The sequence below is a fragment of the Mesorhizobium silamurunense genome (assembly GCF_014843825.1).
Taxonomy (GTDB): domain Bacteria; phylum Pseudomonadota; class Alphaproteobacteria; order Rhizobiales; family Rhizobiaceae; genus Mesorhizobium; species Mesorhizobium silamurunense.
This window is the reverse complement of the sequence record NZ_JHQR01000098.1, coordinates 1-46,320: the sequence shown is the minus strand read 5'-3', so window position 1 is coordinate 46,320 and position 46,320 is coordinate 1. Positions and strand designations below refer to the sequence as shown.

Here is a 46,320-nt window from a genome sequence, read left to right as displayed (position 1 = left end):
GACCGCGGCGCGGGTGGCGGCCGGCGCGCTGGCCCGCAAGGTGGTGCCGGGCATGGTGGTACGCGGCGCGCTGGTCTCTATGGGCGAAAAAGCAATAGACCGTGCCAACTGGAACTGGAATTTCATCGGCGACGCCGGGAACCCGTTCTTCACGCCCGATCCGGCGTCGGTTCCCATCTTCGCCGCCTATCTCGACGGCATCCGCAAGGCGGGCTCCTCGGTCGGCGCGGTGATCGAGATCGTCGCCGACGGCGTGCCGGCAGGCCTCGGCGCGCCGATCTATGCCAAGCTCGACCAGGACATTGCCTCCGGCCTGATGTCCATCAACGCCGTCAAGGGCGTCGAGATCGGCAACGGCTTCGAGGCGGCGCGCATCACCGGCGAACAGAACGCCGACGAGATGCGCATCGGCAATGACGGCAAGCCGGTGTTTCTGTCGAACAATGCCGGCGGCATCCTGGGCGGCATCTCGACCGGGCAGGCGATCGTCGCCCGTTTCGCCGTCAAGCCGACCTCCTCGATCCTCACGCCGCGCAAATCCATCGACAAAGACGGCAAGGACGTCGAGGTCATGACCAAGGGCCGCCATGATCCGTGCGTCGGCATCCGCGCCGTGCCGATCGGCGAGGCCATGGTTGCCTGCGCGATCGCGGATCATTATCTGCGGCACAGAGGACAGACAGGGAAGGCAGTAGGCAGTAGGGATTAGGCAGTAGGCAGCATGCCAGCCCGAGACAGCCCTTTTCCTTCCCTACTGCCTATTGTCTAATTCCTATTCCCTGCGAGCGAAGCGAGCGCCTATGCCTTACGACCAGAAGAAGATCGTCGAAGCGATCCGCGCCTTTGAGCGCGGCGAGATCGTTGTCGTCATGGACGATGACGGGCGCGAGAACGAGGGCGACCTGATCGTCGCAGCCGTTCACTGCACGCCGGAAAAGATGGCCTTTATCGTCCGCAACACTTCCGGAATCGTCTGCACGCCGATGCTGCGCGAGGATGCGAGGCGGCTGAACCTTGCGCCCATGGTGGCCGACAACGATTCCGCGCACACCACCGCCTTCACCGTCAGCGTCGACTTCAAGCACGGCACCACGACGGGCATATCGGCCGACGACCGCACGCTGACCGTGCGCAACCTCGCCAACGGCAATGTCGGCGCCTCCGACTTCGTGCGCCCCGGCCACATATTCCCGCTGATCGCGCGTGAGGGCGGCGTGCTGATGCGCTCGGGCCATACCGAAGCCGCTGTAGACCTCTGCAAGCTCGCCGGACTGCCGCCGGTCGGCGTCATTTCCGAGCTGGTCAACGACGACGGCACCGTCAAGCGCGGGCCAGAGGTCCAGGCCTTCGCCGAAGAACATGACCTGAAGCAGGTTTCGGTCGCCGATCTCATCGCCTACCGCCAGCGCAAGGAAACGCTGGTCGAGCGGGTCGCCTGCTCCGACATCGACACGCCCGGCGGCAAGGCGCAGGTCTTCACCTACACGCTGCCCTGGGATTCCATGCACCATGTCGCGGTCGTCTTCGGCGACATCCGCGACGGCGAGGAGGTACCGGTGCGGCTGCATTCGGAAGATGTCGTGACCGACGTCTTCGGCACCAGCCACCGGTTGGACGGCATCATGAAGGCGATGGGCGAGCGCAAGCGCGGCGTCATCGTCTATCTGCGCGAAGGTTCCGTCGGCGTCGCCCATCAGGAGCGCAATCGGCCGAAGAGCAGCGACCGCGAGGATCATGAGGAAGCGCGTCGGCGCGAAAACGAGTGGCGCGAGATCGGTCTCGGCGCCCAGATCCTCAAGGATTTGGGCATTTCCTCGATCAACCTGATCGCCTCGCGCGAGCGCCACTATGTCGGCCTCGAAGGTTTCGGCATCCACATCGCGAAGACCGAGATTCTGTAGGCGAAGCAAAAAGGCCGGCTGAAAGAGCTGGCCCTTTTTGTCATTCGGCCGGAATGACCGCTTCGCCGCGGTCCAGACCGCGGCGCGTCTGATCAACGGCGCCAGCAGCCAGGCCTCGCAGCGCATCGCCAATTCGAAAGACCCTGCGGCGACGTCGAAGGAGGCGATAGCGGCGTTCAAGCAACTGCTCGAAGGATTAAAAAGCAAGTAGCATCCGGCACGCGGTGCTCTAGGCAATCGCCTAAGTCGGCGCTGCCCCTCACCCTAACCTCTCCCCGTGAAGGACGGGCACGCTAGCGCCGGAGCGTGACCCTTCTCCCCGTCCTTCACGGGAGAAGGTGCCGGCAGGCGGATGAGGGCAGCACTGTCTTCAACAATTGTCCCCCGCTCAAAATCGCTCCGACATTGACAATGGCAAGGGTGAGCGCATCCTTCCCGGCCATTCTCTGAGGTGGGAGAGTCGGGGCCATGTGGGACTTCAGCATCGGCCGGTCGGTGTCCATCATGATGCGGACATGGCCGTTCATCGTCTTTCGCATGATCGTCTATTTCGGCATCACGGTCGCCTACATCATGGCGACCGGTACCGGCGCCAGTGTTGGCTATGGCGTCGGCCATATCTCGACCGACCCCGACGGGCCGATGTCGTTTGCCTTGTGGGGCGGGGTTGTCGGCTTCGGCGTCGTCTCGATCGCCCTCTACTGGATCCGCGAATACATCCTCTATGCCCTGAAGGCCGGTCACATCGCCGTCATGGTCCATCTTATCGACGGCCACGATGTTCCGGACGGCCAGGGCCAGATCGCCTATGCGCGCGAGGTGGTGACCAAGCGCTTCGCCGAGGCCAACATCCTTTTTGTCGTCGACCAGCTGGTGAAGGGCGCCATCCGCGCCATCACCGGCCTGATCGGCGGCATCGCGGCATTCCTGCCCATTCCGGGCTTGAGCGGCATCGTCAGCTTCATCAACACGGTCATCCGCCTGTCGCTGACCTATGTCGATGAGATCATCCTCGGCTACAACATCCGCATCAATTCGAACTCGCCTTTCGAGACCGCCAGGCAAGGCGTCGTGCTCTACGCGCAGAACGGCAAGCACATGGTCAAGAACGCCGTCTGGTTGGCGGTGATCATGTGGGGTGTGTCCTTCGTCATCTTCCTGCTGATGCTTGCCCCGGCAGCCGCCATCCTCTGGGTGATGCCGGGGCAACTCGCCGGCTGGGCCTTCGTGCTGGCCATTGTCTTCGCCTGGGCCTTCAAGGCGGCCTTCATCGAACCCTTCGCCATCGCTTCGCTGATGCAGGTCTATTTCGCCACCATCGAAGGCCAGGTTCCCAATCCGGAGTGGGATCGGCGCCTGGCCGAGACCTCGTCCAAGTTCAGGGAGCTGCGCGACAAGGCGCTGGGCTCCTTCGGCGGCTCGCGCTGGGATACGCCGCGGACTGCTTGATCAGCAGCCCCTTGACCACGAAGGCAGGCTGATCACGGCTTCACCATTTCGCCGGAACCAAGGCGGGCAATTGCCGATTTGAGCGGCGCCTCGCCGGCGCCGCAAAAGGTCTCGCTCATCACCAGGTCGCCCAGTGGCAGGCGCTTGCCCCAGCCATGCGCTTCGAGATCCGGCCTCGGCGCGAATTCCGAAACGCGGCCGACGCAAAGATAGGCGATCGGCGTGACATGTTCGGGAATCGACAACAGCCGCTTCAGCGCCTCGGTATCGATGATGCTCACCCAGCCGACGCCGACGCCTTCGGCGCGCGCCGCCAGCCAGAAATTCTGCACCGCGCAGACGGTGCTATAGAGGTCCATTTCCGGATTGTGCCAGCGCCCGAGCGGCGAGTCTTTTGACCGTTGCCGGTCGCAGGTGATGCAAAGATTGAGCGCGCTTTCGCAGATGCCTTCGAGCTTCAGCTTGCGGTAGAGCGCCTGCCGCTCCGCCTCGATCGCCGGCAATTCCTGCTCGCGCGCGGCCAGAAAAAGGTCGCGCACCCGCCGACGCCTTGCCGCATCGCGGATGACGATGAAATTCCACGGCTGCATGTAGCCGACGGACGGCGCGTGATGCGCTGCGGTGAGCAGCCGCGCCAGCACGCCATCGTCGAGATCGTCGGCAACGAAATGGCTGCGCACGTCACGCCTGGTGAACATTGCCCGGTAGACCGCGTCGCGCGCCAATTGGTCAAAGTCGTCGCCGCCGGCGGCGGCCATTCGTGCCTGCATCGCTTGTCCCCTTGCGATAAGCAGTCCTCCGCCTGACCATGCGGACGACCATGTCTGCCGGGCCGGTCTTCTGGCTCGGGATCTACCCGCATCCGGCGCCTTCCCGTCTTGGACAGTGGCTTTGCCGGCGCGGTCCCCCTCACAGCGTTGGGCACGCCACGGATTTCAACCGTGTTCCCGATTCTCCCGCGTCGCGGGCACCAGGCAGCGGCAGGACTCTATCGCGAAGCTTAAGCCGCGCCAATGCCGCCTGCGACACGATCGGGCGCGATTTTCCCCAATCATTCGGCGCTGAAACATGGCTATCCGGGTGACAGGTGCCTAGATTAGGCTCCATGACCACTCGTCTTTACACCCATCCGGTATTCCTGGAACACCTCACGCCGTCCGGTCATCCCGAGCGGCCCGACCGTTTGCGCGCCATCGAGCGCGTGCTGGACGACGAGGCTTTTTCGGCCCTCGACCGCGTCAAGGCGCCGGAAGGCGACGAGGCAACCATCCTCTATGCGCATCCGGAAGATTTTGTTGCCCGCGTCCGCGCGGCCATCCCCGCGAGCGGTATCGTCTCGATCGACGCCGACACCAGCGCCAGTCCGAAAAGCTGGCAGGCCGCGGTGACGGCGATCGGCGCCGCCAATGCGGCGATCGACGATGTCTTCGAAGGCCGCGCCGCCAATGTCTTCGTCGCCGCTCGCCCGCCCGGCCATCATGCCGAAAAGACGACGGCGATGGGCTTTTGCCTGTTCAACACCGCGGCGATCGCCGCCCGTCATGCACAGAAGAAGCACCAGGCCGATCGCGTCGCCATCGTCGACTGGGACGTGCATCACGGTAACGGCACGCAAGACATTTTCTGGGACGATCCGTCGGTGCTCTATTGCTCGACGCACCAGATGCCGCTTTACCCGGGCACCGGCGCCAAGAGCGAAACCGGCGCCGGCAACATCGTCAACGCGCCGCTCGCGCCGAGCACCGGCAGCGACACGTTCCGCGACGCCTTCCTGTCGCGCGTGCTGCCGTCGATCGACGCTTTCAAGCCGGACCTGATCATCATTTCCGCGGGGTTCGATGCGCACCATCGCGATCCGCTGGCCGAGATCAACCTGACCGAGGATGATTTCGACTGGGCGACCGGTCAGTTGATGGACCGCGCCGGGCGCCACAGCGGCAACCGGCTCGTCAGTCTGCTGGAGGGCGGCTACGATCTGCAGGGACTGGCATTTTCGGTCGCCGCCCATGTCGGGCGGCTGATGAAGGGATGAATTATGGCTGATGAAGCTAATCAAGACGTCAAGGCGATGAGCTTCGAACAGGCGCTCGATGCGCTGGAGAAGATCGTCGATGACCTGGAGCGCGGCGACGTTCCTCTCGACCAGTCGATCAAGATCTACGAGCGCGGCGAGGCGCTGAAAGCCCATTGCGACCGGCTGCTCAAGGCGGCAGAGGACAAGGTCGAGAAGATCAGGCTGTCGCGCGACGGCAAGCCGGTGGGAACGGAGCCGCTCGACGCTGAGTAAGGTGTGCTGATATTCAGGTGAGGACGGCCTGCAAATGGCGGTCTCCTGCGCTTCCGGTGCTCACGTACTTTAAGTACGCTCCGCTCCGGTTCTCGGAAGCCATCATTTTCGGCTCGGACTGACCTGAATCTCAACACACCTCGGTGATAGTCCCAACCGGCGGGGACACGAAAAGACAGGAGGCCTGCAAGCATGTGCCGAAACATCAAGACCCTGTTCAATTTCGATCCGCCGGCGACCAATGACGAGGTCCATGACGCGGCATTGCAGTTCGTGCGCAAGCTGAGCGGCTCGACAAAGCCCTCCAAGCGCAACGAGCATGCGTTCCACCACGCCGTCGAGGCGATCGCCGCAGCCGCGCGCGAGTTGCTGGACTCGCTGGAGACGACACAGGAGCCACGCAATCGCGAGGAAGAGGCCGCCAAGGCGAAGGCGAGATCCGCCCTCCGTTTCGCGTGAGGCCGATATGAGCTTCTTCCCGGGTAACGATCCTGAGGCCGGCGACGCGTTTGCCTGCGACCAGATCGAGTTGATGGTCATCCCCAACGCCAAGGACATTGGCGGTTTCGAGGTCCGCCGTGCCTTGCCGACGGCAAAGCGCCGGCTGGTCGGCCCGTTCATCTTTTTCGACCGCATGGGCCCGGCGATCCTGCGCGCCGGCCACGCGATCGACGTGCGCCCGCATCCGCATATCGGGCTTTCCACCGTCACCTATCTGTTCGACGGCAAGATCAGGCATCGCGATTCGCTCGGCACCGAAATGGTGATCGCACCCGGCGACGTGAACCTGATGACCGCCGGCCGCGGCATCGTCCATTCGGAGCGCACGCCGGAAGAATTGCGCGGTGCGCCGATGTCTGTCTCCGGCCTGCAGACCTGGCTGGCGCTGCCGGATAGCAAGGAAGAGATCGCTCCAGTGTTCGAGAACACGTCGGTGATCCGCCTGCCCGAGATCGACGCCGAAGGCGTCAGTGGCCGCGTCGTCATCGGCGAATTTTCCGGGCTGCGCTCGCCGGTCGCGACCGCCTCGGAGACGCTCTATGCCGATTTGCGGCTGGCGGCGGGCGCCAGCGTGAAAATCCCCGCCGATGCCGAGGAGCGCGCCATCTATACACTGGAGGGCGAGGTTTTTATCGCCGGCGACCGCTTCCCGGCCGAGCGGCTTCTGGTGTTCAAACCGGGCGAGGAGATCGTCGTTTCGTCCGAGCGCGGCGCGCATTTCATGCTGTTCGGCGGAGCATCGCTCGGCTCCAAGCGTTATATCTGGTGGAATTTTGTTTCGTCCTCGAAAGAACGCATCGAGCAGGCCAAGGAAGAATGGAAGACGGGCCGCTTCGATATCGTTCCTGGCGATGAGGAAGAATTCATTCCGCTGCCGGAAGGTTAGAGCAGGATGGACATCCTACGCCGCCGCGTCACTGACACGCATTTACATTCGTCCTCCGGCGGCATATTTCGCGCATGATCGAGGCGCATATTTGTGAAGGTTGGAGCAATTCCAGGAAAAGTGTGAAACGGTTTTCCGTCTGGAATTGCGTGAAAACAAAGAGACAGAGCGGTCCCGTGAAACGGTTAACCGCTCTGATGCAAGGTTAAGATTTCAGCAGGCCGCACCAGAGTGAACCCGAAACCCGACACGCCGCTTCTCGACAAGGTCCGCATTCCCGCGGATTTGCGGGCGCTTGACGAGAGCGAGCTGCCGCAGCTGGCGACGGAACTGCGCGCCGAGCTGATCGATGCCGTGTCGCACACCGGCGGCCATCTCGGCGCCGGGCTGGGCGTCGTCGAACTGACGGTCGCGCTGCACTATGTCTTCAACACGCCGCAAGACCGGCTGATCTGGGATGTCGGCCATCAGGCCTATCCGCACAAGATCCTGACCGGCCGCCGCGACCGCATCCGCACGCTTCGCCAGGAGGGCGGTCTCTCCGGCTTCACCCGGCGGGCCGAGAGCGAATACGACCCCTTCGGCGCCGCGCATTCCTCGACCTCGATTTCCGCCGGCCTCGGCATGGCCATGGGCCGCGACCTTTCGGGCGGCCGCAACAATGTCATCTCCGTCATCGGCGACGGCGCGATGTCCGCCGGCATGGCCTACGAGGCGATGAACAACGCCGGCGCGCTCAATGCCCGCCTCATCGTCATCCTCAATGACAACGACATGTCGATCGCCCCGCCGACCGGCGCGATGAGCGCCTACCTGGCCCGGCTCGCCTCCGGCAAGGCCTATCTCGGCCTGCGCGATTTCGGCAAGAAGCTGACCTCCTATCTCGGCAAGCGCGCCGACAATGCCATCACGCGCGCCGTCGAGCACGCGCGCGGCTATGTCACCGGCGGCACGCTGTTCGAGGAGATGGGCTTTTTCCACATCGGCCCGATCGACGGACACAATCTCGAGCACCTGATCCCGGTGCTGAAGAACGTTCGCGACAATGCCGACGGCCCGGTGCTGATCCATGTCGTGACCCAGAAGGGCAAGGGCTACGCGCCGGCCGAAGCCGCCGCCGACAAATATCACGGCGTCAACAAGTTCGACGTCATCACCGGCGCGCAGGCCAAGGCGCCGGCCAACGCGCCGAGCTACACCAAGGTTTTCGCCGAGAGCCTGATCCAGGAAGCGCGCGAGGATGACCGTATCGTGGCGATCACCGCCGCCATGCCGAGCGGCACCGGCCTCGATCTGTTCGGCGAGGTGTTCCCGACCAGGACCTTCGATGTCGGTATTGCCGAGCAGCATGCGGTGACCTTCGCCGCCGGGCTCGCCACCGAGGGCTACAAGCCCTTCGCCGCCATCTATTCGACCTTCCTGCAGCGTGCCTACGACCAGGTCGTGCATGACGTGGCGATCCAGAAGCTGCCGGTGCGTTTCCCGATCGACCGTGCCGGCTTCGTCGGCGCCGATGGCGCCACCCATTGCGGCGCCTTCGACACGACCTTCCTGGCCTCGCTGCCAGGCTTCGTCGTCATGGCAGCCGCCGACGAGGCCGAGCTTCGCCACATGGTGCGCACGGCAGCCGACTACGACGGCGGCCCGATCGCCTTCCGCTATCCGCGCGGCAACGGTGTCGGCGTCGACATGCCGGAACGCGGCTCGGTGCTCGAAATCGGCAAGGGCCGTATCCTCAAGGAAGGCACCAAGGTGGCGCTTCTGTCCTTCGGCACGCGGCTGCAGGACTGCCTGCTGGCGGCGGAAGAGCTCGGTGCCGCGGGCCTTTCCACCACCGTTGCCGACGCCCGCTTCGCCAAGCCGCTGGACGAGGATCTCGTCCGCCGCCTCGCGCGCTCGCACGAGGTTCTTGTGACGGTTGAGGAGGGCGCGGTCGGCGGCTTCGCCAGCCACGTGCTGCATTTCCTCGCCCATGAAGGCCTGCTGGAAAACGGCCTCAAGGTGCGCCCACTGATCTTGCCCGACGAGTTCACCGATCACGCCAAGCCGGAGAAGATGTATGCCGACGCGGGCCTCGACACGGCCGGCATCGTGCGCACGGTCTTCGCCGCCCTTGGCCACGGCGTGCAGGCGCAGCGCGCCTGATCCGAATTCTCAACGTGCTGAATCGGTTTGCCGGATTCGGAAGCAATTCCCAGCAAAAGTGTGCGGCGGTTTTGCGTCCGGAATTGCGTTAAATCAGAATCATAAGTGTTTGTTAACGCTTTTGTTTGGCGGTTCGGTTACCCTGTCTTTTGGCCGATTTTCAACGGCGCCCTGCTAAGACCTTGGTCCCAGGCAGGGGATAAGAACAATGAAATCGTTCCTTTGCGGTATGGTCCTTGTGATGGCCATGGCCGCGCCGGTGGCAGCCGAAACGCGTTACGACCGCAACCTCGAAAAGGCGGTGATCGAGATCGTCGTCAGCAAGATGGGCAACATCCGCGGCGCCTTCTCCTACAAGCAGGCTCCCCAGTTGGTGGTGGTGCCGGAAGCCGCGCCGGCCGCTCCGGTTCCGATTGAGCCACGCAAGCAGGCCTCCAACAATGACGGCCTGATGCCGGCCGTCGAGCGCCCGGTCTCGCGGACGATTTTCTGATGCATGTCGCCCAAAAGTGCCCTGCGGTTTTGGGGCAACGACATGCATCAATTAAAAATCAGAACCACAGATCGCGCACGCAGCGGCCGTCGCGCGGCAGGTCGTCGAAGCTGTCGAGCCCGTCGAAATGGTCGATCGGCAGGTCGGCGACGGCCTCCGGCGGCGCCAGCCTGACGTTGACGGCGATGCGGGTGCGGCCGCTGGAGCCGGAACGCAGGCCGCGCCAGGCGAGAACGCAGGCGCAGGTCGGGCAGAACAGGATCTCGAGCGCCGGCTCGGCCACTTCGGCGCGTGTGTAGGAACGCATCGGCCCGGCGATGCGGATGCGCTCGTCGACATAGTCATAGGCCCAGAGCGTGCCGTAGCGGCGGCAAAGCGTGCAGTTGCAGGCCGTGATCGATCCCGGATCGCCTTCCAGGGTCCAGTGCGCGGCGCCGCAATGGCAGGTTCCTTTGAGCATTGCCTCCTCCTCAGGCTGGTGAAACGACCCCGCATTCTGCCGTGCCGCGCGCCATATTCAACACGCTGCCATTGCCTTCGCGACCAGCTTTCGCCAATGAAGGCCGATGAGTTCTCCTGTGCCAGCCAGAGCGCGCCTAAGGCTCGACGAACTGCTCGTCGCGCGCGGCCTGTTCGCCAGCCGTTCGCGCGCCCGCGACGCGATCGAGCGCGGCACCGTCGCCGTTGATGGCGCGGTTGCCCACAAGCCGGGCCAATCCGTTGCGCCGGATTGCGTCGTCGCCATCGACGACCCGGCGCAGGCCTATGTGTCGCGCGCGGCGCTGAAACTGATTGCCGGCCTCGATCATTTTGACCTTTCTCCCTCGGAGAGCGAGGCGCTCGACATCGGCGCCTCGACCGGCGGCTTCACCCAGGTTCTGCTTGAGCGTGGCGCCGCCCATGTCACGGCGATCGATGTTGGCCATGGCCAGATGCATCCCGATATCGCCGCCGACCCGCGCGTGACCGTGATCGAGGGGCTGAACGCCCGCGACCTCACGATAGCGGACCTCGGCGGCCGCGTTCCGGACTTCCTCGTTTGCGACGTCAGCTTCATTTCGCTGAAACTGGCGCTGCCGCCGGCGCTTGCGCTGGCCGGCGAGGGCGCCAGGGCGCTGCTTCTCGTCAAGCCGCAGTTCGAAGCCGGCCGCGAAGCGATCGGCAAGGGCGGGCTGCTCAAGGACCCGAGCGATGCCGAGCGCATTGCCGCCGGTTTGCGCGACTGGCTTGCCGCCATGCCGGACTGGCATGTGCTCGGCCTGCACCCGTCGCCGATCGAAGGCGGCGACGGCAATCGCGAATCCCTGCTTGCCGCGATCAAGGACGCGAAACCGCGATGAGCGCGCGCTTCACCATCGCCAGGCTCGGTTCGCAGGCAGACGGCATCGCCAATGCCGATGGCGGCGAGGTCTTCATCCCATTCACGCTGCCGGGCGAGACGGTCACCGCCGCGCGCCAGAAAGACCGCGCCACGCTGATGTCGGTGCTGGAAGCCTCGCCGCTCCGGGTCGATCCGCCCTGCCGCCATTTCACCGAATGCGGCGGCTGCGCGCTGCAGCACTTCGAAGCCGAGGCTTACCGGCAGTGGAAGCGCGAGCGGGTCATTCAGGCGTTGAAGGCCAAGGGCATCGCCGGCGCGGTCGACGCGCTGGTGCCGTGCGCGCCGCAGACCCGCCGCCGCGTCGTCTTCAGCGCAAGGCGTGGCGAGGCCGGCATGCTGCTCGGCTTCGTGCGCGCGCACTCCTCCGAAATCATCCCGATCGAGGAGTGCCCGATCTCGCTGCCGGTGATCGTTTCGTCGCTCGATCGCTTGCGCAGGCTCGCCGATCTGGTCTGCGCCACGCCGAAAGCCTTCCATATGACGGTTACCGTTACTGCCTCCGGCCTCGATGTTGCCGTCCAGGACGCGGGCAAGCTCGGCGAAAACCAGCGCCGTATCGCCTCGAATTTCGTTCTTGCGGAGGGCTTGGCGAGACTTTCGGTCGACGGCGAGGTGATTGTCGAGCCGAAGAAGCCGGTGGTGCAGTTCGGGTCAGTCGCCGTCGCCGTGCCGCCCGGCGCCTTCCTGCAGGCGACGGAGGCCGCCGAGCAGACGATGGCCGACCTCGTCGGCCAGCATCTGTCGCGCGCGAAAAAGGTCGCCGACCTTTTTGCAGGCTGCGGCAGCTTCTCGCTCCGGCTTGCGGCGAAGTCGGAGGTTCACGCCGTCGAGGGAGATGCGCCGGCCCTTGCGGCGCTCGATCGCGCCTTTCGTTTCGCCAGCGGCCTGAAGCGGGTGACCGTCGAACGCCGCGACCTCTTCCGCCGGCCGCTGACCTTCAAGGAATTGAACGGCTTCGACAGCCTGGTCTTCGATCCGCCGCGCGCCGGCGCGGAGGATCAGTCCAAGCAGATCGCCCGCTCGGACGTGCCGCTGGTCGCGGCCGTGTCCTGCAATCCGGTGACGCTGGCGCGGGACCTGCGCATCCTCCTCGACGGCGGCTATCAACTGAAGAGCGTGACGCCGATCGACCAGTTCCTGTGGTCGCCGCATGTCGAGGCCGTCGCGCTGCTGGAGAAGCCGAAGCGGCGGCGGTAGTTCACAAGCGGCGGTTCGCAAGAAATTTTGTGAAGCCTCTGTTCTTTCGACGAAATTGCGCCCTAAAGCCGCCTTTTTGCGAGACAAAAATTCACGGCGTTCGGGAAACGTTCCGACCTCTCGAGCGTTTACCATTTTAAATGGATGGCGGATTGCAATGCGGACGCTTCAGAGGTTCCTCGAACTCGTCGTCGTTCTCGTCATATTTGCGGTCGGTTCCGCAGCTGGGGCTCTTGCGCAAGGTGAAAAGCGGCTGGCCTTCGTCATCGGCAACGGCGCATATCAGTCCGGCGAACTCGCGACGGCCGCCAACGATGCGGGTCTGATTGGACAGACCTTGCAGGCAGCCGGTTTCGATGTGGTCGGCGCGCGTGATGTGGACCAGGAATCGCTGCGCGGCGCCTTCCGCGATTTCCTCGCCAAGGTTTCGGCCGCCGGTCCCGACGCGGTCGTTTTCGTCTACCTCGCCGGGCACGGCGCGCAGTTCGAAGGCGAGAACTATTTCCTGCCGGTCGATGCCAACATCGCCAATCCTGCCGATGTGCCAATCCAGGCCATTCGGATCTCCGATCTCACCCGCCCGCTCGCGGCCTTGCCGACGAAGGTCAACATCATCGTGCTCGACGCGGCGCGGCCGAATGCCTTCCCGCAGATGAAACAGCCGCTGGCCGGCGGCCTCGCGCTGGTCGATCCCGACCCGAACATGCTGATCGCCTTCAATGCCGCTCCGGGAACCGTCGCGCCGGAGGGCAAGGGACCCTATGGCGCCTATGCCCAGGCGCTGGCCGAGATGATGCGCGAGGGCGGCCTGCCGCTCGAAGACGTGTTCGACCGCACGCGCCTGCGCGTCAACGAAGTGACGCAAGGGGCCGAGGTGCCTTGGAACGCTTCGAAGATCAACGCGCCCTTCGTCTTCTTCGACCGCGCGCCGGATGCGCCCGCGCCCAAGGTTTCCGAGGCCGAATCCCAGGCCAACCGGACAAGGGAGATTCGCGACTTTAATGCCCGCGACGCCTATGTCGCGGCGCTCGACCGCGACACGCTGCGCGGCTACCAGGATTTCCTCGTCGCCTATCCGCACGATCCGATGGCCAAGCGGGTGCGCGCCATCATCGCCGCGCGGCGTGAGGCGATCACCTGGCGTCAGACCTGGACGCGGGATACGCCGGAAGCCTACTGGTCCTACCTCGAACGCTATCCGCACGGACCGCATGCCTGGGACGCGCGCCGCCGGCTGGAGCATTTCGACGCCGAGCTCGAGCCGCCGCCGAGCTTCACCGTCATTGTCTATGACGTGCCGCCGCCGCCGCCGGAGGAAATCGTCTATATCGACCGCCCGGTGCTCTATTTCGACGACCCAGATTTCGACTTCGAACCGCCGCCGCCGGTCGCAATCATCTTCCTGCCGCCACCGCCGCCGGATTTCATCGTGCTTGAGCCACCGCCGCCGCCGATCGACGTCTTCGTCCTGCCGACACCGGTGTTCGTGCCGATACCCGTGTTCATCAACCCGCCGCGTCACATCGTGCCGCCGCGGAACGACATCATCTTCAACAACATCCACAACACGACCGTCATCAACAATATCAACACGACGATCAAAAACGAGACCATCAATCAGGCCGCGCAGCCAGACGCCAGTGTTCAGGGTGGCCGCGCCGCAGGCCAGAAGACGACCGCGGGCGCTGTTGGTGCCCGCGCGGATGCGCTGGCGGCCAGGGTTGCGCTGCCGCCGCTGCTGCAGAAGAAGGCGGCCATGTCCCGTAAGATCCCGTCCAATCAGCAACAGGGCGGCCAGAAACAGGGCGGCTTGCCGCCGAAGCCCGGCCAGCGTGTTATCTCGGGCCAGCAGCCCGGTGCTGCGACTCCGCTGTCGAAGGACCTGTCCGCCCGCAAGCTTGGAACCGACCACGCCTTGCCGGGAGCCGATGGCAAAACGCTGCCGCTCGTCAACGGCAAACCAGTGCTTAGTGATCGGAATTTGCCAGGCAGCAAGTCCAGGAAGCAGCTCGGCAGGCAAGGCATTGTGGGCGGTAACCAGGAGGCGACGGGAAATGCCGGCGCCGCCGTGACCGGAGAGCAGGGCACCGGTCAGCAAAAGGGCAAGAAATTGCGCAAGCTGCCCACCGTCAACGGCATGCCGGCCGACAACGGCCAGGGCGCGCAGGAGAGGTTCGGGAAGAACAATCCGAACGTGCTGTCCGGCCAGGACAACCGCAAATCGAAGAAGCTGACGCGCAAGGATTTGTCGGCCGGCCGGTCCATTGTCGAACCGGGTGATCAGGGCCCGGCCAAGGGAAACAAGAGCAGGAAATTCCGCAAGCTGCCGACCGTCAACGGTGAGCCGGCCGACAACGGGCCGAGCATGCAGAAGCGGCTCAGGAGGAACAATCCGTCCGTGTTCTCCGACGAGAATCAGGGCTCGGCCGCCGGGAACGACAGGGGCAGGAAGTTCCGCAAGCTGCCGACCGTCAACGGCGAGCCGGCCGACAACGGGCCGAGCATGCAGAAGCGGCTCAGGAGGAACAATCCGGACGTGTTCTCCGAAGAGAATCAAGGCTCGGTCGGCAGGAACGACAGGGGCAGGAAGTTCCGCAGGCTGCAGAACGAAGAAGGGTCCGGCGGCGCGGAGGTCGACGTCCAGCGCAACTTCAAGGTCAACAGGCCGAAGGAGAATGCGCAGCGCCAGTACAAGCTGCAGGAACAGCCCAACGGTGAGGCGTCCTCCAGGCCGCGGAGGCCTGAGTTCCGCGCGCAACCGAGGCCTGAGGTCCAGGAGCGGCGTCTGCCGCAGCAGCCGAAGCAGCAGCAGCCGCAAGGAAACAAGAAGTTTGCCTGCGGGAATCCGGGCGAGCCACCCTGCAAGGAGTAGGCTGTCGAGCCAGACGATAGGTTGCCGTTGCGCGGGCCGGACTTTCCGGCCCGCGACTTGTAAGGCAGGGAGCACCTGCGTACAGACCCGCAAAGGCTGGTCCGCTCCGGGCTATGCGGGCCGCTCAGCTTACAGGCCTGGTGGCCTCCGTCAGGTTTTCGGCGTGCCGCCGCGCTGATTGATCGACACCCAGATATTCGGGTTCTGCTGCGACTGGCGCTTCAGGAAATAATAGCCGGTCGCGTTCCAGGGCCGGACTTCGTCGACCAGATTGTCGAGGACGAGGTCGCCCTTGTCGGTCTTCACCGTCAGGATGGTGTGACCTTCATTGTTCAGGTCGCGCACCACCGTCATCAGCAGCGCCTGGCGTGGGAATCCCGCTTCCATGAGAAGCTTGCGCTTGTAGAGCGCATAGATCTTGCAGTCGCCCTTGCCGTCCACCGGATAGTCCCAGTGGTCCATCATCGTGCCCCAGTGATCGTAGTTGCTGACGGGCTTGATGGCGCGGTTCGCCTTTTGGTTTATCCGCTTGAGGGTGCGCAGGTTCTGGGCGCTCAGCTTGACGCTCGTCGCCGGCAGAGCCGCCACTTTGCACTCTTTCGGCCGGCGGTGGCAGAAATCGAGCCAGCCATAGGGAACGCTGGTGCGTCCTCCGACCGCGGCGGAGCGGACCGTATCCGCGGAAGATTGCGTCGATGGCCGGTTGAACAACGTCGACTGCGCCGCCGCCGGGTCGGCAGATAGGGACGTCGCGCCGATCAACGAAACAAGGCCAAGGAGGAAAGAAGAGGTCAGGACGCCAGGGGAACGCAACAATGCCAGACACCACCGCAACGAGAAGACTGGCGATGAGTTAATGCGGAAACGCCGGCCAAGGCAATTGAACAATTAATAATTTGCTAACACGATCGTGTCCGTGTCCGGCGGGGGCCGCTACGCCTCTTGCAGATTGGTATCAATCGCGGGCATGGCGCCGCTGCGCTTCGTCAAGGACGCTCGCGTGCAAGTCTTGCAGCGTTTTTGGCACGCCACTGTGCGGCAGGATGCCAAACACCTGCTCCGGCCGCGTCGGGGCAAAAGCCTGCTCCGGTCTCAGAAGAACGCCCTCCGGCGTGTCTTCGACCTGGAGGCGCGTACCAGCGCCCCAGTCCCGCCGTTTTCAGATCGCGCTGGGCAGGGTCATCCGTCCCTGGTCGAGACGGTCGTTATGAATTTTTCGGAGCCGGTCATTAGCTTAACAATACCGGAATCGTTCCTTTGCCTCAAACCCGGGTGCCGCCCACCGTCATCTGGTTCATCCTCAGATGCGGCTGGCCGACGCCGACGGGCACGCCCTGTCCGGCCTTGCCGCACATGCCGATGCCGTTGTCGAGCTTCATGTCGTTGCCGACCATGGTCACGCGATGCATGGCGTCGGGTCCGTTGCCGATAAGCATCGCGCCCTTGATCGGCTGGGTCACCTTGCCGTCCTCGATCATGTAGGCCTCGGTGCAGCCGAAGACGAACTTGCCGGAGGTAATGTCGACCTGGCCGCCGCCGAAGGAGACGGCATAGATGCCGTTCTTGACCGAGGCGATGATCTCCTCTGGGTTCATGTCGCCCGCGGTCATGTAGGTGTTGGTCATGCGCGGCATCGGCTGGTGCGCGTAGCCCTCGCGCCGGCCGTTGCCGGTCGCCTTCATACCCATCAGGCGCGCGTTCTGGCGGTCCTGCATGTAGCCGACCAGCTTGCCGTCCTCGATCAAGACGTTGCGCGCCGAAGGCGTGCCTTCGTCGTCGACGGTGAGCGAGCCGCGACGCTCGGCGATCGTGCCGTCATCGACTACTGTGACGCCCTTTGCCGCGACCTGCTGACCCATCAGGCCGGCGAAGGCCGACGTCTTCTTGCGGTTGAAATCGCCTTCCAGGCCATGGCCGACCGCCTCGTGCAGCATCACCCCCGGCCAGCCGCTGGAGAGCACGATATCGAAGGTGCCGGCCGGCGCCGGAACGGCCTCGAGATTGACCAGCGCCTGCCGCAGCGCCTCGCGCGCTGCATGCTTCCAGCTCTCCTCGGTAAGGAACTCGCCGAAGCTCTTGCGGCCGCCCATGCCGTAGGAGCCGCTCTCCTGGCGATCACCATCGCCGACAACCACCGAGACGTTGATCCTGACCAAGGGACGGATGTCGCGCACCACCTGGCCGTCGCCACGCACGATCTCGACGTGCTGCCAGGATGCGGCGAGCGAGGCCGTCACCTGGCGCACGCGCGGATCGGCGGCGCGCAGCCAGGCGTCGATCTCCTGCAACAGCTTGGCCTTGGCCTCGAAACTGGGCGAGGGGATGGGGTTCTCGTCGCCATAGAGGTGGCGATTGGTGCGCGCGGGCGCTGCGGCAAGCGTTCCGGAATAGCCGCCCTTGACCGCCGAGACCGCGTCGGCCGCGCGCAACAGTGAGGCTTCAGACAAGTCGCTCGAATGCGCATAGCCGCTCGCCTCGCCGGCGACGGCGCGCAGCCCAAAGCCCTGGTCGGTGTTGAAATTGGCCGTCTTCAGCCGGCCATTGTCGAACATCAGCGCTTCGCTCTCGCTGTATTCGAGGAACAACTCGCCGTCGTCGGCGCCCTTGATGGTGTCGGCGACGATCTCTTTGACGCGGTCGTCGGAAATGTCGAATTGGCCGATCAGGCTGTTCATGGCAAGGCTGTCCGCTGGCGGTTTCGTCTTCCCCGATGTAGGGGCGAAGTGAGGTCAAGACAATCGCCAGCGTTCACACGGGATCGTCATCGCCGTGGGCCGACCGACCGCATTGCAACCGCCAGGCTCAGGGCAGGGCGGCGAAGCCTTCGCCGAATCCCTTGAGATCGACGGGAATGCCGATGCCTTCCTCGGGCGTCTGAAAGACGATGAAGGTGGCCGAGGTGCCGTTCTTCAGCGTGTCGAGCAGCGGCTTCTCGAGGATCACTTCCGCATAGCAGCCATCCTGGAAGCAGCGCACGAAATAGGCGCGGCCGATATCCTTGCCGTCGACATTGAGGCCAAGCCCGTTGGGCAAGAGCACGCCGAGCGGCGCCAGCACCCGCAGGATCTCGGCCTTGTTGTCGGCGGTGCGCAGCACCACCACCGAAAGCCCCATTTCCGGACGGTCCTCGGCGACGACATTCTGCATCATCACGCATTGCTCGGAGGTCGCGCCGGCCGGCGTGTCGCAGATGATCGACCACGCGCCATGCGTCGACTTGACCGTGCCGCTGGGCGGCGCTGCGGTCTGAGGTGGCGCGGCGTTCGCCGCGCTGGCGCCAAGCAAGGCGGCAAGGAAGACGACCTTCGCCAGGGGTCTCGAAAGCCAGGAAGTCATGACGGCTCCATTGCGAATCACGGCACTTTAAGCTGCGCCAAGGCCAAGTAAAGGACGAGACCGTCGCCGGCCCGCCCAGATACCGGCAATTACGCGCTTTTCCAGAGCAAATTCGCCCGAATTGCGACCGTCCGCCACGCGACGCGGCGATGGCAGGGGATGCCCTTCGGGCTGCGCGCAAAAATGCCGCACGGCTTCGTCCGCTCCTTCCTTGCAGAGGGAATTAGAGTATGGTTTGAACCACCTTAGGGACAGACCGGGATTCCCCATCCCGGCGTCGTTCGTTATTGGTGCGATCCGATCGCAGGAAGTGGGAGACGAGAGGGCGATGAGAAAATTCCAGGCAAGCGCCAAATTGATGGCAGGTGCTGCAGCCGCAGGCGCGCTCTTCTCCAGCGTATCCGCCTACGCGGATCAGCCGCGGCCTTGGGAGACCGCCTTCCAGGCACCGGCGACCGATATGATGCGACAGATCGAGTGGTTCGGGAACTACACGATGTGGTTCGTCGTCCCGATCACAATCCTGGTGCTGGCACTGCTTGCCGTTTGCGTCCTGAGGTTCCGCGCCAGCGTGAATCCGGTTCCTTCCAGGACCAGCCACAACACCCTCATCGAGGTGATCTGGACGGTCGGGCCGGTCATCGTGCTGTTGCTCATCGCTATCCCGTCGTTCCAGCTGCTCACCGCGCAATACACGCCGCCTGAGGAAGCCAAGCTCACCGTCAAGGCGACCGGCAACCAGTGGAACTGGGACTACGAATATCAGGTCGACAAGAGCTTCTCCTTCAACTCGGCGATCCTTCAGGATGGTGATCGCGCCAAGGCCGGCAAGGAAGACCGCGCTCTCTATCCGCGCCTGCTCGCCGTCGACAACGAGCTGGTGGTGCCGGTCAACACCATGACCCGCGTGCTGATCACCGCCACCGACGTCATCCACTCCTTCGCCGTGCCGTCCTTCGGCATCAAGATGGACGCCGTGCCCGGCCGCACCAACGAGACCTGGTTCAAGGCCGAGAAGGAAGGCCTCTATTACGGCCAGTGCTCACAGCTCTGCGGCAAGGATCACGCCTTCATGCCGATCGCGGTTCGCGTCGTGTCCGATGCGCAGTTCAAGACCTGGCTGGAGACGGCCAAGACCGACGTGCCCGCCGCCAACAAGGCGCTGATGGCCGAGATCGATGGTACCAACAAGGTAGCGGCCGCTGGCAACTGATGCCGCGGGTTAGCAAGAATTAGGGAACGGAGCCGAATATGGCAGAGGCTGCAGCTCACGACCACCACGACCACAGGCCGCATGGCTGGGTCCGCTGGGTGTACTCGACCAACCACAAGGACATCGGCACGCTCTACCTGATCTTCGCGATCATCGCCGGCATTGTCGGCGGCGCGCTCTCGGTCGCCATCCGCATGGAGCTGCAGGAGCCGGGCATCCAGATCTTCAGCGGCCTGGCGCAGATGGTCTACGGCATGCAGGGCGATGCCGCCATCGACGGCGGCAAGAGCATGTACAATGCCTTCGGCGCCGCGCACGGCCTGATCATGATCTTCTTCATGGTGATGCCGGCCCTGATCGGCGGCTTCGCCAACTGGATGGTGCCGATCATGATCGGCGCGCCGGACATGGCCTTCCCGCGCATGAACAACATCTCCTTCTGGCTGCTGCCGCCGGCCTTCATCCTGCTTCTCAGCTCGATGTTCGTGCCGAGCGCGCCCGGCGCGTTCGGCGTCGGCGGTGGCTGGACGATCTATCCGCCGCTCTCGACCTCCGGCCAGCCTGGCCCGGCGATGGATCTTGCGATTCTGTCGATCCACATCGCCGGCGCCTCGTCGATCCTCGGCGCGATCAACTTCATCACCACCATCTTCAACATGCGCGCGCCCGGCATGACGATGCACAAGATGCCGCTGTTTGCCTGGGCGGTGCTGATCACGGCCTTCCTGCTACTGCTCTCGCTGCCGGTTCTGGCGGGCGCCATCACCATGCTGCTCACCGACCGCAACTTCGGCACCTCCTTCTTCGTGCCGGACAATGGCGGCGACCCGATCCTGTTCCAGCACCTGTTCTGGTTCTTCGGCCACCCCGAGGTGTACATCCTGATCCTGCCGGGTTTCGGCATCATCAGCCACATCGTCTCGACCTTCTCGAAGAAGCCCGTCTTCGGCTATCTCGGCATGGCCTACGCCATGGTCGCGATCGGCGCCGTCGGCTTCATCGTCTGGGCGCACCACATGTACACGACCGGCCTGTCGCTCGACACGCAGCGCTATTTCGTGTTTGCCACCATGGTCATCGCGGTGCCGACCGGCGTGAAGATCTTCTCCTGGATCGCCACGATGTGGGGCGGCTCGATCTCCTTCAAGCCGCCGATGCTGTGGGCGCTGGGCTTCATCTTCCTGTTCACGATCGGTGGCGTCACCGGCGTTCAGCTCGCCAATGCCGGCCTCGACCGCTCGCTGCACGACACCTATTTCGTGATCGCCCATTTCCACTACGTGCTGTCGCTGGGCGCGGTGTTCGCCATCTTCGCCGGCTGGTACTATTGGTTCCCGAAAATGACCGGCTACATGTACTCGCCGATGATCGCCAACACCCACTTCTGGGTCACCTTCGTCGGCGTCAACCTGATCTTCTTCCCGCAGCACTTCCTCGGTCTCGCCGGCATGCCGCGCCGCACCGTCGACTATCCGGACGCGTTCGCCGGCTGGAACATGGTCTCATCCTACGGCTCCTACATCGCGGCCGTCGGCGTTGCGATCTTCCTCTATGGCGTGTTCGAGGCTTTCCAGAAGAAGCGCGTCGCTGGCGCCAATCCGTGGGGCGAGGGTGCCACCACGCTCGAATGGCAGCTGCCTTCGCCGCCGCCGTTCCACCAGTGGGAACAGCTGCCGAAGATCAAGTAAGGCGGCTGCCCGAAATACGAGGCCGCCGGAGAGCCGGCGGTCTTGGCCAACGGAATGATGGACTTTAAGTACGCATGGCTCTTGCCGACCACAAATTGATGGAGGAAGTTGGCTTTCGCATGTCGGAAGCCACCGCGGGCGATTTCTTCGCTCTCCTCAAGCCGCGCGTCATGTCGCTGGTCGTCTTCACGGCCTTTGTCGGCATGGTCGCGGCGCCCGTCGCCATCAATCCGCTGCTGGCGGTGATCGCTATCCTGGCGATCGCGATCGGCGCCGGCGCCTCGGGCGCGCTCAACATGTGGTACGACGCCGATATCGACGCGGTGATGACAAGAACCGCCGGCCGTCCGGTGCCGGCTGGGCGCGTCACGCCGGGTGAGGCGCTGAGCTTCGGCCTGGTGCTCTCCGCGCTGTCGGTGATGACGCTGGGCGTCCTCATCAACTGGCTGTCGGCCGCGCTTCTTGCCTTCACCATCTTCTTCTACGCCGTCGTCTACACGATGTGGCTGAAGCGCTGGACGCCGCAGAACATCGTCATCGGCGGCGCCGCCGGCGCCATCCCGCCGGTGATCGGCTGGGCCGCGGTGACCGGATCGGTCAGCCTCGAAAGCCTGATCCTGTTCCTGATCATCTTCCTGTGGACGCCGCCGCATTTCTGGGCGCTGGCGCTGTTCAAGTCGGACGACTACGCCCGCGCCGGCATCCCGATGATGCCGAACGTCGCCGGCCAGGCCTCGACCCGTCGCCAGATCTTTGCCTATGCGTTGATCCTGGCGCCGGTCGGCGTGCTGCCCTGGCTGCTCGGCTACACCACGGCTGCCTATGGGATTGTCTCCGTCGCGCTCGGCCTGGGCTTCGTCTGGTATGCCTGGAAGGTGCTGGGCATGAGCGACGACGACCGGGCGATGAAGCCGGCCAAGGCGCTGTTCGGCTATTCGCTGCTCTATCTCTTCGCAATCTTCGCCGCCTATCTCGTCGACAGCGTGGTCGGGCGCGCCCTCGTCATGGGGGGAACATGATCGTGGCCGACAAGAACCTCGAACTGGTCACCTTGACCGAACGCCAGCGGAAGGCGCGGCGCAACCGCTCCGTCGCCATCGGCGTCGCGCTCGCCGCGCTCGTCATCATCTTCTACATCGCCACCATCGTGCGCTTCGGCCACCATGCCTCGGGCCTGATGCCCACGAATTTGATGTGAGGCGGCGATGAGCGTCGAGACCAGACCCGTCAGGAAGAACAGCAACCGCATCGTTGTGGCGGTCTGCCTGGCCTTCTTCACCGGCATGGTCGGCATGGCCTATGCGGCGGTGCCGCTCTACAAGATGTTCTGCCAGGTCACCGGTTATGGCGGCACGACGCAGCGCGCCGAGAAGCAATATGCCGGCCGCGTGCTCGACCGCGACATCACCATCCGCTTCGATGCCAACACCAACGGCATTCCGTGGCAGTTCGAGCCCGTCGCGCGCTCGGTGACGATCAAGATCGGCGAGACCACGCAGGCGCATTACAGCGCCACCAACAAGTTCGATCGCCCCATCACCGGCCGCGCCTCCTTCAACGTGCAGCCGGAAATGGCCGGCGCCTATTTCAACAAAGTGGAGTGCTTCTGCTTCACCGACACGACGCTGAAGCCCGGCGAGACGCTGGACATGCCGGTCGTGTTCTATGTCGATCCAGACATCGTCAACGTGCCGGAACTGAAGGACTTGAAGACCATCACCCTGTCCTACACGATGTTCCCGGTCGAGAAGAAACAGCCGGTCGCCTCGTCCGCGCCGGCCGCTGGCAAAAACAGCAACAAAGTTCCAGATTCCGAAGCAAGCCTCGGGGGTTGATATGGCAGACGCGCACGCAAAACCGAACCACGACTACCATCTCGTCAATCCCAGCCCCTGGCCTTTCCTGGGCTCGATCGGCGCGCTGGTCACGGCCGTCGGCGGCGTTTGCCTGATGCAGTATCTCAAGGCCGGCAACTTCCCGGTCTTCGGCCACAACATCGCCAATCCGTGGCTGTTCTTCATCGGCCTGATCATCGTGCTTTACACGATGTTCGCCTGGTGGTCGGACACCATCAAGGAAGCGCATGAGGGCCACCACACGCGCGTCGTGTCGCTGCACCTGCGCTACGGCATGATCATGTTCATCGCCTCCGAGGTGATGTTCTTCGTCGCCTGGTTCTGGGCTTTCTTCGACGCCAGCCTGTTCCCGGGCGAAGCCGCGCAATATGCGCGCACCACCTTCACCGGCGGCGTCTGGCCGCCGAAGGGCCTGGAGGTTCTCGATCCCTTCCACCTGCCGCTCTACAACACCATCATTCTGCTCTTATCGGGCACGACGGTGACCTGGGCGCACCACTCGCTGCTGCACGGCGACCGCAAGGGCCTGATCAACGGCCTGGTGCTGACCGTCGGCCTCGGCATGCTGTTCACCATGGTGCAGGCCTACGAGTACATGCACGCGCCCTTCGCGTTCAAGGATTCCATCTACGGCGCCACCTTCTTCATGGCGACCGGTTTCCACGGCTTTCACGTCATCATCGGCACCATCTTCCTGCTCGTCTGCCTGGTGCGCGCGATGCGCGGCGATTTCACTCCGAAGCAGCATTTCGGCTTCGAAGCGGCGGCCTGGTACTGGCATTTCGTCGACGTGGTGTGGCTGTTCCTGTTCAGTTGCATCTATGTCTGGGCGTCGAACGGAGCGATGATCGAAGCCCATTAAATCAACGGCTTCGGAATTCCCAAAAGGGCGGCTGCGGCGACGTGGCCGCCTTATCTTTTGCGCGGAATGCTATAGGATGCCCGACATGAGCGAAGACAAGGCAATCGAAGACAAGGCGATCGAAGACAGGGCGATCTGGCCGCCCATCGACCCGGTCTCGGCCGGCCTGCACGGCCGCTGCCCGCGCTGCGGCGAGGGCAAGCTGTTCTCCGGTTTCCTCACCGTCGGCAAGCGCTGCTACAATTGCGGGCTCGACTATTCCTTCGCCGATGCCGGCGACGGCCCGGCCGTCTTCGTCATCCTGATCATCGGCTTCATCGTCGTCGGTCTGGCGCTGTGGACGGAAGTGACGCTCAGCCCGCCGCTCTGGCTGCATTTCATATTGTGGATACCGCTGGCGCTTGTGCTGTGCCTGACGGCGCTGCGCTTGATCAAGGGCGTGCTGATCACCCTGCAATATTCGAAGAAGGCTGCGGAAGGCAGGCTGGACAGCAGCCGATGAGCGGCGCGACCGGTTCGGCTGCCGGCCCTTCGCGGCCGCGCTCGGTATTGCTGCTTGGGCTCAGCCTTGTCCTGTTCGCCATTCTCCTCGGTCTCGGCACCTGGCAGGTTGAGCGCCTGCACTGGAAGGAAGGGCTGCTCGAGACCATCGACAGGCGCACGCATGCGGCACCTCTGCCGCTGGCGGAGGTCGAGAAGGAATTCGCTGCCTCCCACGATGTCGATTACACACCGGTGACGGTGACCGGCACGTTCCTGCATCAGGGCGAGCGGCACTTCTTTTCGACCTGGGAAGGCGACACCGGCTTCAATGTCTACACGCCCCTGCGGCTCGACGACGGCCGCTTCGTGCTCGTCAATCGCGGGTTCGTTCCCTACGACCTCAAGGATCCGGCCAAGCGCCAGCAGGGTGAAGTCGCCGGCAAGGTGACGGTGACCGGGCTTGCCCGCAATCCGCTGCCGGAAAAGCCCTCGATGATGCTGCCCGACAACGATGTCGCCAAGAACGTCTTCTACTGGAAGGACCGCGACGCCATGGCCTCGAGCGCCGGCCTTCCGGCGGGCGCCGTGCTGGTGCCGTTCTTCGTCGATGCCGACAGGACGCCGAATCCCGGCGGCCTGCCGGTCGGCGGCGTCACCATTATCGATCTGCCGAACAACCATTTGCAATATGCCGTCACCTGGTACGGCCTGGCGGCCGCCCTTGCCGCGGTGCTGATCCTCAGGCTTCGCCGCCCGGCGAAGGAAGGGTGAGCGCCGCCGCTCTTGACAGAGCCGGGCCGCACGCCTCATTTCGCCTCCAGCTTTCCCACTGAACCGGCCCGTTTTGATGATTGAGAAAAAGCCACCGCTGACGATCAGGCTCTGCCAGCCGCGCGGCTTCTGCGCCGGCGTCGACCGCGCCATCCAGATCGTCGTGCTGGCGCTGAAGAAATACGGCGCGCCGGTCTATGTCCGCCACGAGATCGTGCACAACCGCTATGTCGTCGAGGGGCTGCAGAGCCTGGGTGCGGTGTTCATCGAGGAATTGTCCGAAATCCCGGCGGAGCATCGCCAGTCGCCGGTTGTCTTTTCCGCGCATGGCGTGCCGAAATCGGTGCCGGCCGACGCCGAGGCGCGCAACCTGTTCTACCTCGACGCCACCTGTCCGCTGGTGTCGAAGGTGCATAAGCAGGCGATGCGCCACCAGCGGCTTGGACGCCATGTGCTGCTGATCGGTCATGCCGGCCACCCTGAGGTGATCGGCACCATGGGGCAACTGCCGGAGGGTGCCGTGACCCTGATCGAGACCGAGGCTGATGCAGCAACCTTCGTGCCGGCGGATCCGGCGGCGCTTGGCTTCGTCACCCAGACGACGCTGTCGGTCGAGGACACCGCCGGCATCATCCGGGCGCTGCAGGAGCGCTTCCCGGAGCTTCACGCCCCGGCGGCCGAATCGATCTGCTATGCCACCACCAACCGCCAGGAGGCGGTGAAGGAAACGGCTGCCGGCGCCGACCTCTTCCTCGTCGTCGGCGCGCCGAACTCGTCCAACTCGCGGCGCCTTGTCGAAGTGGCGGAGCGCGCGGGTGCCGCAATGTCGCTTCTCGTGCAGCGGGCTTCCGAAATTCCGTGGGATGAGATCGGCGAGATTTCGACGCTCGGCCTGTCGGCCGGCGCCTCGGCGCCGGAAATCATCGTCGACGAGATCATCGACGCATTCCGGCAGCGCTTCGACGTCACCATCGATCTGGCCATCACGGCCACCGAAACGGAGGACTTTCCGGTGATGCGGGTGTTGCGCGATGTCGAACTGACGGCGGCCGACATGGCCTTCGTCAATGGAGCCGCGTAAACCCCAATGGCTGTCTACACCGACGTCAACGAAAACGAGCTCAGCGCATTCCTGAAAGCCTATCCGGTGGGCGAACTCCTATCATACAAGGGCATCGCCGAGGGCACCGAGAACTCGAATTTCCTCGTCCACGCCTCCACGGGTTCCTACATCCTGACGCTCTACGAGAAGCGCGTCGACAAGGCCGATCTGCCGTTTTTCCTCGGTCTGATGGGCCATCTCGCGCGAAAAGGCATTTCCTGTCCGCTTCCGGTCACCGCGCATGACGGCACCGTCATCGGCACGCTTGCCGGCCGGCCGGCCGTCATCATCACCTTCCTCGAAGGCCTGTCGCTGAGACGCCCGACGGCGGCGCATTGCGGCGAGGTCGGCAAGGCGTTGGCCGCGCTCCATCTCGCCGGCCGGGATTTCCCGATGAAGCGGCCGAACGCGCTTGCCATCGATGGCTGGCGCAAGCTCTGGGCCGCGTCGCGCGACCGCGCCGACGAGGTCGAGCCGGGGCTGGCGGCGGAGGTCGACGCCGACTTCCTCGATTTCGAGCGCAACTGGCCGGCAAGCCTGCCGCAGGGCATCATCCATGCCGATCTCTTCCCGGACAATGTCTTCTTCCTCGGCGAGAAGCTGTCGGGCCTGATCGACTTCTATTTCGCCTGCGACGACCTCTACGCCTATGATGTCGCCACCTGCCTCAACGCATGGTGCTTCGAGAAGGACTTTTCCTTCAACCTCACCAAGGGGACCGCGCTCCTTGCCGGCTACCAGTCGGTACGGCCGCTGCAGGCAGACGAGAAGGCGGCGCTGCCGATGCTGGCGCGCGGCTCGGCGCTGCGCTTCATGCTGACAAGGCTCTATGACTGGCTGACCATTCCCAACGGCGGCCTGGTGATGAAGCGCGATCCGACCGAATATATCCGCCGCATGCGCTTTCACCGGGCGATCAAGTCGCCCTCCGAATACGGACTGACATGAACAAGCAAGTCGAGATATTCACCGACGGCGCCTGCTCGGGCAATCCCGGGCCCGGCGGCTGGGGCGCGGTGTTGCGCTATAATGGCGTCACCAAGGAACTGTCGGGCGGCGAGGCCGAGACCACCAACAACCGCATGGAATTGCTTGCCGCTATCACCGCGCTCAATGCGCTGAAGGAAGCCTGCACGGTCGATCTTTATACCGACAGCAAATACGTCATGGACGGCATCTCCAAGTGGATCCATGGCTGGAAGAAGAACGGCTGGAAGACCGGCGACAGGAAGCCGGTCAAGAACGGCGAGCTCTGGCAGGCGCTCGACGAGGCCAACAGGCGCCACAAGGTCATTTGGCGTTGGGTGAAGGGCCATGCCGGCCATCCCGAGAACGAGCGCGCCGACGAGCTGGCAAGACAAGGCATGGCGCCGTTCAAGCCGAAGTCGGCGCGGCCGGCACCGGTTGCAAGTGCGCCGAAACCCGAAGGCGCTCCGGCCAGAAAACCATCGCCCCGACGCTCGACCCAGAGCTACTGACGCGCCGACTTCTCTATCGGATCAGCAGCGCCGTGGAGAACAGGCCGAGCGCGAACACCGTGTGCGAGACGAGGTTCAGTGTGCGCACCAGCATCGGATTGGGCAGTTTGGAAGCTGCCCAGCCGGCGCCCATGCCGGGCGCCAACAGGAACCAGCCGGCGCCGACGGTGACGATGCCGAGGATGAAGGCCGGCAGGAAGGTCGGCGCGGCCAGCCAGCCGGCTCCCGCAAGCACGACCAGGATGACGCCGTAAAGGATGCCGACGAGATAGTGGAATGCCCAGCCCAGCGCCTTCTCATGGGAGTAAGGCGTGGCCTGGCCGATATCGTCGTGGAACACCTTCTCGGGCAGGTGCCGTACCCAGCGTCCGACCAGGCCCCAATTCGGCCGCGGCAGGCCGAAGGCCTTGTTGAGGATAATCGCCCAGACGTCCATGAAGACCGTGGCGCCGATGCCGATCGCGACGGCGCGCCAGACGATATCGAGCATCAGAGTTGCTCGAGGATCTTGGCCGCGCCGCTCTCGTCGACACCCGGCTTGGTTTCGACATTGAGCGCCGTGACCTTGCCGTCGTCGACGATCATCGAAAAGCGCTTCGAGCGCAGCCCCATGCCGTTCGCGGAAAGATCATTGTCGAGGCCGACCGCCTTGGCGAAATCGCCGCTGCCGTCGGCGAGGTAGAGGATCTTGCCTTCGCCGCCGGTGAAGCGCGCCCAGGCGCCCATGACATGGACGTCGTTGACCGAGACGACCGCAATGGTGTCGACGCCGCGCGCCAGGATGGCGTCGTGGTTCTCCAGATAACCCGGCAGATGGTTGTTGCTGCAGGTCGGCGTGAAGGCGCCGGGTACGCCGAACAGCACCACCTTCTTGCCGGCGAAGATTTCAGCGCTGGTCATCGGCTTGGCGCCGTCGGCGGTCATCACCTTGAAAGTCGCATCGGGCAGTTTTTCGCCAACCGAAATGGTCATGGGATTCCTCGCTTGGAGATTGGGAAGGATCTGTGCCTGCGTATCGGACCGAGCGGCTTCCCGCAACCGTTGACCAAGCCTGGATCAAGGGAAAGGCAGCAGCCCGTCGACCGAACCCTCGGTGCTTGTCAGCGTGTAATAGAGCCCGCCATCCGTGGGTGTCGCCGACGGCCGGTCAAGGATCGGCACGGTGAAGACGAGTTTGCCGTCCTTCTCGCTGCGCACCGGCGCGCCGAACATGTAGTCGCGCTCGCCGGCGATGAAGAAATCGACCGAATCCAGGTCTCCGGGGGACCGGGCCTCGACGATAAGGGTCTCGTGGTCGCCGGGTAGCACGCGGATGCCGAAATCGGGCCGTGCTGGCGAGGGCAGCGTTGCAAGCGCCGTCTTCACCAGCGCCGCGTCCGTGGCGTTGTCCGGATCGGACGCCGGATCGACGCTGAGCCGGGTCTGCACCGGAATGCAGATCGTCTCGCATATGCCGAGGAAGACGTTGGCGTCGATCGTCGCCGGCTGGTCGGGCGACGACAGCGTGAAGGTCACCGGCAGCGACACGGGGCGGTCGTAGCCGGCCCATTTGCCGTAGCCGTCGTCGTGGCGCTGCGGCGGCGGAAACGACAGCCTTGCATCGGCGATGTTGGTGCTGGCCGAGATGTCGAGCTGCGGCGGCACGCCGGCGTCACCGGGGTCGCGCCAGTAGGTTTTCCAGCCTGGCTTCAGGGCAATGTCGAGCACGCCGTGGATCTTGCCGGCCTCGTCGGGCTTGCCGCTGGTCACCAGCCGCACTTTGCCGCCTTCGCTGTTGTACCAGGCCGAGGACGAGGCCTCGGCCGGCAGGCCCGCTCCCAGGCCGATGACGGCGCCGAGCGCCACAATGTTCAGGTATCGCATGGCGGTGATTTGATCGCCCGTTCTTGGCCGCGCAATGATTTCATGTTCCTGCCGGTATCATATTTGCGTGACATCCGGCAGCCTGACCATCTTTTCGGCGCGGCGGAAACGGGTTACGCTCAACGTCATGGACTTGTTGCGCCACAAAAAGATGGCCGCGGGGCGCGGCTTTCTCGACGATCAGTTCCTGATTGCCATGCCCGGCATGAAGGACGACCGTTTCACGCGCTCGGTCATCTATATCTGCGCCCACAGCGACGAGGGCGCCATGGGCCTGATCATCAACCAGACGCAGCAGATGCTGTTCCCGGACCTTCTGGTGCAGCTTGGCATCGTGAACGAGCAGGAAGCGATCCGCTTGCCGGCGCATGCCCGCGACTTCGTCGTGCGCAATGGCGGGCCGGTCGATCGCAGCCGCGGCTTCGTGCTGCATTCCGGCGACTATCGCGTGGAATCCTCGCTCAGCGTCTCCGACGACATCTGCCTGACCGCCACGGTCGACATTCTGCGCGCCATCTCGACGGGCCGCGGGCCGCGTCATGCGCTGATGGCGCTCGGTTACTCCGGCTGGGGCGCCGGCCAGCTCGAAAGCGAGATCGCCGAGAATGGCTGGCTGACCTGCCCGGCGACGCCCGAACTGTTGTTCGACGCCGACATCGAGCGCAAATACGACCGTATCCTTGCCTCGATCGGCATCGATCTCGCCCATTTGAGCGCCGCCGCCGGCCACGCGTGACCTAAGCCTGCGTCAGCGGATATTGCTCCCTCAGCGTCTTCAGCACCTGGTCGCCGGGCATCGGCGCGCCGAACATGAAGCTCTGGACATATTCGCAGCCCATTTGGCGCAGCTCCAGCGCGTCGCTCTCGTCGGAGATGCCCTCAGCCACGACCGACAGGCCGAGTTCATGCGCCATGTTGACCATGGATTTCAGCAGCACCGCCCTCTTCGGCGTGGCGTCGTCGACGAAGCTCCTGTCGATCTTGATCGTGTCGAAGGGGAAGCGCGTCAGATAAGAGAGCGAGGAATAGCCGGTGCCGAAATCGTCGAGCGACAGTCCGATGCCGAGTTGTTTCAGTTTACTCAGCACATGCGCGGTCTGCTCGGGATTGTCCATCACCAAAGATTCGGTGAGCTCGAGCCGGAAGCAGCGCGGCTTCAGATTGGCGCGCGCGATGACCGAACGCACGTCGCTGACCAGGTCGCGGCGGATGAGCTGCCGGCTGGACAGGTTGACTGAAACCGACAGCGGCGCGTCGCCGATCTGTTTTTGCCAGGTGGCGAGATCCTCGGCCGCCTGCTGCATGGCGAACAGCCCGAGCTGCACGATCAACCCGCAATTTTCGGCCACCGGGATGAAATCTCCCGGCGGTATCATGCCGCGCCGCGGATGGTCCCAGCGCAATAGCGCCTCGAAGCCGGCGACGCTGCCGTCCTCCAGCCGCACGATCGGCTGGTAGGCGAGCGTGAACTCGCGCCGCTCGATGGCGCGGCGAAGGTCGGATTCGAACTGCAGCCGGTCGGTGCCGACGGTGCGGAAGGCCGGCCGGAACGGCTCGATCCTGTCGCCGCCGAAACGCTTGGCCTGGTGCATGGCAAGCTCGGCGTCCTTGACCATGTCCTCGGACGAGGTTTGCGCCGTCGTCCAGGTGATCAGGCCGATCGAGGCGGTGAGCACGATCTCGCGCTTGGCGAAGGTGATCGGGTTGTTGATCGCATGCTTGATCGCGTCGGCCATGGCGGCGATGCGGGCCGGATCCTGCTCCGACAACAGCATCAGCGCGAACTGGTCGCCGGCAAAGCGCGACAGCGAATCCTTGGGCTTCAAGAGCCGGTGCAGCCGGCGCGCGATGGTGAGCAGGATGGTGTCGCCGGCGGAAATGCCAAGCCCGTCATTGACCTGCTTGAAGCGGTCGATGTCGATGACGAACACCGTCGGGCGCACCTTGTCCTCGGTGCGGGCGATCGAGATGATCGCCTCCAGCCGGTTCATGAACAGCTCGCGGTTCGGCAGGCCGGTGAGGTTGTCGTGCACGGCGTCGTGCAGCAGCCTTTCCTCGGACTTCTTCTGCTCGGTGACATCGACCATCGTGCCGACGCAGCGGATCACTTCACCGTCCGACCCGATCACCGGCCGCGCCCTGAGCGAAAACCAGTGATAATGGCCGTCGGCGCCGCGCAGGCGGAAATTCTGCGCCACCCGGCCGCGGCGGTGCTCCAGCACCACGTCGAGCGTTGTGCGGAACGTGTCGCGGTCGTCGGCATGCAGCACCGGCAGCCAGTTGCGGGCCGCGCCCGACAGGCTGTTGGGGGCGAGGCCGAGCTGAATGCTAATGTCGGGCTTGGTCACCACGCGGTCGCGCAGCACGTCCCAGTCCCATACGATATCGCCCGATCCGGCGACCGCGAGCGCCTGGCGCTCGAGGTCGGAGAAGAGGCCCTGGTGCAGCGCGCCGCCGGCAAAGGCGTGCTGCATGACGGTGAAGCCGATCAGAAGGATGATCAGGATCAGGCCGCCGCCCAGCGCCGGCTGGGCGATGTCGTTGTCCAGCATGCCGGTGATTGCCATCCACGAGCCGCACAGCCACAAGAGCACCATGACCCAGCTGGGCACCAGCATGATGGCGCGGTCATAACCGCGAATGCCAAGGAAGATGATGAGGCCGAGCCCGGTGAGCGCGGTGGCGGCAAAGGAGATGCGGGCGATACCGGCGGCGACCGCCGGATCGACGATCGCCACCCCGGCGATCAGAAGCAGACCGAGGATCCACACTAGCGCGCCGTAGCTGAAATGGCCGTGCCATCGGTTGAGGTTGAGATAGGCGAACAGGAACACCACGAAGGTCGCCGCCAAGGCCACCTCGGTGCCGGCCCGCCACATCTGCTCGTTGCCGGGCGATATCTCGATGAGAGGAACACCACGAAGGTCGCCGCCAAGGCCCCCTCGGTGCCGGCCCGCCACATCTGCTCGTTGCCGGGCGATATCTCGATGCCCTTGTTGAGGAAGCCGAAATCGACGCAGATATAGGCGAGCACCGCCCAGGCGAGTGCTGCCGTGGCGGGGAACATCGAGGTTCCCTTGACCACGAACAGGATGGTCAGGAACAGCGCCAGCAGGCCGGCAATGCCGATGACGATGCCGCGGAACAGCGTGTAGGAATTGACCGAGTCCTTGTAGGATTCCGGATCCCACAGATAGACCTGCGGCAGCTTCGGCGAGGCGAGCTCGGCGATGAAGGTGACCACCGTTCCAGGGTTCAGCGTCACCCGGAACACGTCGGCGTCGGGGCTGGTCTGGCGGTCGAGCGCGAAACCTTCGCTGGGCGTGATCGCCGCAATGCGGGTCGAACCGAGATCCGGCCAGAAGATGCCGGAATTCACCAGGCGGAAATGCGGCGCGACGATCAGCCGGTCGAGCTGCTGGTCGGTAGTGTTGGCGAGCGCGAACACCGCCCAGTCGCCGGTCGAGCGCGCATCATTGGCCTCCACTTCGATGCGCCGCACGATGCCGTCGGGGCCGGGCGCGGTCGAGACCTGGAAATTCTCGCCCTGGTTCCGGTAGATCGCGACGGCGCCCGAAAGGTCGAGCGCTTTATCGTCGCGGGCGATTTTGATCGGCTCGACGGCAAGGGCCGGCGCGGCTGCCGAGAGCGTGACGACGACCGCCAGGATGAGGGCGAACAGCGACGCGATTCGCGGAAAATTCGTCACATATCAGCCCTTCGTTCCATCATCCGGCGGATCGTCCGCGATCCGGGCGTAGAGGTAGTGATCCTGCCAGATGCCGTTGATCCTGAGATAGGATCGCAGAAGTCCTTCGCGCCGGAATCCGGCTTTTTCAAGCACGCGGATCGACCGGGCGTTGTCGGGAATACAGGCAGCCTCGATCCGGTGCAACCTCAGCGTATCGAAGGCAAAACGCGACACCACCTTGACCGCGTCGGTCATCAGCCCGCGGCCGCCGTAGCGTTCGCCGATCCAGTAGCCGATATGGCCGCTTTGCGCGACGCCGTGGCGGATGTTGCCGAGCGTGATGCCGCCGGCGAGCTTGCCGCTCTCCTTCTCGAAGATGAAGAAGGCGATGGCCGTGCCTTGCGCATAGTCCTCGCGGTAGCGGCCGATGCGCAGCCGCCAGGCGGTGCGGTCGAGCTCGTCCGGCTGCCAGCGCGGCTCCCACGGCTCCAGGAAGGCGCGGCTTTCGCCGCGCAGTTTCGACCATTCGCGATAGTCGTTGGTCAGCGGCACGCGAAGCGTGACCTTTTCGCCCTTCAGTGCCGGCAGGTCGCGGCGAAAGAAAGGGAGCGCGAACACGGCGCTTGTTCGGGGTTAGACGGCGAGCCTGCGGGCCGTCGTCTGCGGACCCGCAAGCGAATCGAGGATCGCCTCGTAGGGTGCCAGCGTGCCCACGGGGCCGACCGCCGTCAGCGTCGGCTTGGTCGAGAACAGCCGCGACGAGAGGTCAGTCAGCCGCTCGATGGTCAGCGCTGCCAGCCGCTCCATCAATTCCTCCTTGGCGATCGGCCGCCCGAACAGGAGCAACTGCCTGGCGATCTGCGAGGCGCGGCTTGCCGGGCTTTCGGCCGACATGATGAGGCCGGCGCGATATTGCGCGCGTGCCCGGTCGAGCTCTTCCTGCTGGATGCTTTCGCCGGCCTTCTGCAGTTCGCCGATGATGACCGGCACCAGCTTGGCGATATCGCTCTGCCCGGTCGCGGCATGCACGCCGAAAATGCCGGTGTCGGAAAAGCCCCAGTGGAAGGCATAGACCGAGTAGCACAGGCCGCGCTTCTCGCGCACCTCCTGGAACAGCCTCGACGACATGCCGCCGCCGAGGATCATCGACAGCACCTGCGAGGCGTAGAAGTCGCGCACATGGTAGGCGCGGCCCTCGAAGCCGAGCACGATCTGCGCGTCCATCAGGTCGCGGTCCTCGCGGAAGTCGCCGCCGACATATTGGGCGTATTGCGGGATGTTGCTCGAGGCCTTGGCGCGAAAGCCGCCGAGCTGCTTTTCGACCTCGCGCACGAAATTGTCGTGCTTGATGTCCCCTGCGGCCACGATCACCATGCGCTCGGCGCCGTATTGCCGTTCGATGAAGTCGTGCAACTGTTTCGAGGTGAAGGATTTGACCGTCTCCGGCGTGCCGAGGATCGAGCGGCCGATGGTCTGGTGGCGGAACGCGGTTTCGGTGAACCTGTCGAAGACGATGTCGTCTGGCGTGTCGTGCGCGGCGCCGATCTCCTGCAGGATCACATGCTGCTCGCGCTCCAGCTCTTCGGGGTCGAATTCCGACTCCTGCAGGATGTCGGCCAGGATATCGACCGCCAGCGGCACGTCGTCGGAGAGCACCCTGGCGTAGTAGGACGTCGTCTCGACGCTGGTGGCGGCATTGATCTCGCCGCCGACATTCTCGATTTCCGAGGCGATCTCGAAGGCGCTGCGCCGCTTGGTTCCCTTGAACGCCATATGCTCGAGCAGATGGGCCATGCCATGCTCTTCGTCGCGTTCATTGCGGGCGCCCGACTTGACCCAGGCACCAAGGGCAACGGATTCGAGGCTTGGAAGGGTTTCGGTGGCGACTGTCAGGCCGTTCGACAGACGGCTTACCTCAACACCCATATGGCAACTACTCCCTAACGGGCCGCCCGCGTGTGGCGGCTCACGTAATCTTCCACCATTTTCAGCTCGGATGGAAGTATGGTGTACTTTTCGTCGGCTGTCATCAAGCCGGCAAGCCATGAGGGGAGCGCTGGAGTAACGCCGCTGGCGGCCTCGACCGCTGCCGGGAACTTGGCCGGATGCGCGGTGCCCAGCACCACCATGGGCACGGCGCCTGACGCGTGGCCGGCCGCTACGTGCACGGCGGCGCCCGTGTGCGGATCGAGCAGGTAGCTGCTCGCTTCGAGCGTCTGGCGGATGGTTGCGGCAACCTCGTCGACGCTGGCGCGGCCGGCGTCGAACTCGGCGCGGATCCTAGCCATTTCGCCCGCTTCGATGGTGAAGGCGCCGGATTGCTTCAGCCCGTTCATGTAGCGCCGGACCGTCGCGGCATCGCGGCCCGCCGCCTCGAACAGCAGGCGCTCGAAGTTCGACGACACCTGGATGTCCATCGACGGCGAGGTGGTGGCGAACACGCCCTTGGTGCGGTATTCGCCGCTCGACAATGTGCGCGCCAATATGTCGTTGTCGTTGGTGGCGATGATCAGCCGTTCGACCGGCAGCCCCATGCGCTTGGCGGCGTAACCTGCGAAAATGTCGCCGAAATTGCCGGTCGGCACGGTAAAGGACACCGGCCGGTCGGGCGCGCCGAGCGAAAGGGCCGACGAGAAATAATAGACGATCTGGGCCATGATGCGGGCCCAGTTGATCGAATTGACGCCCGACAGCGACACACGGTCGCGGAAGCCGTGATCGTTGAACATGTCCTTCACCAGGCCCTGGCAGTCGTCGAAATTCCCCTCGATCGACAGCGCGTGGACATTCGCCGCGCTCGACGTCGTCATCTGCCGCTGCTGCACCGGCGAGACCTTGCCGTTGGGGAAAAGGATGAAGATGTCGGTGCGGTCGCGGCCGGCGAAAGCGTCTATCGCAGCGCCGCCGGTGTCGCCGGAGGTGGCGCCGACGATGGTGGCGCGTTTGCCCCGTTCGGCAAGCACATGGTCCATCAGCCGCGCGAGCAGCTGCATCGCCACGTCCTTGAAAGCGAGCGTCGGACCGTGGAAAAGCTCTAGGACGAAGGTGTTTTTCCCTGTCTGCACCAACGGGCAGACGGCGTCGTGCCGAAAAGTCGCATAGGCCTCGCGCACCAGCAGCTCGAAGACGGGTGCGGCGATCTCGCCGCCGAGGAAGGGCGTCAGGACGCGAATGGCAAGGTCCGGATAGGCAAGGCCGCGCATGGAGCGGATTTCGGCGGCCGAGAACTGCGGCCATTCGCGCGGCACGTAAAGCCCGCCGTCGCGCGCCAGCCCGGCCAGCACCGCGTCGGAAAATCCAAGCACGGGCGCATCCCCGCGGGTACTCACATATTGCATCATAAAAGGCCCATCGTTGCCGGCCGCATCATCCACGGCAAATTGGTTAATTTTCAGAACCGGCTCAGTCGCATTTTCGCCGCGGCGTTGATATACGTCACCGGCTTTGTGAGAGGGAAGTGCAGTTCATGAGGTTTTATTCGGTCAACCGTCGTGTTGTCGCGGGTCTGGCGCTCACCGGCTTTATGCTTGCCGCCGCCGGATGCCAATCGAGCGACAACGGCATTCTGAACTTCGGCTTCAGCAAGAAGGATCCGACCGCGCCGCCGCCGCCGCAGGATCCGAAAGTGCTGGCCAGCCAGTTGCGCGCCTACTGCCCGAAGGTGACGCTGCGCGACGGCACTGCTTTCTTCAACACCTATGCCAAGGGCACCGCCGCCAAGCCGAAGAAAAAGAAGGCCGATGCTGCGGCGGACGCTGAAGCCGAGGCAGCAGCGGCCGCCGCGCAGACCGGCCCCGACGGTCAGCCGGTCGACCCCAATCGCGATCCGACCAAGATCATCTACCAGGCTTCGATTACCGACGTGACCCGCGACTGCACGCACGAAAACGGCCAGCTGACGATGAAGATCGCGGTCGCCGGCAAGGTCGTGCCGGGCCCGCTGTTCACGCCCGGCACCGTCACCATGCCGATCCGCGTCGCGGTCCAGCACGGGCCTGACGTGCTCTATTCGCAGCTTCATCAATATCAGGTGCAGGTCACCGATCCGTCGGCCGCCACGCAATTCGTCTTCACCGACGCCAATGTCGTGGTGCCGGAGCCGACCGCTCGCGACTACCAGGCCTATGCCGGCTATGACGAGAACGCGCCGAAAGCTGCGACGGACAAGTCGAAGGGCAAAAGGAAGAAGCGCGTCGCCGCAGCAGTGACGAACTGATGCGTGGATGCATTGACGCCCGGCAGCAGCCTGATTGATGCAAGCTGGACAAAGGCCGGATGGTTGGCGGCAAGTTTGTCGTAGCGGGTCGATACAACAAATTCGAAGGACGACGGCGCGTGGCCGGTCGGGCTACTCCGGCAGTCCGGCGTCCCGCAGCGCGCTGCCAAGAGCCTCTGCGAGCGCAGGCGCACAATTCACGCCGGCAAACTGGCGGCTGTAGCGAAAGGCAGGCTGAAGCTCGAGCACGCGCGCGGCGGCCGCCCTCGCTTCGTCCAATCGGCCAAGCTTGGCCAACGCGGCGGCCAACTGCACATAAGTGATACTATGCGCTGGGTTGGCTTGAACCGACTTGTAGGCCGCGCGGCAAGCTTCTTCGTAACGCCCGCGCAGCAAATGGCTCATTGCTTGCGCATCAAATGCGGCCCAGGCCCACGTATCGAACGGGCTCAGCCGCATACCCTGCACGCTCCATTCTATCGCGCGCTCCGCTTCGCCGCTCCATCCGAGAACGACGCTGCCAAGAATGTAGGTCAGTGCCGATGACGGGCTGATGGCGAGGGCAGCTTCCAATGCGGTGAATGCAGCGGCGCGATCGTGCGCATCCATTCCGATGGAAAATCCGGCCCACGTCAGAGCGAGCGCATCATCTTGTCCATGGACAATGGCCGACCGGGCGTGGCGGATCGAAGAGGCTCGGTTGATTTCCTGCAGACCGGCGCGAAGGAACAAGCAATGGTGGCACATCGCGGCATTGCCATGCGCCAGCGCATAAGCTGGCTCGAGCGCGATGGCGCGGTCAAGAAGCACCAGCGCTCTCGTCACTTGCTCCGGCATGCCTGAATCGACGTCAGGCTGGGCTTGCAGCACCAGATCGTACGCGTCGAGACTGTCGGGGCGCTTGCGCCTGACACGTTCGATTTCCGCTTTCCGCACGCTCGGCGCAATCGCGCCCACCACTGACAACGCGATCTCATCTTGAAGCGCAAAGATGTCTTTGGAGCCGCGGTCGTAGCGCTCGGCCCATACATGTGCACCGGTCGATGCATCGACCATCTGCCCGGTCACGCGCACCCTGCCGCCGGCCTTGCGCACACTGCCTTCGAGGACATAGCGAACGCCAAGCTCGCGACCGACCTGCTTCACGTCCACGGCGCGACCCTTGTAGGCGAAGGTCGAGTTTCGTGCGGTGACGAACAACCACTTGATGCGTGCGAGGCCTGTGATGATGTCGTCGACCATCCCATCGGCAAAGTACTCCTGCCGCGGATCGCCGCTCAAGTTCGAGAACGGCAGGACCGCGACGGAGGGCTTCTCGGGCAAGGTCGGCGCTGATGCGGCGCGTGTGGCGGTCGAAGCATCGGGGGCATTCGTCGCGACAGCCGGTCCGACATATCGATAGCCTCGGCGCGGCAGCGTTTCGATCCAGCTCTCGGCATTCGCCGCGTCGGCCAGCACCCGGCGCAGGGCTGCGATCTGCACCGTCAGATTGTTATCGGCAACCGCCAATCCGCCCCAGCCGGCCTCGATCAACGCGCCCTTGGACACGGGTACGCCGGCGTTTTGGATCAGCAGGCGCAGCAACGCAATTGCGCGTTGCCCAAGCATGGTCGGCTCGGCCCCGTAAAAGAGAATGCCCACCTCCGGATCGAGGCGGAACGGGCCGAACTGGTAGAGGTCGCCCCTGACTATCATTCGAGTCTTTTAGCAAATTTTTGGGAACGGATTCACGACTTTCCGGCGTGGACGGCCGATGTTGCACGAATGCTGGCCAGAAATGAGCGCCCAGTCAGAGGAGGATCATATGAGCGCCAATGCCGTCATCCGTATGCCCGATGAGAAGAAGGGCGTCATGCTACGTGGTCATCCTATGGTCTTCCTTGTCACCGGCGAAAATACCAAGCACACGAGCATGTTCGACTGGACGATTCCTCCAGGGTTTGCCACCGGGCGGCATGTTCATCGGGTGCAGGAGGAAACCTTCTACCTGATCGAGGGCGAGTGCGAGTGGCATGTCGGCGACAAGACAATCCGCGCAACGCCCGGAACCTATCTGTTCATCCCACCGGGAGTGCCGCACAACATCACGAATGTCAGCGAGAAACCGGCACGCGTGCTGATGACCGTTTCTCCACCTGGCCACGAGCATTATTTCGAAGAGCTCGCCAAACTCGCGGCGCAGGGTGCGCCGGATCCAAAAGCACTCGCCGATCTGCGAAACCGCTACGACACCGATCAGCTCTCGACGTTGACAACACGCGTGTAGTCTCCGTCCCAACGTTCGATGGCTTCCGGCCTTTCTGAGACCTGCGGCGACGTCCGCTGTTTCGCCGCTATTGGCGGACAAGCGGACGTCAGAAAGCGGACGTCAGACTGGACAGCGAACCCTAGGCGTCTTCCGACCACTCCGACAGCGCCGCAATCGTGCTGCCCAGTTCCGCGAAGCGGCGGATGACCGTCTCGGCGCCGGCCTCGGTCAGCGCGTCGGCATGGCCAGGATAGCTGTGCCCCGCGCCGGTGAAGCCGATCACGCGCATCCCCGCCGCCCTGGCGCCGGTGATGCCATGTACGGAATCCTCGATGACGAAAGTATTCTTCGGGTTCGCGCCGAGCTGTTCAGCGGCGTAGAGGAACACGTCGGGCGCCGGCTTGGTCTTCTTACTGGGTATGTCCAGGCCTGAAAAGATGCGGCCGGCGAAGAACGGCAGCAGGCGCACCTTTTCCAGCATGAACTCGATCCGTTCCTTGCGCGAGTTGGAGCAGACGGCGCGCGGCACGGTAACGGTCGCCACCGCCTCGCGTGCGCCGTCGATGATGCGCACGTCGCTGCGCAGCTTGCGGTCGACGAGTTCCTCTGCGCGGTCGATCAGCGCGGCCTGGAACGGGATATTCGACTTCTCCTCGACCCGCATCAGGATGTCCTTGAAGGTCAGCCCCGCATAGGTCTCGGCAAGCTCTTCCGCCGAGATCTCAAACCCGGCCGAGGTCAGAAGTTCGGCCTCGACGCGCGCGGCGATGATTTCGGAATCGACGAGCACGCCGTCGCAATCGAAGATGACAAGGTCTGGCTGGGGCATGGCAATCCGGAACGCAGGGAGGAAAACATGGCCTGACTGGCCCAAGCGGCGCGGCATACACCAATGGGCCGGTCTTCGCAAACCGCGCAAGGCTGTCCAGCCTTCACCGAATGTTTACGCTGATCGGTAACCATAACAGCCAGTAAACCGTAACGCGTGCTTTGGGTGTTTTGATGTCTGCCATGCGTCTTATCGACGAGCTTTCCCACGCTCCCCAGCAGTCCGAATGGCTGGACACGATCCTGAAAGGCGACTGCGTCGCCGCGCTCGACAGGCTGCCGGAAAAGTCGATCGACGTCATCTTCGCCGATCCGCCTTACAATCTGCAGCTCGACGGCGACCTGCACCGTCCCGACCAGTCCAAGGTCGACGCCGTCGACGACGACTGGGACCAGTTCGAGAGCTTCGAGGCCTATGACGCCTTCACCCGCGCCTGGCTGCTCGCGGCGCGCCGGGTGCTGAAGCCCAACGGCACCATCTGGGTCATCGGCTCCTACCACAACATTTTCCGCGTCGGCGCCAGGATGCAGGACCTCGGCTTCTGGATCCTGAATGATATCGTCTGGCGCAAGACCAATCCGATGCCGAACTTCCGCGGCCGCCGCTTCCAGAATGCGCATGAGACGATGATCTGGGCCTCGCGCGACCAGAAGACCAAGGGCTATACCTTCAACTACGAGGCGCTGAAGGCATCGAACGACGATTTGCAGATGCGCTCCGACTGGTTGTTCCCGATCTGCACGGGTGGTGAGCGGCTGAAGGACGAAAACGGCAACAAGCTGCACCCGACGCAGAAGCCGGAGGCGCTGCTTGCCCGCATCATGATGGCCTCGACCAAGCCGGGCGATGTGGTGCTTGATCCCTTCTTCGGCTCCGGCACAACGGGGGCTGTCGCCAGGCGCCTCGGCCGCCACTTCGTCGGTATCGAGCGCGAGCAGGCCTATATCGACGCCGCCAACGAGCGCATCGCGGCCGTTCGTCCGCTGGAGAGCGCCGACCTCACCGTGCTTTCCGGCAAGCGCGCCGAGCCGCGCGTCGCCTTCATCAGCCTGATCGACACCGGCCTGATGGCGCCGGGCGCCACGCTCTACGACGCCAAGAAGCGCTGGGCCGCCAAGGTGCGCGCCGACGGCACGCTGGCCATCGGCGACAGCGCCGGCTCGATCCACAAGATCGGCGCCGAGGTGCAGGGGCTCGATGCCTGCAACGGCTGGACCTTCTGGCACTATGAGCGCAGCGGCGGCCTCACCCCGATCGATGAGCTGCGCCGCATCGCGCGCCTCGGCATGGAGCGGGCAGGGGGTTGATCCGTTGACTCAAAGCTTCAACGGATCGCCGCAAGCGATTCATATCAGGCCGCAATCCTCAGCCGCTCAAGGTCTGCTTTAAGCGCCTTGGCCTCGGTGAACAGCACCGCCTGCCAGCCGGCCGCCTTGGCGCCGTCGACATTCTTCTGGCTGTCGTCGATGAACAGCGTGGCGGCGGGCTCCAGGCCGAATGATGCGATGTGATGGTCGTAGATGGCCTGATCCGGCTTGATCAGGCCGATTTCGCCCGAGACGGTGACGCCGCGCGGGCGGTCGAGAAATTCGAAGCGCTGGCGGGCCTCGGCGAAAGTGTCGGCGGCGAAATTGGTCAGCATTGTCACGTCGTGGCCGCTCTCGATCAAACCGACCATGATGGCGACGCTGTCGTCATAGGCATGCGGCACCATCTCATGCCAATAGCGGCGGAAATTGCGGATGTTTTCGGCGTGATCGGGATGCTCGGCGATCAGCTGCGCCTCTGCCTCTTCCCATGTCCGCCCGCGATCCTGCTCGATGTTCCAGGCGCTGGTGCAGACATTGTCGAAAAACCACTTCCGCTCCGCCGCATCGGGGATCAGCCGGCTGAACGGAAGGTCCGGATCGTAGTGGATCAGCACCTTGCCGATGTCGAACACGATGTGGCGGATTTCGGTCATGTCTGTCCTTTCAGCGAGGGCGTTGTTTCCTGGTCGCGCCCGGTATCGCCGCCTCGATTACCTTTTTCATGACGGTGGGCAGCGCTTCCCCGGAAATTTCATGGGCCAGCGACCAGAAATGCCCGCCCGGCGCGCCACCTTCGATGTGGGCATGAAAGACTTCGAGTTCGAGCGCGAAATGCGTGAAGACATGGCCGATGCGTCCGGCGCGCCGCCAGTCGGCAGCAAAGGGCGCGGCGTCTTCGGTAGTTGCCCCGTCTATCCGTGCCGTCCAGCCCGTGGTCGGCACCTCCGTCATGCCGCCGAGCAGTCCCTTGTCCGGCCGCTTGCGCAACAGGATGGCGCCGTCGTCGCGCTCGGCGACGAAGGCGGCGCCGCGCCTCAGCGGCTTGTCATCCTTCGGCAGCCGGACCGGGAAGCGTTCAGGATCGCCCGAAAGGATGGCGCTGCAATCCTCGCGCACCGGGCACAGCATGCAGCGCGGCCGCCGCGGCGTGCAGATCGTCGCGCCGAGGTCCATCATCGCCTGGGCGAAGTCGCCGGGCCTTGCCGGCGGCACCAGCTTTTCGACCAGCGCGCGGATTTCGGGCTTGGCCTCGCTGAGCGGGGTTTCGATCGAGTGGAGCCGCGAGATGACGCGCTCGACATTGCCGTCGACGACGGCGGCCGGACGATCGAAGGCGATCGCCGCGATTGCCGCCGCGGTATAGGCACCGATGCCCGGCAGTTCCTTCAGTCCGGTCTCGGTGTCGGGAAAACGGCCGCCCTGCCGCGCCACGAGATCGGCGCAGGCCTTCAGATTGCGCGCCCGGGAATAGTAGCCGAGCCCGGCCCAGGCCTTCATGACGTCCTCGGCGGGCGCGGCGGCTAGCGCCTCGACGGTCGGCCATTTCTCCACGAAGGTGCGGAAATAGACCTTCACCGCTTCGACCGTGGTCTGCTGCAGCATCACCTCGGAGAGCCAGATGCGGTAGGGATCGGGCCTTGTCCCGCGCGCGAACGCCCCGGGCGTCACGCGCCAGGGCAGGTCGCGGTGATGCGCGTCGTACCAGGCAAGCAGGCGGGCGGCGATGTCCAGGGATACGCTTTCGCTTGCATCTCCGGATGTGGCCTTCTCGGTTGCGGCCTTGCGGGTCTGGTCTTGCGGTGCCATTGATCGGGTGAGTTTGGGATCGGAGAACGCACATGGCAGGGAAAAGGCGCTTCGGCAATCCCGTTCCGGTCAGCGATCTCGCGACCGAGATCCTCGATCCGGTGCTGAAGAAGCGCGCCGGCATCTCGATCGGGCTGGTGCAATCCTGGGAAGAGATCGCCGGTCCGCGCCTGGCCGGCCACTCGCGCCCGGAAAAGATCCAGTGGCCGCGCCGCCTGCATGAGGACGATCCGTTCGAGCCGGCGGTGCTGGTCATCGCCTGCGAAGGCATGGCGGCGCTGCATCTGCAGCACGAGGCCGGCGAGGTCATCAACCGCGTCAACGCCTTTCTGGGCTTCAATGCGATCGGCCGCATCAAGATCCTGCAGAAGCCGGTCCTTTCGGCCAAAGCGCGGCCGAAACCCCAACCGAGGCCGCTCAGCGAGGCAGAGAAATCGAAGCTGGCGCGCACCGTCGGCAAGATCGAGGACGACGGCCTGCGCGCGTCGCTCGAGCGGCTTGGGGCGACTATCCTCGGACAAAAAAGGCCATGAGCATGTCTCCCGAAAAGGACATGCGGCGTGCTGCAAAATTGTCGTCAATATCGCATATTCGTGATCGCGCACGAAAAATTGGCGATTGGATTGGGGACGGCGATGCCTTAATTCGCGCCAACTCTCGCCTTTTCTAGCTCTTGCATTGCACAATCCAACCGATATCAGGTGATTCGCATGAACCGTGCCCCTTTTGGCAAAAGCTTGTCCCGCAGGAACCTTCTGACCACGCTGGCCGCCGTTCCGGCTGTGGCGCTGCTTGCCGCATGCAGCGACTCGGGCGAGGAGGCGAAGGCGGCCGACGCGAAGCCCGCCAACCCGTCGACGCCAGCCAAGCCGGCCACGCCGGCGGCCGTTCAAGTGCCGGAAGCGCAGGGCACGGTCGACATGGCGGAACTGCTGAAGCCTGGCGCCTTGCCCGACAGGCAGCTCGGCAAGGACGACGCCAAGGTCACCATCGTCGAATACGCCTCGATGACCTGCCCGCATTGCGCGCATTTCAACGAGGCTACCTTCCCTGAGTTGAAATCGAAATATATCGACACCGGCAAGGTGCGCTACATCCTGCGCGAATTCCCCTTCGACCCGAGCGCCGAAGCCGGCTTCATGCTGGCGCGCTGCGCTAAGGACAACTACTTCGCCATGGTCGACGTGCTGTTCAAGCAGCAGCCGAGCTGGGTCGGCGTCAGCAATACCAAGGAGGCGCTGCTGCAGATCTCCAAGCTCGCCGGTTTTACACAGGAGTCCTTCGAGGCCTGCTTGACGGACCAGAAACTTCTGGACGATGTGAGAGCAGTCCAGAAACGCGGAGCGGACGAGTTCAAGGTCGACTCGACGCCGACCTTCTTCATCAACGGAAAGACCTACAAAGGGGCGATGTCGATTGAGGAAATGTCGGCCATCATCGACCCTCTGCTCTGACGTCCGGGCCGCGCCGAAGCTGTTTGGCTTCGGCATGTTGGCCTTTGCGGGGCGGCGCGAATGAAGTTTTCGCGCCTTCGCCTGCTCGGTTTCAAGTCCTTCGTCGAGCCCGGTGAGTTCGTCATCGAACGCGGGCTGACCGGCATCGTCGGGCCGAACGGCTGCGGCAAGTCGAACCTTGTCGAGGCGCTGCGCTGGGTGATGGGCGAAAGCTCCTACAAGAACATGCGCGCGTCCGGCATGGACGACGTGATCTTTTCAGGCTCCGGCGCGCGGCCGGCGCGCAACACCGCCGAAGTCACGCTTTTCCTAGACAACAGCGACCGCACGGCGCCCGCCGCCTTCAACGATGCCGATGAGCTGCAGGTGTCGCGCCGCATCGAGCGCGAGGCGGGCTCGCTCTACCGCATCAACGGCAAGGAAGCCCGCGCCAAGGACGTGCAGTTGCTCTTCGCCGACCAGTCGACCGGTGCACGCTCGCCGTCGATGGTCGGCCAGGGCCGCATCGGCGAGCTGATCCAGGCGAAACCCCAGGCCCGCCGCGCCCTTCTCGAAGAGGCGGCCGGCATTTCCGGCCTGCACACGCGCCGGCACGAGGCCGAGCTTAGGCTGAAGGGGGCCGAGCAGAACCTCGAACGACTGGATGATGTCGTCGGCGAATTGGAAAGCCAGATCGACAGCCTGAAGCGCCAGGCGCGCCAGGCCTCGCGGTTCAAGAACCTGTCGGCCGACATCCGCAAGGCCGAGGCGACGCTCTTGCATCTGCGCTGGACGCTGGCCAAGACCCAGGAAGGCGAGGCGCGTTCCGCGCTTGCCGTAGCTACCACGCTGGTCGGCGACCGAGCCGCAGCCCAGATGGCGGCCGCCAGGGAACAGGGCATTGCCGCGCACCGGCTGCCTGACCTGCGCGACGCCGAGGCCGCCGCTGCCGCCGCCTTCCAGCGCCTGTCGATCGCCAAGACGCAGATCGAGGAGGAAGCCGGCCGCATCCGCTCGCGTCAG

45 protein-coding genes, 2 pseudogenes and 1 riboswitch are annotated in these 46,320 nt (G+C 64.3%); of the genes and pseudogenes, 31 read left to right on the top strand and 16 right to left on the bottom strand.

All coding sequences use genetic code 11. From position 1 onward, the window contains the following. From aroC to DH10_RS11790, 4 genes and pseudogenes are all read left to right on the top strand, one after another. Nucleotides 1-709, top strand: a 709-nt coding sequence (gene aroC, locus DH10_RS11805; RefSeq protein WP_192384745.1) for a chorismate synthase, incomplete at its 5' end; no start/stop codon positions are given. Nucleotides 710-800: 91 nt separating this feature from the next. Further along, a complete protein-coding gene (ribB, locus tag DH10_RS11800) occupies nucleotides 801-1,901 on the top strand; it encodes a 3,4-dihydroxy-2-butanone-4-phosphate synthase (protein WP_192256717.1) in 1,101 nt (366 codons plus the stop codon). A gap of 73 nt (nucleotides 1,902-1,974) precedes the next feature. Then, nucleotides 1,975-2,112, top strand: a pseudogene (locus DH10_RS11795) (TetR/AcrR family transcriptional regulator); the annotation flags it as partial. A 257-nt stretch (nucleotides 2,113-2,369) separates the two neighbouring features. Further along, nucleotides 2,370-3,350, top strand: coding sequence for a hypothetical protein (locus DH10_RS11790; RefSeq protein ID WP_192256719.1), 981 nt, complete (start codon nucleotides 2,370-2,372; stop codon nucleotides 3,348-3,350). A 32-nt stretch (nucleotides 3,351-3,382) separates the two neighbouring features. On the opposite strand, the gene bluB is transcribed toward DH10_RS11790, so the two are convergent. Beyond that, the gene (gene bluB, locus DH10_RS11785) at nucleotides 3,383-4,120 is read right to left on the bottom strand and encodes a 5,6-dimethylbenzimidazole synthase (RefSeq protein WP_192256722.1); all 738 of its coding nucleotides are present in this window, start codon (nucleotides 4,118-4,120) and stop codon (nucleotides 3,383-3,385) included. Nucleotides 4,121-4,163: 43 nt separating this feature from the next. After that, nucleotides 4,164-4,340, bottom strand: a riboswitch (cobalamin riboswitch). Between the two features lie 115 nt (nucleotides 4,341-4,455). Between bluB and DH10_RS11780 the strand changes: the two genes are divergently transcribed. The 6 genes from DH10_RS11780 (at nucleotide 4,456) to DH10_RS11755 (ending at nucleotide 9,662) form a co-directional block, all read left to right on the top strand. Then, nucleotides 4,456-5,382, top strand: coding sequence for a histone deacetylase family protein (locus DH10_RS11780; RefSeq protein ID WP_192256724.1), 927 nt, complete (start codon nucleotides 4,456-4,458; stop codon nucleotides 5,380-5,382). 3 nt (nucleotides 5,383-5,385) lie between these two features. After that, the gene (locus tag DH10_RS11775) at nucleotides 5,386-5,637 is read left to right on the top strand and encodes an exodeoxyribonuclease VII small subunit (protein ID WP_095778033.1); all 252 of its coding nucleotides are present in this window, start codon (nucleotides 5,386-5,388) and stop codon (nucleotides 5,635-5,637) included. A gap of 192 nt (nucleotides 5,638-5,829) precedes the next feature. Next, nucleotides 5,830-6,096: a DUF2277 domain-containing protein gene (locus tag DH10_RS11770; RefSeq protein WP_192256725.1), complete on the top strand. Its 267-nt coding sequence runs from the start codon at nucleotides 5,830-5,832 to the stop codon at nucleotides 6,094-6,096. Nucleotides 6,097-6,103: 7 nt separating this feature from the next. Then, entirely contained in the window at nucleotides 6,104-7,024 is a 921-nt protein-coding gene (locus DH10_RS11765) for a pirin family protein (protein WP_192256727.1), read from the top strand. A 231-nt stretch (nucleotides 7,025-7,255) separates the two neighbouring features. Further along, nucleotides 7,256-9,169 (top strand): 1-deoxy-D-xylulose-5-phosphate synthase, encoded by a 1,914-nt coding sequence (gene dxs, locus DH10_RS11760; protein WP_192256729.1) that lies wholly within the window; start codon nucleotides 7,256-7,258, stop codon nucleotides 9,167-9,169. Between the two features lie 208 nt (nucleotides 9,170-9,377). Further along, nucleotides 9,378-9,662, top strand: coding sequence for a hypothetical protein (locus DH10_RS11755; protein ID WP_192256731.1), 285 nt, complete (start codon nucleotides 9,378-9,380; stop codon nucleotides 9,660-9,662). A 58-nt stretch (nucleotides 9,663-9,720) separates the two neighbouring features. Here the strand turns inward: DH10_RS11755 and DH10_RS11750 are convergent, their stop codons facing one another. After that, nucleotides 9,721-10,122: a GFA family protein gene (locus tag DH10_RS11750; RefSeq protein ID WP_192256733.1), complete on the bottom strand. Its 402-nt coding sequence runs from the start codon at nucleotides 10,120-10,122 to the stop codon at nucleotides 9,721-9,723. Between the two features lie 106 nt (nucleotides 10,123-10,228). Between DH10_RS11750 and DH10_RS11745 the strand changes: the two genes are divergently transcribed. The 3 genes from DH10_RS11745 (at nucleotide 10,229) to DH10_RS11735 (ending at nucleotide 15,112) form a co-directional block, all read left to right on the top strand. Then, nucleotides 10,229-11,002 (top strand): TlyA family RNA methyltransferase, encoded by a 774-nt coding sequence (locus tag DH10_RS11745; RefSeq protein ID WP_192256735.1) that lies wholly within the window; start codon nucleotides 10,229-10,231, stop codon nucleotides 11,000-11,002. Then, entirely contained in the window at nucleotides 10,999-12,240 is a 1,242-nt protein-coding gene (locus DH10_RS11740) for a class I SAM-dependent RNA methyltransferase (RefSeq protein ID WP_192256737.1), read from the top strand. The genes DH10_RS11745 and DH10_RS11740 overlap by 4 nt, the downstream gene beginning before the upstream one ends. Nucleotides 12,241-12,397: 157 nt before the next feature. Next, on the top strand, nucleotides 12,398-15,112 hold the full coding sequence (locus tag DH10_RS11735; protein ID WP_192256739.1) for a caspase family protein: 2,715 nt from the start codon (nucleotides 12,398-12,400) through the stop codon (nucleotides 15,110-15,112). A 150-nt stretch (nucleotides 15,113-15,262) separates the two neighbouring features. Here DH10_RS11735 and DH10_RS11730 read toward each other — a convergent pair whose 3' ends face one another. The 3 genes from DH10_RS11730 to DH10_RS11720 all read right to left on the bottom strand — a co-directional run bounded on the left by DH10_RS11730 (nucleotide 15,263) and on the right by DH10_RS11720 (nucleotide 18,448). Further along, complete coding sequence (locus tag DH10_RS11730) at nucleotides 15,263-15,928, bottom strand: transglutaminase-like cysteine peptidase (protein WP_192256741.1); 666 nt, start codon at nucleotides 15,926-15,928, stop codon at nucleotides 15,263-15,265. A gap of 446 nt (nucleotides 15,929-16,374) precedes the next feature. Beyond that, nucleotides 16,375-17,787, bottom strand: coding sequence for a metalloprotease TldD (gene tldD, locus DH10_RS11725; RefSeq protein WP_192256743.1), 1,413 nt, complete (start codon nucleotides 17,785-17,787; stop codon nucleotides 16,375-16,377). Nucleotides 17,788-17,914: 127 nt separating this feature from the next. After that, nucleotides 17,915-18,448, bottom strand: a complete 534-nt coding sequence (locus tag DH10_RS11720) for an invasion associated locus B family protein (protein WP_192256745.1) — start codon at nucleotides 18,446-18,448, stop codon at nucleotides 17,915-17,917. A gap of 328 nt (nucleotides 18,449-18,776) precedes the next feature. Here DH10_RS11720 and coxB point away from each other — a divergent pair, with 328 nt between their 5' ends. The 11 genes from coxB to rnhA all read left to right on the top strand — a co-directional run bounded on the left by coxB (nucleotide 18,777) and on the right by rnhA (nucleotide 27,901). Then, nucleotides 18,777-19,661 (top strand): cytochrome c oxidase subunit II, encoded by an 885-nt coding sequence (gene coxB / locus DH10_RS11715; RefSeq protein WP_192256747.1) that lies wholly within the window; start codon nucleotides 18,777-18,779, stop codon nucleotides 19,659-19,661. Between the two features lie 38 nt (nucleotides 19,662-19,699). Next, on the top strand, nucleotides 19,700-21,349 hold the full coding sequence (ctaD, locus tag DH10_RS11710; protein WP_192256749.1) for a cytochrome c oxidase subunit I: 1,650 nt from the start codon (nucleotides 19,700-19,702) through the stop codon (nucleotides 21,347-21,349). A 74-nt stretch (nucleotides 21,350-21,423) separates the two neighbouring features. Next, nucleotides 21,424-22,368, top strand: coding sequence for a heme o synthase (locus DH10_RS11705; RefSeq protein ID WP_192256751.1), 945 nt, complete (start codon nucleotides 21,424-21,426; stop codon nucleotides 22,366-22,368). Then, nucleotides 22,365-22,547, top strand: coding sequence for a hypothetical protein (locus DH10_RS11700; RefSeq protein ID WP_192256753.1), 183 nt, complete (start codon nucleotides 22,365-22,367; stop codon nucleotides 22,545-22,547). Before DH10_RS11705 ends, DH10_RS11700 begins: the two co-directional genes overlap by 4 nt. Before the next feature lie 7 nt (nucleotides 22,548-22,554). After that, a complete protein-coding gene (locus DH10_RS11695) occupies nucleotides 22,555-23,184 on the top strand; it encodes a cytochrome c oxidase assembly protein (RefSeq protein WP_192256755.1) in 630 nt (209 codons plus the stop codon). 1 nt (nucleotide 23,185) lies between these two features. Beyond that, on the top strand, nucleotides 23,186-24,067 hold the full coding sequence (locus tag DH10_RS11690) for a cytochrome c oxidase subunit 3 (RefSeq protein ID WP_192256757.1): 882 nt from the start codon (nucleotides 23,186-23,188) through the stop codon (nucleotides 24,065-24,067). 85 nt (nucleotides 24,068-24,152) lie between these two features. Beyond that, nucleotides 24,153-24,569 carry a DUF983 domain-containing protein gene (locus DH10_RS11685; protein ID WP_192256759.1) on the top strand — a complete coding sequence of 139 codons (417 nt, stop codon included), beginning with the start codon at nucleotides 24,153-24,155 and terminating at the stop codon, nucleotides 24,567-24,569. Next, on the top strand, nucleotides 24,566-25,321 hold the full coding sequence (locus tag DH10_RS11680) for an SURF1 family protein (RefSeq protein WP_192256761.1): 756 nt from the start codon (nucleotides 24,566-24,568) through the stop codon (nucleotides 25,319-25,321). The genes DH10_RS11685 and DH10_RS11680 overlap by 4 nt, the downstream gene beginning before the upstream one ends. A 76-nt stretch (nucleotides 25,322-25,397) precedes the next feature. Next, complete coding sequence (gene ispH / locus DH10_RS11675; protein ID WP_192256763.1) at nucleotides 25,398-26,402, top strand: 4-hydroxy-3-methylbut-2-enyl diphosphate reductase; 1,005 nt, start codon at nucleotides 25,398-25,400, stop codon at nucleotides 26,400-26,402. Between the two features lie 6 nt (nucleotides 26,403-26,408). Continuing rightward, nucleotides 26,409-27,371, top strand: coding sequence for a homoserine kinase (locus DH10_RS11670; protein WP_192256766.1), 963 nt, complete (start codon nucleotides 26,409-26,411; stop codon nucleotides 27,369-27,371). Then, the gene (gene rnhA / locus DH10_RS11665; RefSeq protein ID WP_192256768.1) at nucleotides 27,368-27,901 is read left to right on the top strand and encodes a ribonuclease HI; all 534 of its coding nucleotides are present in this window, start codon (nucleotides 27,368-27,370) and stop codon (nucleotides 27,899-27,901) included. The genes DH10_RS11670 and rnhA overlap by 4 nt, the downstream gene beginning before the upstream one ends. Nucleotides 27,902-27,914: 13 nt before the next feature. On the opposite strand, the gene DH10_RS11660 is transcribed toward rnhA, so the two are convergent. The 3 genes from DH10_RS11660 to DH10_RS11650 all read right to left on the bottom strand — a co-directional run bounded on the left by DH10_RS11660 (nucleotide 27,915) and on the right by DH10_RS11650 (nucleotide 29,764). Continuing rightward, on the bottom strand, nucleotides 27,915-28,391 hold the full coding sequence (locus tag DH10_RS11660) for a DUF2938 domain-containing protein (RefSeq protein WP_192256770.1): 477 nt from the start codon (nucleotides 28,389-28,391) through the stop codon (nucleotides 27,915-27,917). Next, nucleotides 28,391-28,873: a peroxiredoxin gene (locus DH10_RS11655; protein ID WP_192256772.1), complete on the bottom strand. Its 483-nt coding sequence runs from the start codon at nucleotides 28,871-28,873 to the stop codon at nucleotides 28,391-28,393. Before DH10_RS11655 ends, DH10_RS11660 begins: the two co-directional genes overlap by 1 nt. A gap of 84 nt (nucleotides 28,874-28,957) precedes the next feature. Beyond that, nucleotides 28,958-29,764 (bottom strand): protein-disulfide reductase DsbD domain-containing protein, encoded by an 807-nt coding sequence (locus tag DH10_RS11650; protein ID WP_192256774.1) that lies wholly within the window; start codon nucleotides 29,762-29,764, stop codon nucleotides 28,958-28,960. Nucleotides 29,765-29,891: 127 nt separating this feature from the next. Here DH10_RS11650 and DH10_RS11645 point away from each other — a divergent pair, with 127 nt between their 5' ends. Continuing rightward, nucleotides 29,892-30,500: a YqgE/AlgH family protein gene (locus tag DH10_RS11645; protein ID WP_192256810.1), complete on the top strand. Its 609-nt coding sequence runs from the start codon at nucleotides 29,892-29,894 to the stop codon at nucleotides 30,498-30,500. Nucleotide 30,501: 1 nt separating this feature from the next. On the opposite strand, the pseudogene DH10_RS11640 reads toward DH10_RS11645, so the two are convergent. The 4 genes and pseudogenes from DH10_RS11640 to thrC all read right to left on the bottom strand — a co-directional run bounded on the left by DH10_RS11640 (nucleotide 30,502) and on the right by thrC (nucleotide 36,793). Next, a pseudogene (locus DH10_RS11640) lies at nucleotides 30,502-33,473 on the bottom strand (EAL domain-containing protein). Between the two features lie 3 nt (nucleotides 33,474-33,476). Continuing rightward, a complete protein-coding gene (locus tag DH10_RS11635; protein ID WP_192256778.1) occupies nucleotides 33,477-34,073 on the bottom strand; it encodes a GNAT family N-acetyltransferase in 597 nt (198 codons plus the stop codon). Nucleotides 34,074-34,088: 15 nt separating this feature from the next. Then, nucleotides 34,089-35,381, bottom strand: coding sequence for a M16 family metallopeptidase (locus DH10_RS11630; RefSeq protein WP_192256780.1), 1,293 nt, complete (start codon nucleotides 35,379-35,381; stop codon nucleotides 34,089-34,091). 14 nt (nucleotides 35,382-35,395) lie between these two features. Beyond that, on the bottom strand, nucleotides 35,396-36,793 hold the full coding sequence (gene thrC / locus DH10_RS11625; RefSeq protein ID WP_192256813.1) for a threonine synthase: 1,398 nt from the start codon (nucleotides 36,791-36,793) through the stop codon (nucleotides 35,396-35,398). A 128-nt stretch (nucleotides 36,794-36,921) separates the two neighbouring features. Here thrC and DH10_RS11620 point away from each other — a divergent pair, with 128 nt between their 5' ends. After that, entirely contained in the window at nucleotides 36,922-37,671 is a 750-nt protein-coding gene (locus tag DH10_RS11620; RefSeq protein ID WP_192256782.1) for a hypothetical protein, read from the top strand. A gap of 132 nt (nucleotides 37,672-37,803) precedes the next feature. Here DH10_RS11620 and DH10_RS11615 read toward each other — a convergent pair whose 3' ends face one another. Further along, entirely contained in the window at nucleotides 37,804-39,366 is a 1,563-nt protein-coding gene (locus tag DH10_RS11615) for a winged helix-turn-helix domain-containing protein (protein ID WP_192256784.1), read from the bottom strand. Between the two features lie 109 nt (nucleotides 39,367-39,475). On the opposite strand from DH10_RS11615, the gene DH10_RS11610 reads away from it, so the two are divergent. Beyond that, nucleotides 39,476-39,937, top strand: a complete 462-nt coding sequence (locus tag DH10_RS11610) for a cupin domain-containing protein (protein ID WP_192256786.1) — start codon at nucleotides 39,476-39,478, stop codon at nucleotides 39,935-39,937. Between the two features lie 121 nt (nucleotides 39,938-40,058). Here the strand turns inward: DH10_RS11610 and DH10_RS11605 are convergent, their stop codons facing one another. Beyond that, nucleotides 40,059-40,748: an HAD family hydrolase gene (locus DH10_RS11605; RefSeq protein ID WP_192256788.1), complete on the bottom strand. Its 690-nt coding sequence runs from the start codon at nucleotides 40,746-40,748 to the stop codon at nucleotides 40,059-40,061. Between the two features lie 173 nt (nucleotides 40,749-40,921). Between DH10_RS11605 and DH10_RS11600 the strand changes: the two genes are divergently transcribed. Further along, nucleotides 40,922-42,055 carry a site-specific DNA-methyltransferase gene (locus DH10_RS11600; protein ID WP_192256790.1) on the top strand — a complete coding sequence of 378 codons (1,134 nt, stop codon included), beginning with the start codon at nucleotides 40,922-40,924 and terminating at the stop codon, nucleotides 42,053-42,055. Between the two features lie 44 nt (nucleotides 42,056-42,099). Here DH10_RS11600 and DH10_RS11595 read toward each other — a convergent pair whose 3' ends face one another. Together DH10_RS11595 and mutY are read right to left on the bottom strand one after the other, a co-directional pair. Continuing rightward, nucleotides 42,100-42,711: an HAD family hydrolase gene (locus DH10_RS11595; protein WP_192256793.1), complete on the bottom strand. Its 612-nt coding sequence runs from the start codon at nucleotides 42,709-42,711 to the stop codon at nucleotides 42,100-42,102. A 10-nt stretch (nucleotides 42,712-42,721) separates the two neighbouring features. Next, complete coding sequence (gene mutY, locus DH10_RS11590) at nucleotides 42,722-43,864, bottom strand: A/G-specific adenine glycosylase (RefSeq protein ID WP_192256795.1); 1,143 nt, start codon at nucleotides 43,862-43,864, stop codon at nucleotides 42,722-42,724. A gap of 32 nt (nucleotides 43,865-43,896) precedes the next feature. Here mutY and DH10_RS11585 point away from each other — a divergent pair, with 32 nt between their 5' ends. The 3 genes from DH10_RS11585 to DH10_RS11575 form a co-directional block, all read left to right on the top strand. Further along, nucleotides 43,897-44,397 carry a DUF721 domain-containing protein gene (locus tag DH10_RS11585; RefSeq protein WP_192256797.1) on the top strand — a complete coding sequence of 167 codons (501 nt, stop codon included), beginning with the start codon at nucleotides 43,897-43,899 and terminating at the stop codon, nucleotides 44,395-44,397. 177 nt (nucleotides 44,398-44,574) lie between these two features. Next, nucleotides 44,575-45,318 carry a DsbA family protein gene (locus DH10_RS11580; RefSeq protein WP_192256800.1) on the top strand — a complete coding sequence of 248 codons (744 nt, stop codon included), beginning with the start codon at nucleotides 44,575-44,577 and terminating at the stop codon, nucleotides 45,316-45,318. A 60-nt stretch (nucleotides 45,319-45,378) separates the two neighbouring features. Beyond that, nucleotides 45,379-46,320: AAA family ATPase (locus DH10_RS11575; protein ID WP_192384744.1), on the top strand; the 942-nt coding region annotated here is incomplete at its 3' end.

Coding starts and splice junctions, on each gene's coding strand:
- ribB (WP_192256717.1), top strand. CDS start 801: ATGCCTTACGACCAGAAGAAGATCGTCGAAGCGATCCGCGCCTTTGAG.
- DH10_RS11790 (WP_192256719.1), top strand. CDS start 2,370: ATGTGGGACTTCAGCATCGGCCGGTCGGTGTCCATCATGATGCGGACA.
- bluB (WP_192256722.1), bottom strand. CDS start 4,120: ATGCAGGCACGAATGGCCGCCGCCGGCGGCGACGACTTTGACCAATTG.
- DH10_RS11780 (WP_192256724.1), top strand. CDS start 4,456: ATGACCACTCGTCTTTACACCCATCCGGTATTCCTGGAACACCTCACG.
- DH10_RS11775 (WP_095778033.1), top strand. CDS start 5,386: ATGGCTGATGAAGCTAATCAAGACGTCAAGGCGATGAGCTTCGAACAG.
- DH10_RS11770 (WP_192256725.1), top strand. CDS start 5,830: ATGTGCCGAAACATCAAGACCCTGTTCAATTTCGATCCGCCGGCGACC.
- DH10_RS11765 (WP_192256727.1), top strand. CDS start 6,104: ATGAGCTTCTTCCCGGGTAACGATCCTGAGGCCGGCGACGCGTTTGCC.
- DH10_RS11755 (WP_192256731.1), top strand. CDS start 9,378: ATGAAATCGTTCCTTTGCGGTATGGTCCTTGTGATGGCCATGGCCGCG.
- DH10_RS11750 (WP_192256733.1), bottom strand. CDS start 10,122: ATGCTCAAAGGAACCTGCCATTGCGGCGCCGCGCACTGGACCCTGGAA.
- DH10_RS11745 (WP_192256735.1), top strand. CDS start 10,229: ATGAGTTCTCCTGTGCCAGCCAGAGCGCGCCTAAGGCTCGACGAACTG.
- DH10_RS11740 (WP_192256737.1), top strand. CDS start 10,999: ATGAGCGCGCGCTTCACCATCGCCAGGCTCGGTTCGCAGGCAGACGGC.
- DH10_RS11735 (WP_192256739.1), top strand. CDS start 12,398: ATGCGGACGCTTCAGAGGTTCCTCGAACTCGTCGTCGTTCTCGTCATA.
- tldD (WP_192256743.1), bottom strand. CDS start 17,787: ATGAACAGCCTGATCGGCCAATTCGACATTTCCGACGACCGCGTCAAA.
- DH10_RS11720 (WP_192256745.1), bottom strand. CDS start 18,448: ATGACTTCCTGGCTTTCGAGACCCCTGGCGAAGGTCGTCTTCCTTGCC.
- coxB (WP_192256747.1), top strand. CDS start 18,777: ATGAGAAAATTCCAGGCAAGCGCCAAATTGATGGCAGGTGCTGCAGCC.
- ctaD (WP_192256749.1), top strand. CDS start 19,700: ATGGCAGAGGCTGCAGCTCACGACCACCACGACCACAGGCCGCATGGC.
- DH10_RS11705 (WP_192256751.1), top strand. CDS start 21,424: ATGGCTCTTGCCGACCACAAATTGATGGAGGAAGTTGGCTTTCGCATG.
- DH10_RS11700 (WP_192256753.1), top strand. CDS start 22,365: ATGATCGTGGCCGACAAGAACCTCGAACTGGTCACCTTGACCGAACGC.
- DH10_RS11695 (WP_192256755.1), top strand. CDS start 22,555: ATGAGCGTCGAGACCAGACCCGTCAGGAAGAACAGCAACCGCATCGTT.
- DH10_RS11690 (WP_192256757.1), top strand. CDS start 23,186: ATGGCAGACGCGCACGCAAAACCGAACCACGACTACCATCTCGTCAAT.
- DH10_RS11685 (WP_192256759.1), top strand. CDS start 24,153: ATGAGCGAAGACAAGGCAATCGAAGACAAGGCGATCGAAGACAGGGCG.
- DH10_RS11680 (WP_192256761.1), top strand. CDS start 24,566: ATGAGCGGCGCGACCGGTTCGGCTGCCGGCCCTTCGCGGCCGCGCTCG.
- ispH (WP_192256763.1), top strand. CDS start 25,398: ATGATTGAGAAAAAGCCACCGCTGACGATCAGGCTCTGCCAGCCGCGC.
- DH10_RS11670 (WP_192256766.1), top strand. CDS start 26,409: ATGGCTGTCTACACCGACGTCAACGAAAACGAGCTCAGCGCATTCCTG.
- rnhA (WP_192256768.1), top strand. CDS start 27,368: ATGAACAAGCAAGTCGAGATATTCACCGACGGCGCCTGCTCGGGCAAT.
- DH10_RS11660 (WP_192256770.1), bottom strand. CDS start 28,391: ATGCTCGATATCGTCTGGCGCGCCGTCGCGATCGGCATCGGCGCCACG.
- DH10_RS11655 (WP_192256772.1), bottom strand. CDS start 28,873: ATGACCATTTCGGTTGGCGAAAAACTGCCCGATGCGACTTTCAAGGTG.
- DH10_RS11650 (WP_192256774.1), bottom strand. CDS start 29,764: ATGCGATACCTGAACATTGTGGCGCTCGGCGCCGTCATCGGCCTGGGA.
- DH10_RS11645 (WP_192256810.1), top strand. CDS start 29,892: ATGGACTTGTTGCGCCACAAAAAGATGGCCGCGGGGCGCGGCTTTCTC.
- DH10_RS11630 (WP_192256780.1), bottom strand. CDS start 35,381: ATGGGTGTTGAGGTAAGCCGTCTGTCGAACGGCCTGACAGTCGCCACC.
- thrC (WP_192256813.1), bottom strand. CDS start 36,793: ATGCAATATGTGAGTACCCGCGGGGATGCGCCCGTGCTTGGATTTTCC.
- DH10_RS11620 (WP_192256782.1), top strand. CDS start 36,922: ATGAGGTTTTATTCGGTCAACCGTCGTGTTGTCGCGGGTCTGGCGCTC.
- DH10_RS11615 (WP_192256784.1), bottom strand. CDS start 39,366: ATGATAGTCAGGGGCGACCTCTACCAGTTCGGCCCGTTCCGCCTCGAT.
- DH10_RS11610 (WP_192256786.1), top strand. CDS start 39,476: ATGAGCGCCAATGCCGTCATCCGTATGCCCGATGAGAAGAAGGGCGTC.
- DH10_RS11605 (WP_192256788.1), bottom strand. CDS start 40,748: ATGCCCCAGCCAGACCTTGTCATCTTCGATTGCGACGGCGTGCTCGTC.
- DH10_RS11600 (WP_192256790.1), top strand. CDS start 40,922: ATGTCTGCCATGCGTCTTATCGACGAGCTTTCCCACGCTCCCCAGCAG.
- DH10_RS11595 (WP_192256793.1), bottom strand. CDS start 42,711: ATGACCGAAATCCGCCACATCGTGTTCGACATCGGCAAGGTGCTGATC.
- mutY (WP_192256795.1), bottom strand. CDS start 43,864: ATGGCACCGCAAGACCAGACCCGCAAGGCCGCAACCGAGAAGGCCACA.
- DH10_RS11585 (WP_192256797.1), top strand. CDS start 43,897: ATGGCAGGGAAAAGGCGCTTCGGCAATCCCGTTCCGGTCAGCGATCTC.
- DH10_RS11580 (WP_192256800.1), top strand. CDS start 44,575: ATGAACCGTGCCCCTTTTGGCAAAAGCTTGTCCCGCAGGAACCTTCTG.